Annotated in this window: 28 protein-coding genes and 2 pseudogenes (1 of these 30 running past the window's edge); 18 read left to right on the top strand and 12 right to left on the bottom strand. The window is 70.8% G+C overall.

What is annotated here, in order from left to right; genetic code table 11:
- Positions 1–1,000, top strand: a 1,000-nt coding sequence (gene lnt, locus AC1DU4_RS06520) for an apolipoprotein N-acyltransferase (protein ID WP_477838231.1), incomplete at its 5' end; no start/stop codon positions are given.
- Between the two features lie 133 nt (positions 1,001–1,133).
- On the opposite strand, the gene AC1DU4_RS06525 is transcribed toward lnt, so the two are convergent.
- A complete protein-coding gene (locus tag AC1DU4_RS06525) occupies positions 1,134–1,472 on the bottom strand; it encodes an RNA polymerase-binding protein RbpA (RefSeq protein ID WP_072844647.1) in 339 nt (112 codons plus the stop codon).
- A gap of 187 nt (positions 1,473–1,659) precedes the next feature.
- Here AC1DU4_RS06525 and AC1DU4_RS06530 point away from each other — a divergent pair, with 187 nt between their 5' ends.
- The 3 genes from AC1DU4_RS06530 to AC1DU4_RS06540 all read left to right on the top strand — a co-directional run bounded on the left by AC1DU4_RS06530 (position 1,660) and on the right by AC1DU4_RS06540 (position 32,846).
- On the top strand, positions 1,660–1,992 hold the full coding sequence (locus AC1DU4_RS06530; RefSeq protein ID WP_477838232.1) for a hypothetical protein: 333 nt from the start codon (positions 1,660–1,662) through the stop codon (positions 1,990–1,992).
- A 478-nt stretch (positions 1,993–2,470) separates the two neighbouring features.
- Positions 2,471–29,380: a non-ribosomal peptide synthase/polyketide synthase gene (locus AC1DU4_RS06535; RefSeq protein WP_477838233.1), complete on the top strand. Its 26,910-nt coding sequence runs from the start codon at positions 2,471–2,473 to the stop codon at positions 29,378–29,380.
- Positions 29,381–29,939: 559 nt separating this feature from the next.
- Positions 29,940–32,846, top strand: coding sequence for an Ig-like domain-containing protein (locus AC1DU4_RS06540; protein ID WP_477838234.1), 2,907 nt, complete (start codon positions 29,940–29,942; stop codon positions 32,844–32,846).
- A 197-nt stretch (positions 32,847–33,043) separates the two neighbouring features.
- On the opposite strand, the gene AC1DU4_RS06545 is transcribed toward AC1DU4_RS06540, so the two are convergent.
- A complete protein-coding gene (locus AC1DU4_RS06545; RefSeq protein ID WP_477838235.1) occupies positions 33,044–34,303 on the bottom strand; it encodes a winged helix DNA-binding domain-containing protein in 1,260 nt (419 codons plus the stop codon).
- 316 nt (positions 34,304–34,619) lie between these two features.
- Between AC1DU4_RS06545 and AC1DU4_RS06550 the strand changes: the two are divergent.
- The 3 genes and pseudogenes from AC1DU4_RS06550 to AC1DU4_RS06560 form a co-directional block, all read left to right on the top strand.
- Positions 34,620–36,452: pseudogene (locus AC1DU4_RS06550) on the top strand (thioesterase domain-containing protein); the annotation flags it as partial.
- Positions 36,453–36,486: 34 nt separating this feature from the next.
- Positions 36,487–37,446 (top strand): prolyl aminopeptidase, encoded by a 960-nt coding sequence (gene pip / locus AC1DU4_RS06555; RefSeq protein WP_477838236.1) that lies wholly within the window; start codon positions 36,487–36,489, stop codon positions 37,444–37,446.
- Between the two features lie 322 nt (positions 37,447–37,768).
- Positions 37,769–37,978: a tyrosine-type recombinase/integrase gene (locus tag AC1DU4_RS06560; protein WP_477838341.1), complete on the top strand. Its 210-nt coding sequence runs from the start codon at positions 37,769–37,771 to the stop codon at positions 37,976–37,978.
- Positions 37,979–38,141: 163 nt separating this feature from the next.
- Here the strand turns inward: AC1DU4_RS06560 and AC1DU4_RS06565 are convergent, their stop codons facing one another.
- Positions 38,142–38,873 carry an alpha/beta fold hydrolase gene (locus AC1DU4_RS06565; RefSeq protein ID WP_477838237.1) on the bottom strand — a complete coding sequence of 244 codons (732 nt, stop codon included), beginning with the start codon at positions 38,871–38,873 and terminating at the stop codon, positions 38,142–38,144.
- Between the two features lie 73 nt (positions 38,874–38,946).
- On the opposite strand from AC1DU4_RS06565, the gene AC1DU4_RS06570 reads away from it, so the two are divergent.
- Positions 38,947–39,645 carry a helix-turn-helix transcriptional regulator gene (locus AC1DU4_RS06570; protein WP_477838238.1) on the top strand — a complete coding sequence of 233 codons (699 nt, stop codon included), beginning with the start codon at positions 38,947–38,949 and terminating at the stop codon, positions 39,643–39,645.
- A 22-nt stretch (positions 39,646–39,667) separates the two neighbouring features.
- Here the strand turns inward: AC1DU4_RS06570 and AC1DU4_RS06575 are convergent.
- Positions 39,668–40,095, bottom strand: a pseudogene (locus tag AC1DU4_RS06575) (Tn3 family transposase); the annotation flags it as partial.
- A gap of 15 nt (positions 40,096–40,110) precedes the next feature.
- Positions 40,111–41,031 (bottom strand): alpha/beta fold hydrolase, encoded by a 921-nt coding sequence (locus AC1DU4_RS06580; protein ID WP_477838239.1) that lies wholly within the window; start codon positions 41,029–41,031, stop codon positions 40,111–40,113.
- 106 nt (positions 41,032–41,137) lie between these two features.
- Here AC1DU4_RS06580 and AC1DU4_RS06585 point away from each other — a divergent pair, with 106 nt between their 5' ends.
- Entirely contained in the window at positions 41,138–41,761 is a 624-nt protein-coding gene (locus tag AC1DU4_RS06585) for a TetR/AcrR family transcriptional regulator (RefSeq protein WP_477838240.1), read from the top strand.
- Positions 41,762–41,785: 24 nt separating this feature from the next.
- Here AC1DU4_RS06585 and AC1DU4_RS06590 read toward each other — a convergent pair whose 3' ends face one another.
- The 5 genes from AC1DU4_RS06590 to AC1DU4_RS06610 form a co-directional block, all read right to left on the bottom strand.
- The gene (locus AC1DU4_RS06590) at positions 41,786–42,736 is read right to left on the bottom strand and encodes a diiron oxygenase (protein ID WP_477838343.1); all 951 of its coding nucleotides are present in this window, start codon (positions 42,734–42,736) and stop codon (positions 41,786–41,788) included.
- Between the two features lie 65 nt (positions 42,737–42,801).
- Entirely contained in the window at positions 42,802–43,635 is an 834-nt protein-coding gene (locus tag AC1DU4_RS06595) for a prephenate dehydrogenase/arogenate dehydrogenase family protein (RefSeq protein WP_477838345.1), read from the bottom strand.
- 50 nt (positions 43,636–43,685) lie between these two features.
- On the bottom strand, positions 43,686–45,791 hold the full coding sequence (pabB, locus tag AC1DU4_RS06600) for an aminodeoxychorismate synthase component I (protein WP_477838241.1): 2,106 nt from the start codon (positions 45,789–45,791) through the stop codon (positions 43,686–43,688).
- A gap of 9 nt (positions 45,792–45,800) precedes the next feature.
- Positions 45,801–46,175, bottom strand: a complete 375-nt coding sequence (locus AC1DU4_RS06605; protein WP_477838242.1) for a chorismate mutase family protein — start codon at positions 46,173–46,175, stop codon at positions 45,801–45,803.
- A 266-nt stretch (positions 46,176–46,441) separates the two neighbouring features.
- On the bottom strand, positions 46,442–46,891 hold the full coding sequence (locus tag AC1DU4_RS06610; RefSeq protein ID WP_477838243.1) for a hypothetical protein: 450 nt from the start codon (positions 46,889–46,891) through the stop codon (positions 46,442–46,444).
- 336 nt (positions 46,892–47,227) lie between these two features.
- On the opposite strand from AC1DU4_RS06610, the gene nicT reads away from it, so the two are divergent.
- The 5 genes from nicT (at position 47,228) to AC1DU4_RS06635 (ending at position 52,366) form a co-directional block, all read left to right on the top strand.
- Positions 47,228–48,352, top strand: a complete 1,125-nt coding sequence (nicT, locus tag AC1DU4_RS06615; protein WP_477838244.1) for a Nickel transporter NicT — start codon at positions 47,228–47,230, stop codon at positions 48,350–48,352.
- A gap of 72 nt (positions 48,353–48,424) precedes the next feature.
- Complete coding sequence (locus tag AC1DU4_RS06620) at positions 48,425–48,865, top strand: helix-turn-helix transcriptional regulator (protein ID WP_477838245.1); 441 nt, start codon at positions 48,425–48,427, stop codon at positions 48,863–48,865.
- Positions 48,866–48,875: 10 nt separating this feature from the next.
- Positions 48,876–49,286 (top strand): VOC family protein, encoded by a 411-nt coding sequence (locus AC1DU4_RS06625; RefSeq protein ID WP_477838246.1) that lies wholly within the window; start codon positions 48,876–48,878, stop codon positions 49,284–49,286.
- A 1-nt stretch (position 49,287) separates the two neighbouring features.
- Positions 49,288–49,911: a VOC family protein gene (locus tag AC1DU4_RS06630; RefSeq protein ID WP_477838247.1), complete on the top strand. Its 624-nt coding sequence runs from the start codon at positions 49,288–49,290 to the stop codon at positions 49,909–49,911.
- A 64-nt stretch (positions 49,912–49,975) separates the two neighbouring features.
- Complete coding sequence (locus AC1DU4_RS06635) at positions 49,976–52,366, top strand: ATP-binding cassette domain-containing protein (protein WP_477838248.1); 2,391 nt, start codon at positions 49,976–49,978, stop codon at positions 52,364–52,366.
- 228 nt (positions 52,367–52,594) lie between these two features.
- On the opposite strand, the gene AC1DU4_RS06640 is transcribed toward AC1DU4_RS06635, so the two are convergent.
- Both AC1DU4_RS06640 and AC1DU4_RS06645 read right to left on the bottom strand, forming a co-directional pair.
- The gene (locus AC1DU4_RS06640) at positions 52,595–53,233 is read right to left on the bottom strand and encodes an RES family NAD+ phosphorylase (protein WP_477838249.1); all 639 of its coding nucleotides are present in this window, start codon (positions 53,231–53,233) and stop codon (positions 52,595–52,597) included.
- Positions 53,234–53,240: 7 nt separating this feature from the next.
- Positions 53,241–53,837, bottom strand: a complete 597-nt coding sequence (locus AC1DU4_RS06645) for a hypothetical protein (RefSeq protein ID WP_477838250.1) — start codon at positions 53,835–53,837, stop codon at positions 53,241–53,243.
- A gap of 213 nt (positions 53,838–54,050) precedes the next feature.
- Here AC1DU4_RS06645 and AC1DU4_RS06650 point away from each other — a divergent pair, with 213 nt between their 5' ends.
- From AC1DU4_RS06650 to AC1DU4_RS06665, 4 genes are all read left to right on the top strand, one after another.
- Positions 54,051–54,563 carry an SMI1/KNR4 family protein gene (locus AC1DU4_RS06650; RefSeq protein ID WP_477838347.1) on the top strand — a complete coding sequence of 171 codons (513 nt, stop codon included), beginning with the start codon at positions 54,051–54,053 and terminating at the stop codon, positions 54,561–54,563.
- Between the two features lie 1,174 nt (positions 54,564–55,737).
- Positions 55,738–56,565, top strand: a complete 828-nt coding sequence (locus AC1DU4_RS06655; protein ID WP_477838251.1) for an alpha/beta fold hydrolase — start codon at positions 55,738–55,740, stop codon at positions 56,563–56,565.
- A 209-nt stretch (positions 56,566–56,774) separates the two neighbouring features.
- A complete protein-coding gene (locus AC1DU4_RS06660) occupies positions 56,775–57,182 on the top strand; it encodes a YciI family protein (protein ID WP_477838252.1) in 408 nt (135 codons plus the stop codon).
- 9 nt (positions 57,183–57,191) lie between these two features.
- Positions 57,192–57,671, top strand: partial view of an RNA polymerase sigma factor gene (locus AC1DU4_RS06665; RefSeq protein WP_477838253.1) — the 5' end (the start) only. 666 nt of this gene lie beyond the right edge of the window; only the first 480 of its 1,146 coding nucleotides appear in the window; it begins with the start codon at positions 57,192–57,194; its stop codon lies off the right edge, out of view.

Genomic DNA, 57,671 nt, shown 5'->3' on the forward strand with positions numbered 1-57,671 from the left:
CGCCTGGGCCGCGGCGATGCCGTTGCTCGCCGCCGCCCTTTGGCCCACCCTGCCCGACATGGCCGCCACCGACGCCGGCGCCGACGACCGCACCGTCACCGTCGCCGCGATCCAGGGCAGCGTGCCCCGGCTCGGGCTCGAGTTCAACGCACAGCGCCGCGCGGTCCTCGACAACCACGTCCGCGAGACCGTCCGGCTGGCCGACGACATCGACGCCGGCCGCCAACCCCGGCCGGACATCGTGGTCTGGCCGGAGAACGCCTCCGACATCGACCCGCTGCGCAACGCCGACGCGGCGACCGCGATCAGCGCCGCATCGCGGGCCGTGGGCGCGCCGATCCTGGTCGGCGCCGTGCTCGTCAACGGCGACGGCACCACCACCAACTCGGTGATCGTGTGGGACGCGGACACCGGTCCGCAGGAACGCCACGACAAGAAGATCATCCAGCCGTTCGGCGAGTACCTGCCGTACCGCGACTTCTTCCGGCACCTGTCCTCGTACGCGGACAAGGCCGGGAACTTCGTGCCGGGCGACGGGAACGGGGTGGTGCACGCGGCCGGGATTCCCGTCGGGGTCGCCACCTGTTACGAGGTCGCCTTCGACCGGGCCCTCACCGAGGCGGTGCGCGACGGCGCGCAACTGATCGCGGTGCCGACCAACAACGCGACCTTCGGCGACACCGAGATGACCTACCAGCAGCTGGCCATGTCGCGGGTGCGGGCCGTCGAGCACGGCCGGGCCGTGGTGGTGGCCGCCACCTCCGGGGTCAGCGCGATCGTCGCCCCGGACGGGTCGGTCCAGCAGTCGTCGCCGTTGTTCGCCCCGACCACGCTCGTCGCGGAGGTCCCGCTGCGGGCCACGACCACCCTCGCGACCCGGCTCGGCTCGATCCCCGAGTACCTACTGTGCATCGCGGCGGCCCTCGCCACGGCCGTCGCCGTGGTGCGCCGCCGGCGCTTGGCGCCGGAAGCCCCGGAGGCGGCCGACACCGCGGCATGAACGCGGTGGCCTTGCCCAGAGACGACTGAACGCCCCGGAGGAAGTCCTCCGGGGCGTTCAGTGTTCGATCAGGCGCCAACAGATGCCGGCTCCGCTACGCTCCGCGGCGCTGCGTCCGTAGACGCCGGCTCCGCTACGCTCCGCGGCGCTTGGTCTTCAGCAGGTCCATCCGCTCCTTGAGCAGCTCCTCGAGCTCTGCCTCCGAGCGACGCTCGAGCAGCATGTCCCAGTGGGTGCGCGGGGGCTTGACCTTCTTGGCCTCCGGCGCGGTGCCCTCGAGGAGCTGACCCTCGAGGCCGTTCTTGCACATCCAGGTACCGGGGATCTCCGCCTCGTCGGCGAACGGGACGTCGAATTCCTCGCCGTTGTCGCAGCGGTACCGGGCCATACGTCGAGGCGCCAGATCGTGGTCACGGTCCGTCTCGTAGCTCACTGCGCCGAGTCGGCTGCCTCGAAGTACGCGATCTGCCATGGTGGTGTCCTCTCCTCCGCTTGCCCTACAAAGCTCTGGTCACGCGAGCGCGCCTGAAATCGGCGGACCAAGCGTTCACACTCATCTACAACGTCACGGAAATCCGATTGGTTCCCGTACGGCGCGCAGAATCGACCACCACCTTACCGGGTGAGGACGACGGCCCCGCACAGTACAGTGGCCGACTGTGGCTGGCCCTTCGAGAAGACCCGAATCGTGCGTCTGGTGCGGTCGACAGGTGCCCGACGCGGGCATGGGCCGGCGACGCCGGTACTGCCGCCAGTCCTGTCGACAGCGCGCCTACGAGCAGCGCGTCGCGGTGAAGGGCACCGCGATCGCGCCCGACGCCGTGGTGCTCACCGCGGACGAGGCGACGGCGGTGATGGACCGGATGTTCGAGGTCCGGTGCGCCGCGGAGGACGTCGCCACGGCCGCGGCCGAGAGCGCCTCGCCGGCGGAACTCGCCGCGCTGTGCGCCACGCTGCTCGACCTCGCGCGAGAGGCCGAACGACTCCGCTGAGACACGTGACTCTGAAACACGTGACAGGAGCAAACACGGCATGAACTGCGCTTATGCGAGTTCATGTGCCGGCGGGTAGCGTCAAGGACGGTGACCCGACACACCCGCGAGGCGCCATGCCGCACGCGTCACTGTTGCGGCGGAGAGAGCTTCGCGGGGTCGGTCACTGCCACTCGGGGGGTGGCGAGGTAACCACCTTGGGTGTCTGTCGGCAGGCCCCGTCCAGGGCGAGGCTGGTGTGACAGAGAGCCATGCACCTACGCACCCACCCGACTGGGGGGAACACAATGCCGACCACCGTCGCGCACACACCTTCTGCAGCACCCGACTTCTGTCGTCGTCCTTCGAACCAACGCGGTCCCGAACCCGTGGTATCGACAAACCAGCACGGCAACATTCGCATCTCGATACCCTTTAGAAAAGGAAGAAGCGACACGCCGCAAGAGCAATCGCACGCCTCATTGCCCTAGGGATTACGATGACGGATTTCTTCTCGACTGATCCGGATGCGGATCGCACCAAGACCGGCGAACAGCCTGCTCAGCACCCGGCCGGCCCCTCCACTGCCTTCCCTCTGACCGCGGTCCAGCGCAGTATGTGGTTCTCCCAACAACTCGCGCCGGCGGTGCCCACCTTCATCGCGCAGTACGTGGACCTGCACGGAGACCTGGACCTCGAAGTACTGCGGGCCGCGGCGGTCACCGCGGCGCACGAGTTCCAGTCTCCGTTCCTGCGTCTCGTGGACGTCGACGGCGAACCTCGGCAGATGGTCGACCACACCATCGACGCGACCGTCGAGTTCGTCGACTTCCGCGGGCAGGCCGACCCGGTCGCCGCGGCACACGACTGGATGGACAACGACTACGTCACGCCCATCCGCCTCACTCACGACCGCCTGGTCACGATGAGCGTTCTGCAGGTCGGTGAGCGGGACTACCTGTGGTACACGCGAATTCACCATGTCGCGCTGGACGGGTACAGCGGCATGGTGATGGTGAACCGCATCGCCGCGCTGTACACCGCGCAGGTCAAGGGGACGGAGCCGGAACCGAACCGGGCCCTGGAGTTGCGGACGCTCTACGAGTTGGACCAGAAGTACCGGGACTCCAGCAGGTTCGCGGCCGACCGTGAGTACTGGGCACGGCACATCGTGGGGATCGAGGAGGGTTCCACCCTCGCCGAACGCGAGGGCCCCGCGGCGGCCCGAAGCCGGCTCGAGAGTGCCGAACTCTCCGACGCGGCGCTGGACCGACTGAACGCGTCCGACGAGGTGGTCGGGGCGACGTCGGCGGCGCTGCTGATCGCCGGATTCGCCTGCTACCTCTCACGAATGACCGGAAAGCACGACGTACTGGTCAACCTGCCGGTGTCGGCTCGCACCACCGCGCCGCTGCAGCGTTCGGGCGGCATGCTGGTGAACGTCGCGCCGCTGCGGATCACCGTCGACGCCGACGACACCRTCACCGACCTGGTGCAGCGGGTGCAACTGGAACTGATGGGGGCCCTGCGTCATCAGCGCTGCAGCCTCGAGGACATCCGCCGCGACGCGGGCATGACCGGCGGCCGGGAGGGGCTGAGCGGCCCGATGGTCAACGTGATGCTCTTCCACCAGGAGATCACCCTCGGGTCGATCGTCGGGGAGTACCACATCGTGACGTCCGGTCCGGTGCAGGACCTCCTCGTCAACATCTACCAAAGTGGCTCGCCCGCCCGGACTCTCGTCGACTTCCGGGGCAACCCGAACCGCTACGGGGACGAGGAACTACGCACCCACCACCGCCGGTTCGTGGAACTGATCCACGAACTGCTCGCGGCCGACCCGTCCACCCTGATCGCAGACCTGCACCCCGAGTCCGCGGCGCTCGGCGCCCGCAGGCTGCGCGAGGCCGGCGACATCGCGTTCTGGACCACGGAACTGGCGGGGTTCCCCGAGGTCGCGGCGCTGCCGCGGCCGGATCGCCACCGTCCCGCACACCGCACCTCCCGACGCGGCACGGTGAACCTGGCACTCGACGCGGGCCGGCACGCGGCGCTGGCCGAATTCGGCCGGCGACACGACGTCACCGCCTTCACCGTCCTGCACACCGCACTCGGTGTGCTGCTCGGCCGGGTCACCGAGTCCGACGACATCGTTATCGGCGCCCCGCTCGGTGCGACGAACGACCGGGCAATCGACGGGCCGGACGCCGGACGCCCGGAAGCGTCGGTGGCCGGCCCGCCCGACCTGGTCCCGCTGCGAACCACCGTCGACCCCGCCGCCACCTTCGAGATCCACCTGCGCCGGGCCCGGGACACCGAGCAACGCGCCTTCCGGCACGTGGAGCTGTCGTTCGAGCGGATCGCCGAGGCGCTCGCCGCCGACGGTCGACGGCCGCGGCCGGCCGCGCCGCAGGTGCTGCTCACCGCCGGCGCCGGGCAGGTCGACCACCCCGAATCCGCGCTGAACCTGGACCTGACCGAAAGCCTGTCCCGTTCAGGCGAACCCGGTGGACTCACCGTCCGGATCGACTTCTCGGCCGACCTGTACGACGCCGCCACCGTCGAACAGTTCGCGGTCAGACTGGGCCGGGTCCTCGACGCAGCGGTCGCCGACGCGGATCGACCGGTCGGGGACATCGCGATCCTCGACGCCGCCGCGTACGCGGCCCTGGCCCCGGTACGAGGCCCCGACCCGGCGGCCCCGCGGACCCTCGCACAGATCCTCGCCGACGCCGCCGCCGTCGACTCCGACCACCACGCGCTGGTCCTGGGCGACGAGCGACTGACCTACCGCGAACTCGACGCGCGTTCGAGCGCCCTGGCCCGGACGCTGATCGGGCGCGGCGCCGGTCCCGGATCGGTTGTGGCGCTGGCCATCGCCCGCTCGCTCGAGTCGGTGACTGCCACCTGGGCAGTGGCCAAGACCGGGGCCGCCTTCCTGCCCGTGGACCCGAACTACCCGTCGGACCGCATCGAGCACATGCTCACCGACTCCGGCGCCGCCCTCGGCCTGACGGYCCGTGCCCACCGCGACCGACTTCCAGACGGCACCGCATGGCTCGTCCTCGACGAACCGGACGGAACCCCCGGCGGTGACACGTCCGCCGTCGGCGACTCCGACCGCACCCGGCCGCTGCACATCGACGACCCGGCGTACCTGATCTACACGTCGGGGTCCACCGGTGTCCCGAAGGGCGTGGTGGTCGGTCACCGTGGGCTGGCCAACTTCGCGGCCGAGATGGCCGCGCGCTTTGCGATCACCGACTCCGCTCGGACCCTGCACTTCTCCTCGCCCAGCTTCGACGCCTCGATCCTCGAACTGCTGATGGCCACCGCGGCCGGCGCCACCATGGTGATCGCGCCGCCGACCGTGTACGGCGGCGCGGAACTCGCGGAACTGCTGCGTCGCGAACGCGTCACCCACGCCTTCGTGACGCCCGCCGCGCTCGGCTCCGTCGACCCGACCGGCCTCGACCACCTCCAGCGCGTGATCACCGGTGGTGACGTGTGCCCGCCCGCGCTCGTCGCGCAGTGGGCACCGGGCCGCGCCCTTTTCAACGCGTACGGTCCGACCGAGACCACCGTGGTCGCGGGCATCAGCTCGCCGCTGGCCCCCGGGCGGCCGGTGACCATCGGCGGCCCCAGCCGCGGCGCCGGCGAGATGGTGCTGGACCGCCGCCTGCACCCGGTGCCGGTGGGCGTGCCGGGCGAGCTGTACGTCACCGGCGACGGACTCGCCCTCGGCTACCGCGACCGGCCGGGGACCACCGCCGAGCGCTTCCTGGCGAACCCGCACGGCGGGCCCGGCGAACGGATGTACCGGACCGGCGACCTGGCCCGGTGGACATCCGACCGGGAACTGGAGTACCTGGGCCGCAGCGACTTCCAGATCAAGATCCGCGGCTACCGCATCGAACTCGGCGAGATCGACGCGGTGCTGCGCGCCCACCCGACGGTCGGGTACGCCCTGACCACCGGGTACGCCCGTCCCTCGGGCGATCTCTCGCTGGTAGGCTACGTGATGGCGCTGCCCGGGATGGCGATCGACCGCGCCGAACTGCTCGAGCACGCCGCCGAGGCACTGCCCGCACACATGGTGCCCGCCACCATCGTGGTGCTCGACGAGGTGCCGTTGACGCCGGCGGGCAAGCTCGACCGCCACGCGCTGCCCGAGCCCCAGTTCGACACCGGCGCAGCCGAGTACCGGGCACCGAGCACACCGAGCGAGGAGCGGATCGCCACCATCTTCGCGGCCCTGCTCGGCGTCCCCCGGGTGGGCATCGACGACAGCTTCTTCGACCTCGGCGGAGACTCCTTGGTCGCGACGCGGGTGGTGGCCCGGACCAACGCGGCGCTCGGCAGCACACTCGGCGTCCTCGACCTCTTCGAATCGCCGACGGTGGCAGGCCTCGCCACCCGGGTGGACGCCTTCCTCGCCGCCGGCGGGGCTGATGCGTCCGGCGAGCCGGCCCTGGAGCGCCGGCCGCGCACCGGTCCCGCTCCGGTCTCCCCGGCCCAGCAGCGGATGTGGGTGGTCAACCAACTGGACCACACCTCGGCGGTCTACAACATCCCGATCGCGGTCCGGCTCACCGGTGAACTGGACGAGGCGGCGCTCGGCGCGGCCGTCGCCGACGTCGTCACCCGGCACGAGACCCTGCGCACCGTCTTCCCGAACACCCCCGACGGACCGGTACAGATGGTCCTCACCACCGACGAGGCACTGCCCGACCTGACGCCGGAGTACGTGCCGGCGCCGGTGTTGCGGCGCCGCGTCGCCGCGCTCGGCGCGGAGGGTTTCGACGTGACCACGGAGCCGCCGCTGCGGGCCCGGCTGCTGCGGACCGCGCCCACCTCGCACACCCTGGTGCTGGTGGTCCACCACATCGCGGCCGACGGACTGTCGATGGGGCCGCTGGCCCGGGACGTGATCACCGCGTACCGGGCCCGGGTCGAGGGCGCGGCGCCGTCCTGGACCCCGCTGGCAGTGCAGTACTCGGACTACGCGGCCTGGCAGCGTGAACTGCTCGGCGAGGTCGACGACGAGGCGAGTCTGCTGTCCCGGCAGCTCGAGTACTGGACCGCGGCGCTCGACGGCGCGCCGGAGGTCCTGGACCTGCCGGCGGACCGCCCACGCCCGACCCGGCCGTCGATGCGCGGCGGCGCCGTCGACTTCACGCTGGACGCGGACCTGCACCGCCGACTGCTGGCACTGGCCGGCGAGCACCAAGCCAGCCTGTTCATGGTGCTGCACGCCGCGCTGGCGGTGGTGCTGGCCCGTGCGAGCAGCGCCGAGGACATCTCGATCGGCACCCCGGTCGCCGGCCGCGGCCACCCGGACCTCGACGACATGATCGGGATGTTCGTCAACACCCTGGTCCTGCGCACGCAGGTCGACCCCGGCACCAGGTTCACCGAACTGCTGGAGCGGACCCGGACCGGGGACCTCGAGGCGCTGCGGCACGCGGATCTGCCGTTCGAGCGACTGGTCGAGGCCGTGGCGGCGAACCGGACGGCGGCGCACGCGCCGCTGTTCCAGGTGATGCTGGTGCTGCAGGGCGCCGTGGACGGACACCTGACCCTGCCCGGCCTCACCGTCGACGTCGACGACGTCGACACCGGGACCGCCAAGTTCGACCTGCAGGTGATCGCCACCGAGCACACCGACGAACAGGGTCGGCCGGGCCACGTGTCCGGTCAGATGTCCTACGCCCGCGACCTTTTCGACGCGACCACGATGTCCGCGCTGGCGGACCGCTTCGTCCGGATGCTGGAGGCGGTCGCCGACGACGCCACGGTCGTGGTCGGGGACGTGCCGCTGCTCAGCCCCGACGAACACCGCCGGGTGGTCGAGGACTTCAACGCGACCGCGGCGGAGGTGCCCGACGGCACCCTCGTCGACCTCTTCGAGGCGCAGGTGGCCCGCACCCCCGACGCCGTGGCGTTGGTCTGCGGCGACGAGAACCTGACCTACGCCGAGTTCGCGGCCCGGACCCACCGGCTGGCCCGGGCGCTGATCGCACGCGGCGTGGGGCCGGAGTCCCGGGTCGCGGTGGCGATGCGCAGGTCCCTGGACCTGATGGTGGGCATCTACGCGGTGGTCGAGGCCGGCGGCGCGTACGTGCCGCTGGACCCGGACCACCCCGAGGCGCGCACCCGTTACGTCCTCGACAGTGCCGCTCCGGTGTGCGTACTCACCACCGCCGCCGAGCAGGACGCACTGCCCGCGGACACCGGCATCGACACGGTCGCGGTGGACATCCTCGACCTGTCCGATCGCGACGCCGGCCCGCTGACCGCGGACGACCTCCCGGCGGCGGGGCTGCGGCCGGACAACACCGCGTACGTCATCTACACCTCCGGGTCCACCGGCCGGCCCAAGGGCGTGGCCGTCACCCACCGCGCCGTCGTCAACCGGTTGCGATGGATGCAGGCCACCTACCCGCTGGACCGGTCCGACGTCGTCCTCCAGAAGACACCGACGACGTTCGACGTGTCGGTGTGGGAGCTGTTCTGGCCGTTGCAGACCGGATCCCGGCTGGTCCTGGCCGCCCCGGACGGGCACCGCGATCCGGGCTACCTGTCCCGTCTGATCGCCGAGCGCGCCGTGACGACGCTGCACTTCGTGCCGTCGATGCTCTCGGCCTTCCTCGCCGGGGCCCGCGTCGACGACTGCGCCGGGCTGCGCCGGGTGTTCTGCAGCGGCGAGGCGCTGCCCCCGACCACCGCCGAGGCCTTCCGCCGCTTCACCGGAGCCGAGCTGCACAACCTGTACGGCCCCACCGAGGCGGCCGTCGACGTCACCGCCTGGCCCACCTCGTCCGCCGACCGCGACAGCGTGCCGATCGGCGTGCCGGTCTGGAACACCCAGGTGTACGTACTCGACTCGCGTCTGCACCCGGTCCCGGTGGGCGTGCGCGGCGAGCTGTACCTCGCCGGCGTGCAGCTGGCCCGCGGCTACGTCGGCCGCGCCGACCTGACCGCGGACCGCTTCGTGGCGAACCCGTTCGCCACCGGTGCCGCGGACGGACCCGCCCCGCGGATGTACCGGACCGGCGACGTGGTCCGCCGGCTGGGGCTGCCCGGACCGGCCCCGGGGAAGGACCGCGGCGGGGCGCTCGAGTACCTGGGCCGCAGCGACTTCCAGGTCAAGCTGCGCGGTCAGCGCATCGAGCTCGGCGAGGTGGAGGCGGCGCTGCTGACCGACCCGGCCGTCGGGCAGGCGGTGGTGGTGGTCCACCACGACGACCTCACCGGTGAGGCCCTGGTGGGCTACGTGGTGGCCGCTCCCGGCGCCGCCCCCGATCCGGCCGCGGTACGCGTCAGCGCCGCAACGGAACTCGCGCCGTACATGGTGCCGGCGCAGATCGTGGTGCTCGACGAGCTGCCGCTGGGCCCGTCCGGGAAGCTGGACCGTCGGGCCCTGCCCGAGCCGCAGTACCTGGCCTCCGCGGCCGAGTTCGTGGCCCCCCGCAACCCGGTCGAGGAGATCCTGGCCTCGATCGCCGCCGACCTGCTGGCCTCGGACCGGGTCGGGGTGCACGACAACTTCTTCGACCTCGGCGGCAACTCGCTGGTCGCCGCCCGCCTGGTGGCCCGCGCGAATGCCGCGCTGGGCACGGAGGTCGGGGTCCGCGAGGTGTTCGACGCACCGACGGTGGCGACGCTGGCCCTGCGGATCGAGACCGCGGGCGCCCGGGGCATCGAACGGCCGGCACTGGAACCGGCGACGCGGCCGGATCCGCTGCCGGTGTCCTTGGCGCAGAAGCGGATGTGGTTCGTCAACCAGTTCGACGTCACCTCCGCGGCGTACAACATCGCGATGGCCGTGCGGCTGACCGGGGACCTCGACACCGACGCGCTGGGCGCGGCCGTGATGGACGTCCTGGACCGGCACGAGTCGTTGCGCACCAGGTTCCCGCTGCGCGGCGGCCAGCCCACCCAGGAGGTGCTCGCCGCCGCGGACGCGCTGCCGGGGCTCGAGACGGTCCCGGTCACCGCGGACGAACTGCCGACGCGCATCGCCGCCCTGGCCCGTGCCGGGTTCGACGTGACCACGGCGCCGCCGCTGCGGGCCGTCCTGCTGCGGGTCGGCCCCGGCGAGCATGTGCTGACCATCGTGGTGCACCACATCTGCGCGGACGGCTTCTCGATGGCGCCGATGGCCCGGGACGTGATGGCCGCCTACGGAGCCCGCATCCAGGGGGAGGCCCCGCAGTGGGCGCCGCTGCCGGTCCAGTACGCCGACTACACGCTGTGGCAGCGCGCCGCGCTCGGCGACCCCGCCGACCCGGACAGCGTGCTGGCCGCCCAGACCGAGTACTGGTCGCAGACCCTGGCCGGGCTGCCGGACCTGCTCGACCTGCCCACCGACCGCCCCCGTCCGATGACCCAGTCGCTGGCCGGTGCCGAGTTCACCTTCACCGTCGATGCGGCGCTGCACCGTCGCATCGTGGCCACCGCGCGGGAACGCAACTCGACGGTGTTCATGGCGGTGCACGCCGCCCTCGCGGTGCTGTTGGCGCGGCTGAGCGCCGGTGAGGACATCGCCGTCGGAACCCCGATCGCCGGCCGCGGCGAGGCCGCGCTGGACGGCCTGGTCGGCATGTTCGTCAACACCCTGGTGCTGCGGACCCCGGTCGATCCCGGCGCGTCGTTCACCGAACTGCTGGCCGACGTCCGCGAACGCGACCTGGAGGCGTTCCACCACGCGGACGTCCCGTTCGAACGACTCGTTGAGACACTCGCGCCGGAACGCAGCACCGCGCACTCGCCGCTGTTCCAGGTGATGTTCGAGTTCCGCAACAACGAGCGGGCCCGGCTCGAACTGCCGGGGCTGACCGTCGAGGGCATCGACCTCGGCACCGACACCTCCAATTTCGACCTGCAGCTGACCTGCGCCGAAGAGTTCGACGGGGACGGGGCGCCGGCCGGCATCACGGCCGGGTTCACCTACGCCACGGACCTTTTCGACCGGTCGTCGGTGGCGGTGCTGGCCGACCGGCTGCAGCGGATCCTCGCCGGCGTCACGGCCGAGCCGGACCGTCCGATCGGGGACGCCGAGATCCTCGGACCCGCCGAACGGACGGAGCTGACGCCGGTGGCCGGTGGCCCCGCGGTGGCGCCGCGCACGCTGCCCGAACTGCTGGCCGCGGCGGTCGCGGTCGATCCGGACACACTCGCCCTGGTCGTGGCCGGGCGCGAGGTGTCCTACCGCGATCTCGACGAACACTCGAACCGGGTGGCGCGCCTGCTGATCCAGCGGGGAGTGGGCCCGGAATCGGTGGTGGCGGTGTCGATGCCGCGCTCGTTCGAGTCGATCCTCGCGGTGTGGTCGGTCGCCAAGACCGGCGCCGCCTACGTGCCGGTCGACCCGAACTACCCGGCGAACCGGATCCTGCACATGCTCGAGGACTCCGGGGCGGTCCTGGGCTTGGCCCTGTCCACCCACCGCGAGTCGCTCCCGGACGCGGTGCCCCACCTCGTGCTCGACGACGCGGACACCGCAGCGGAGCTCGCCGGCCTGTCCGCGGCCCCGGTCACCGACGCCGACCGGACGGTCCCGCTGACGCTCGACCATCCTGCCTACCTGATCTACACGTCCGGTTCGACCGGTGTCCCGAAGGGCGTCGTGGTGACGCACCGTGGCCTGGCGAACTTCGCCGAGGACCAGCGCACCCGGTTCGGGGTCACGCGGCACTCGCGGACCCTGCACTTCTCCTCGCCCAGCTTCGACGCCTCGGTGCTCGAGTTGCTGCTGGCCCTGGGCGCCGGCGCCACCATGGTCGTCGTCGACCCGACCGTCTACGGCGGCGAGGAACTGCGCGAGCTGCTGCGCGACGCACGCGTCACCCACGCGTTCGTCACCCCCGCGGCGCTGTCGTCGGTGGACGCCACCGGCCTCGACGACCTCGGCGTCGTGATCACCGGTGGTGACACCTGCCCGCCGGAACTGGTGGCGCAGTGGGTCCGCGGCGGGCGCCGGATGTTCAACGCGTACGGCCCGACCGAGGCCACCGTCGCGACCAGCGTCACCGGTCCGATGGACCCGGCCGTCCCGGTCACCATCGGCAGGCCGCCGCTCGGCTGCGGCGAACTGGTGCTCGACGCCCGGCTGCGGCCGGTGCCCCGCGGTGTCACCGGGGAGCTGTACGTGACCGGGCCCGGACTGGCCCGGGGGTACCGCAACCGCCCCGGCACCACCGCCGAACGGTTCGTGCCCAACCCGTTCGGCACCGACGGCGCCCGGATGTACCGGACCGGCGACCTGGCCCGGTGGAACGCCGGGACCGGGACGCAGACCGTCGGCGACCTGGAGTACCTGGGCCGCAGCGACTTCCAGGTCAAGATCCGCGGGTACCGCATCGAGCTCGGCGAGGTCGAGTCGGCGCTCTCGCGCTACCCGGGAGTGGCGCACGCCGTGGTGACCACCCGGCCCGACCCCGCCGGGCGGGGCCGACTGGTCGGCTACCTCGTGCCCGAGGCCGGGTCGGCCCCCGACCCCGCCGAGGTGCTCGCCTTCGTCGGGTCGGAGCTGGCGCCGTACATGGTGCCCGCCGCGCTGGTGGTGCTCGACGAGCTGCCGGTCACCCCGGTCGGCAAGCTGGACCGGCGCGCGCTGCCGGCCCCGGACTTCACCTCCCGCCCGGAGTCCGGTCGGGCGCCGAGCACCGAGATGGAGACGCTGCTCGCGGGGCTGTACGCCGAGGTGCTCGGCCTGGACTCGGTGGGCGCCGACGAGTCGTTCTTCGCTCTCGGCGGGGACAGCATCATGTCCATCCAGCTGGTGGCCCGGGCCAAGGCTGCCGGAATCCAGCTCTCGCCCCGCGACATCTTCGAACGCAAGACCGTCGCCGGTCTGGCACCGGTCGCGACCGTCAGCGACGCCGTCGCGCCGGTGCTCGACGAACTGCCCGGCGGCGGGGTCGGGGAGCTGCCGCTGACCCCGATCGTGCGCTGGCTGCTCGACCGCGGCGGTTCGTTCGACCGGATGTCGCAGAACATCCTGCTGCAGGCCCCCTCCGACCTGGACTCCGTCGAACAACTGGTCGCGACGGTGCAGGCCGTCGTGGACCGGCACGACATGCTGCGGGCCCGGCTGCACCGCGACGCGGTGGAGGTGCGGCCGGTCGGCTCGGCGCCGGCGGGGGAGTACGTCCGGCGGGTGCCGGTGGACGCCGCGCCCGGGACCGACGCCTTCGCCGCGGCAGCCCTGGCCGAGCTCGACGCCGCGCAGGACCGGTTGGCCCCGGCGACGGGCGCCGTCCTGCAGGTGGTGTGGCTGGACTCGGCGGCCGGCCGGGGCCGGATCCTGCTGGTCGTGCACCACCTCGTGGTGGACGGCGTCTCCTGGCGGATCCTTGTCCCCGACCTCGCGACGGCCTGGGCGCAGGTGACGGCCGGCGCCGAGCCGGCGCTGGCCCCGGTCGGTACCTCGATGCGACGGTGGGCGCACGCGCTGACGGACCTCGCCGCCGACCGTCGCGACGAACTGGACCAGTGGCGACGCACGCTGGCCACACCCGATCCGCTGCTCGGTTCGCGGGCGATCGACCCGGGCCGGGACGTCGGCGCCACGGTCGAGCGGGTCACCGTGGAGCTGTCCGCCGAGGTCAGCGAACCGGTACTGGCCACGCTCCCGCAGAAGTACCACGGCAGCGTCAACGACGGCCTGCTCACCGCGCTGGCGATGGCGCTGACCCGGTGGCGGCGCGACCGCGGCGACGCGGACACGCGGCCGGGCGCGCTGATCAACCTCGAGGGACACGGACGCGAGGAGCACGTGGTCCCCGGAGCCGACCTGTCCCGCACCGTCGGCTGGTTCACCTCGCTGTTCCCGGTGCGACTCGACCTCGGCGACGTGGACCTCGACGACGCGTACGCGGGCGGGGCGGCCGCCGGGACCGCGCTCAAGGCGGTCAAGGAACAACTGCTCGCCTTCGCCGACCACGGGATCGGGTTCGGCCTGCTCCGGCACCTGGACACCGACGGCGCCGCTGAGCTGGCGCCGCTGCCGGTACCGGAGGTCAGCTTCAACTACCTCGGCAGGTTCGTCACCGACGGAAACGAGTCCGTTACGCCGACGGGGTGGATGCCGACCTCCGACGTCGACCTGAACCTGGTCCAGGACCCCGACCTGCCGGTCGCCGCGGTCCTCGACGTCAACGCCGTCACGCTCGCCGACGCCGACGGCTCCCGGTTGCGCGCCACCTGGGCGTTCCCCACCGGGATCCTCACCGAACCGGAGGTTCGTGAGATCGCCGAGCTGTGGTCGCAGGCCCTGCAGGCGCTGACCCGGCACGCCTCCGCCCCGGAGGCTGGTGGGCTCACCCCGTCCGACCTGGACCTGGTGACCCTCGACCAGGCGGAGATCGACCGGCTCGAGCGGACCCACCGCGCGCTCAGCGACGTGTGGCCGCTCGCACCGCTGCAGTCCGGCCTGCTCTTCCACGCCGAGCTGGCCGACCGGACCGTCGACTCGTACACGGTGCAGCTCACGCTCGAACTGCGCGGCGCGCAGCCCGAGCGGATGCGGCGGGCGGGCCAGGCGCTGCTGGAGCGGCACGCCAACCTCCGCACGTCGTTCGTCGCGGACAGCACGGGCCGGCCGGTGCAGGTGGTGCAGGACCGGGTGGAGCTGCCGTGGTCCGAGCTCGACCTCGCCGACCTGTCCCCGGACGAACTGGACACCGAGGTGGACCGGGTGATGGCCGCGGACCGGGCCCGCGGGTTCGACATGGCCGTCGCGCCGCTGCTGCGGTTCCTGCTGATCCGGACCGGGCCGGAGACCCAGAAGCTGATCCTGACCAACCACCACATCCTGCTCGACGGCTGGTCGATGCCGCTGCTGCTGCGGGACCTGTTGACCCTGTACGCAACCGACGGCTCCGCCGCCGAGCTGCCCGCGGTGCACCCGTACCGCAACTACCTCACCTGGCTCACCCGCCGCGAGGACACCGACTCCGCCGCCGCGTGGCGCCGCGCGCTGGCCGGCATCGAGGAACCCGCCCTGCTGAGCCCGCTGGGGCTCGGCCGCACCCGCGACAGCGAGTCCCGGGAGGTCCGGCTCGAGGTCCCGGCCAGGCGCACCGAGGAACTGCGGGCGCTGGCCCGCGCGCGCGGGCTGACCGTCAGTACCCTGATCCGCGCGGCCTGGGGCATAGTGCTCAGCGAGCTGACCGACCGCCGGGACGTGGTCTTCGGCGGCACGGTGTCGGGGCGGCCGCCGCAGATCCCCGGCATCGAGTCGATGATCGGGCTGTTCATCAACACCCTGCCGGTCCGGGTCACCCTGGACCCCACCGAGTCGCTCGGCACCCTGCTCGAACGGATCCAGTCGGAACAGGCGGCCCTGCTCGAGCACCACCACCTCGGCCTCACCGAGATCCAGCAGCTGGTCGGTCCCGCCGCCACCTTCGACACGCTCACCGTGTTCGAGTCCTACCCGGTGGACCGGGCCGGGCTGACCGAGGACACCGACATCGCCGGCATGCACGTGGTCGGCGTGCACGACACCGCCAACGCGGCGCACTACCCGCTGGCGTTGATCGCCTCCGACACCGGCCGCCTCACCCTGAAGCTGGAGTACTTCCCGGAACTTTTCGACGCCGACACCATCGACCGGATCGGTGCCCAGCTCGGGCGCACGCTCGACGCACTCGCCGCGACGCCGGACCTCCCGCTGGCGCAGTTGTGGCTGCTCTCGCCGGCCGAACACGACGCCCTGGTCCCGGTCCGCGGCCGCCCCGGCCGGTCCCTGCGGACGCTGCCGGACCTGCTCGCGGACACCGCCGCCCGCCGCGGCGACGCGGTCGCGCTGTCCTTCGAGGGTCGCGAGGTCGGCTACCGCGAGCTCGACGAGCGGTCGAACCGGCTGGCGCGGCTGCTCACCGAGCGCGGCGCCGGACCGGAGGAGTTCGTGGCGCTGGCCGTCTCGCGGTCGGTGGAGTCCGTCGAGACGATGTGGGCGATCACCAAGACCGGTGCGGCCTTCGTGCCGGTGGATCCGAACTACCCGCCGGAGCGGGTGGCGTACATGCTCACCGACTCGGGCGCCCGGGTCGGGGTCACCGTCGCCCGTGACCGCGACCGCCTGCCCGACGACGTCGACTGGGTGGTCCTTGACGCCCCGGAGACCCAGGCGCTGCTGGCGTCCCGCTCCCCGGCGCCGGTCACCGACCCGGACCGGAGCACACCGCTGCGGCTGCACCATCCCGCCTACATGATCTATACCTCCGGCTCGACCGGCGTCCCGAAGGGCGTGGTGCTCACCCACGACGGCCTCGACAACTTCGCCAGGGAGCAGGCCGACCGCTACGGGGCGGGGCCGGCGTCGCGGATCCTGCACTTCGCGACGCCCAGTTTCGACGCGTCGGTGCTCGACTACCTGCTCGCGTTCGAGGCGGGCGGGACCATGGTGATCTCGCCCCCCGGCGTGTACGGCGGCGCCGACCTCGCCCGGGTGATCGCGGACGGGCGGGTCACCCACGCCTTCGTCACCACGGCGGCGCTCGACACCGTCGATCCCACGGGACTCGACGAGTTCGGCTGCGTGTGCGTCGGCGGCGAGGCCTGCCCGCCGGACCTGGTGGCCCGCTGGGCACCGGGCCGGCGCCTGCACAACGGCTACGGGCCGACCGAGGCGACGATCATGTCGAACATCAGCGACCCGCTGGTCGCGGGGGAGCCGGTCACCATCGGCGGCCCGGTCCGCGGCGTCTCCGAACTGGTGCTCGGCACCTACCTGCAGCCGGTCCCGGAGGGGACACCGGGCGAGCTGTACATCGCCGGGCCCGGACTGGCCCGCGGCTACCACCACAACTTCGCGCTGACCGCGGAACGCTTCGTGGCGAACCCGCACGGCGCACCCGGCGAGCGGATGTACCGGACCGGTGACATCGTCCGCTGGCGCGGCGCGCCGGACGGCGGAGGTGCGGTCGAGTACATCGGCCGCAGCGACTTCCAGGTCAAGATCCGTGGCTTCCGGATCGAGCTCGGCGACATCGACGCGGTGGTCGCCACGCACCCGGACGTGGACTTCACCGTCACCACCGGGCATCGGGACGCCGCCGGCGTCACCCGCCTGGCCACCTACGTCCGGGTGGTCGACGGCCGCCCGCTCACCGGCGCCGAGGTCCGGGACTTCGCCGCCGCCCGGCTGCCCGCCCACATGGTGCCCGACGCGGTCACGCTGCTCGACAGGATTCCGCTGACCCCGGTCGGCAAGCTGGACCGGGCGGCGCTGCCGGCCCCGGTGTACGCCAACCCCGGCGCCGAGTACCGGGCCCCCCGCACCGAGCTCGAGCGGACGGTCGCGGCGGTGTTCACCGAGGTCCTCGGCGCCGAGCGGGTCGGCGTCGACGACCACTTCTTCGACCTGGGCGGCAACTCGCTGATCGCCACCCGGGTGACCGCCCGGCTCGGCGCCGCCCTCGACACCGAGGTGGGGGTGCGCGCCCTGTTCGAGGCGCCGACCGTGGCCGCGCTCGCCCGGTGGCTGGAATCGGAGCGGCCGGCGACCGGCCCGCGGCCGCAGCTGACGGAGCGGCCGCGACCGGAGCGGCTGCCGCTCTCGCTGGCCCAGCAGCGGATGTGGTTCCTCAACCAGTTCGACACCGACTCCGCCGCCTACAACGTGCCGCTCGCGGTCCGGCTCACCGGCGCACTGGACACCGACGCGCTGCGGGCCGCGGTCCTCGACGTCCTGGACCGGCACGAGGCCCTGCGCACCATGTTCCCGCGAGTCGGCGGCGAGCCCGTCCAGGTCGTCGTGCCCGCGGTCGCGGCACTGCCCGAGCTGGTCACCGAGTGGGTCACCGAGGACGAACTGGCCCCGCGGATCGCGGAATTCGTCTCCGCCGGCTTCGACGTCACCCACGCCGCACCGGTCCGCGCCACGCTGTTGCGGTGCGGCCACGACGAGCACGTGCTCGCCATCGTGGTGCACCACATCTGCGCGGACGGCTTCTCGATGGCGCCGCTGGCCCGGGACGTGATGGCCGCCTACACCACCCGGACGGCCGGGCACGGCCCCGACTGGGCCCCGCTGCCCGTGCAGTACGCCGACTACGCGCTCTGGCAACGCGACCTGCTGGGCGCCGCCGACGACCCGCAGTCCCTGCTGTCGCGGCAGCTCGAGTTCTGGACCCGGACCCTGTCCGGTCTGCCGGAGGTGCTGGCGCTGCCGACCGACCGCCCGCGTCCGGTGCAGCGCTCGTTCCGCGGCGCCACGGTGCCGCTGCACGTCGACCCCGCCGTGCACCGCCGGCTCGCCGAACTGGCCCGCGGCGCGAACTCGACGATGTTCATGACCGTGCACGCCGCGCTGGCGCTGCTGCTGTCCGCGCTGTCCGGCGCCGACGACCTCGCGGTCGGCACCCCGGTGGCCGGTCGCGGCGACGCCGGACTGGACGAGCTGGTCGGCATGTTCGTCAACACCCTGGTGCTGCGCAGCACGATCGACCCGGACGCCTCGTTCCGCGGGCTGCTCGCCGGCGTCCGGGAGTCGGACCTGGCCGCGTTCGGCCACGCCGACCTCCCGTTCGAGAGTCTCGTCGACGCCGTCGCACCGGAACGGTCGACGTCGCACTCGCCGCTGTTCCAGGTGATGCTCGAGTTCCAGAACAACGAGCTGCCCCGGCTCGAGCTGCCCGGGCTCACCGCCAGCGGCCTGGACCTCGACCTGGCGGTCGCGAAGTTCGACCTGCAGCTCACCCTCGCCGAGCGGTACGACCGCGACGGCGCCCCCGACGGCATGACCGGCGCCTTCACCTTCGCCACCGACGTGTTCGACGCCGACACGGTGCGGGGGTTCGCCGACCGGTTCACGGCGCTGCTCGGCGCCGTCACCGCCGACCCGGACCGCGCGGTCGGCGATGTGGAGGTGACCACCGCCGCCGAACGCCACGCCATGCTCACCGAGTGGAACGAGCCGGGCGTCGGCGCGGGCACCGACACCCTCGCCGACGCGTTCGGCCGGGCGGTGGCCGGCTTCCCCGACGCGATCGCCGTCACCGTGGGCGAGACCACACTGACCTACGCCGCCCTCGACGACCGGGCCAACCGGTTGGCCCGGGTGYTGGTCGCCCGCGGGGCCGGCCCGGAGACCCTCGTCGCGGTCGCGCTGCCGCGGGGGGCGGACCTGGTGGTGGCGCTGCTCGCCGTCGTGAAGTCCGGCGCCGGGTACCTGCCGCTGGACTCGAGCTACCCCACCGAACGGCTCGCCTTCACCGTCGCGGACGCCGCTCCGCTGTGCATCCTGTGCACCGCCGAGGAATCGGCGCAGCTGTCCACGCTCGGCGCGCCGACACTGGCCGTCGACTCCCCGGAGCTCACCACCGCACTCGCCGCCGCCTCCGGGGCGCCGGTCACCGACGCGGACCGCCGCGCGCCGCTGGACCCGGACGACGTGGCCTACGTGATCTACACGTCCGGCTCCACCGGCCGCCCCAAGGGTGTCCAGGTCGCACACCGCAACGTGCTGACGCTGTTCGCGAACACCGCCGACGAGTTCGGTTTCGACGAGCGCGACGTGTGGACGATGTTCCACTCCTACGCCTTCGACTTCTCGGTGTGGGAGCTGTGGGGTCCGCTGCTGCGCGGCGGCCGGCTGGTGGTGGTCGACTACCACACCGCCCGGTCCCCGGAGGCCATGCTCGACCTGCTCCGCCGCGAACGGGTGACGGTGCTCAACCAGACCCCGACCGCGTTCTACCAGCTGGCGGAGGCGGACCGGGTGGCCGCCGGGTCCGAGCCCGACGCGCCGGACCTGGCGTTGCGGCTGGTGATCTTCGGCGGCGAGGCCCTGGACTTCGCCCAGCTCGGCCGCTGGTACGCCCGGCACTCGGACGACGCGCCGCGCCTGGTCAACATGTACGGCATCACCGAGACCACGGTGCACGTGACGCGGCTGCCGCTCGACGCCGCCCGCGCCGCGTCCTCCGCGGCCAGCGTCATCGGCCGCGCGGTCCCGGGCCTGCGGGTGGCGGTGCTCGACCGGCGGCTGCACCCGGTGGCGCCCGGCGTCACCGGCGAGGTCTACGTCGCCGGCGACCAGGTCAGTCGCGGCTACCTGGGCCGGTCCGCGCTGACCGCCGGCCGGTTCGTCGCCGACCCCGACGGCAGGCCCGGGCAGCGGATGTACCGCACCGGCGACCTGGCCCGTTGGAGCGCCGCCGGGGAGCTGGAGTACCTGGGCCGCAGCGACTTCCAGGTCAAGATCCGCGGCTTCCGGATCGAGCTCGGCGAGATCGAGGCCGCCGCGCTGCGGTACCCCGGCGTCGCGCAGGCCGTGGTGCTGGTGCACGACGACGGACAGGGCCGCACCCGGCTCGTCGGGTACGTGGTGCCCGAGCCCGGCGCCGCCCCTGACCGCGACGGCCTGCTCGAGTTCCTCGCCGCCGACCTGGCCGCCCACATGGTGCCGGCCACCATCGTGGTGCTGGACAAGCTGCCGCTGACCGAGAACGGCAAGCTGGACCGCAAGTCCCTGCCCGATCCCGACTTCGGGGCGTCGGCGGGCTCCGGCAGGGTCCCGCGGACCGGCCCGGAGACGCTGCTGGCCGGGTTGTTCGCCGAGGTGCTGGGCCTCGACGAGGTGGGTGTCGACGATTCCTTCTTCGGCCTCGGCGGCGACAGCATCATGTCCATCCAGCTGGTCGCCCGGGCCAAGGACGCCGGCCTGGTGCTCACGCCCCGGGAGGTGTTCGAGCACAAGACGGTCGCGGCCCTCGCGGCGGTGGCCCGCGGTGACGGCGCCGAGGCGGCCGAGGTGCTCGACGAACTGCCCGGCGGCGGAGTCGGCACCGCGCCCCTCACCCCGGTGATGCACTGGTTGCTCGACCGCGGCGGCGACGTTCGCCGGTACACCCAGACCGCGCTGCTGACCCTGCCCGCCGAAGCGAACCGGGACGGGCTCGAACGAACCCTGCAGGCAGTCCTGGACCGCCACGACATGCTCCGCGCCGCCCTGCACCGGCCGGCGTCGGGGGCACCGACGCTCGAGGTGCCGGAGCCGGGGACCGTGCGGGCCGCGGACCTGCTCACCCGGGTCGAGGTCGACTCGGTCACCGGCCCGGAGTTCGTCGCGACCGCCGGCGCCGCACTCGACGCGGCCGCCGGCCGGCTCGACCCCGAGACGGGGGTGCTGCTGCAGGCGGTGTGGTTCGCACCGGCCGCCGGCGCCGGCCGACTGCTGGTGGTCGCGCACCACCTGGCCGTCGACGGCGTCTCCTGGCGGATCCTGGTGCCGGACCTGGCCACCGCCTGGTCGCAGGTGACCGCGGGCGACGAGCCCGCCCTGGCACCGGTGGGCACCTCGATGCGGCGCTGGGCGCACGCGCTGACCGAGGTCGCCGCCGACCGCGGGGACGAGGCGGACCGGTGGCGCGCCCAACTCGCGGCCCCGGACCCGTTGCTCGGCGCGCGGGCACTCGACCCCGCGGTCGACGTCCACGCCACCGTCGACACCGTCGAGGTGGAGCTGCCCGCCGACGTCACCGAGGCGCTGCTCACCGCCGTGCCCGAGTCCTTCCACGGCAGCGTGAACGACGGACTGCTGGCCGCGCTGGCGATGGCGGTGGCGCGCTGGCGCCGCGAGCGGGGCGGCGAGGCCGCCGACACGCTGGTCAGCCTCGAGGGCCACGGCCGCGAGGAGCATGTGGTGCCGGGGGCCGACCTGTCCCGGACCGTCGGCTGGTTCACCACGATCTTCCCGGTCCGGCTGGACCTCGCGGGCGTCGACCTGGACGAGGCCTTCGCCGGCGGCCCGGCGGCCGGCGCCGCGGTGAAGGCGGTCAAGGAGAAGCTGCTCGCCGTCCCGGACCACGGCATCGGCTACGGCCTGCTGCGCTACCTGGCCCGGCCGACGCTCGACGAGCCCCGCCGGCCGCAGATCAGCTTCAACTACCTGGGCCGGCTGACCGGCACGCAGCAGCTCGAGCACCTGGACTCGGGGTGGCTGCCCGTCACCGACACCCGGCTCGACGACGGGCCGAGCCCGAGCCTGCCGGTCGCCACGGTCCTCGACGTCAACGCCGTCACCCTCGCCGCCGCCGACGGCTCCCGGCTGCGCGCCACCTGGGCGTTCCCGACCGGGGTGCTCGGCGCCGACGAGGTGCGACGCCTCGCCGACCTGTGGGTCGAGGCCCTGACCGCCCTCGGCCGGCACGCCGCCGCGCCGGACACCGGCGGACTCACCCCGTCCGACCTGGCCCTGGTCGAGCTCGACCAGGGTGCGATCGAGCGGCTCGAGGCCCGGTTCCCGGACCTCACCGACGTGTGGCCGCTCTCGCCGCTGCAGTCCGGCCTGCTGTTCCACACCCAGTTCTCCGACGCCACGGTGGACCCGTACGTGGTGCAGCTGACCCTGGACCTGCGCGGCACCGTGGACGCCGACCGGGTCCGCCGTGCCGGTCAGGCGCTGCTCGACCGGCACCCGAACCTGCGGGCGGCCTTCGTGCACGACCAGTCCGGAGCGGCCGTGCAGGTGGTCGCCGACCGGGTGACGCTGCCGTGGACCGAGGTGGACCTCTCCGGCCGCGGCCCGCAGGACCGGGACCGCGAGTTCGCCGCCACCGTCGACGCCGACCGGGTCGCCGGGTTCGACCTGTCCGCGCCGCCGCTGCTGCGGATGCTGCTGGTCCGGCTCGGCGAGTCCGAGTACCGGCTGGTGATCACCAACCACCACATCCTGCTCGACGGCTGGTCCACGCCGCTGGTGATCAGGGACCTGCTCACCCTGTACGCGACCGACGCCGACCCGGCCGTGCTGCCGCCCGTCCGCCCGTACCGCGACTACCTGACCTGGCTGTCCCGGCAGGACGCCGCGGACGCCGCGGACGCCTGGCGTCGGCTCCTCGCCGACCGGGGCGAGCCGACCCTGCTGGCGCCGGCCGCCGCGCACCGCGCCGTCGGCTCCAGCGAGGCCGCGGTCGCGCTGACCGAGGAGCAGACCGAGCGGCTGCGGGCCCTCGGACGCGAGCGCGGCGTCACCCTCAACACGATGGTCCAGGTGGGGTGGGGCATCGTGCTCGCCGCGTTGACCGGCCGCAGCGACGTCGTGTTCGGCGGCACCGTGTCCGGACGGCCGCCGCAGATCCCCGGCATCGAGTCGATGGTCGGGCTGTTCATCACCACCATCCCGGTCCGGGTCACCCTCGACCCGGACGAGACGGTCGCCCAGCTGCTCGACCGCGTCCAGACCGAGCAGGCGGCCCTGCTCGAGCACCACCACCTGGGCCTGGCCGACATCCAGCGGGCCGCGGGCCCCGGCGCCGCCTTCGACACCCTCACCGTGTTCGAGTCCTACCCGGTCGACCGCGCCGGCCTGACCGCGCAGACGGAGATCGCCGGGCTGCGGGTCGCCGGGATCCACGGGCGGGACTCGGCGCACTACCCGCTGGCGCTGGTGGCGTCCGGCGACGAGCGGCTGAACCTGAAGTTCGAGTACGACGCCGACGTGTTCGACGACGCCGCGGTCGCGGCCATCGCGGACCGGGTCCGCCGGGTGCTCGCGGCCGTCGCCGCCGACCCGCACGCACCGGTGCCGCGCGCCCACTCGCACGCACTCGACGAGGCGGAACGCCAGCGGCTGCTCCCGGTCCGCGGCGGCGCCGGGGGATCGTCGCGCACCCTGCCACAGATCCTGTCGGAGGCGGCCGCGCGTGATCCCGAGGCGGTCGCACTGCACGCCCCGGACGGCGCGGGTGGCGGCCGCAGCGTGATGTACCGCGAACTCGACGAGGACTCCAGCCGGCTGGCCCGCGCCCTCGTCGAACTCGGCGCCGGTCCGGAGACCTTTGTCGCACTCGGCATCCCTCGATCGGTGGAATCCGTGTCGGCGATGTGGGCGGTGGCCAAGACCGGCGCGGCATTCGTGCCGGTGGACCCGACGTACCCGGCGGAGCGGATCGAGCACATGCTCGCCGACTCGGGCGCCACCCTCGGTGTGGCCATGACCGCGCACCGCGACCGACTGCCTGCGACGGTGCGGTGGCTGCACCTGGACGACCCCGCGTTCGCCGCCGACTGCGCGGCCCGGTCGCCGCGGCCCCTGACCGACGCCGACCGCACCGGCCCGATCGACCTTCGCAGCGCCGCCTACCTGGTGTACACCTCCGGCTCCACCGGCGTCCCCAAGGGCGTCCTCGTCTCCCACAGCGGACTCGACAACTTCGCCCGGGACCAGCTGCAGCGCTTCGGGGCGACCGCGCGCTCGCGCACCCTGCACTTCTCGACGCCCAGCTTCGACGGCGCCGTGTTCGAGTACCTGCAGGCCTTCGGGGCCGGCGCCACCATGGTCATCGCGCCGCCCACCGTGTACGGCGGAGCCGAACTGGCCCGGCTCGTCGCGGACGAGGGGGTCACCCACGCCTTCGTCACCACGGCCGCGCTGGCCACCGTCGACCCCACCGGCCTCGACGACTTCGCCGACGTGGTGTTCGGCGGCGAGGCCTGCCCGCCCGACCTGGTGGCCCGCTGGGCGCCCGGCCGGCGCCTGTCGAATGCGTACGGGCCCACCGAGACCACCGTCATGTCCAACATCAGCGTGCCGATGACGGTGGGCGAGCCCATCACCCTCGGCGGCCCGATCCGCGGGGTCAGTGAGGTGGTCCTCGGCGCGCACCTGCAGCCGGTCCCCGAGGGCGTGCCGGGCGAGCTGTACATCGCCGGGCCCGGCCTGGCCCGCGGCTACCACCGCCGGCCGGGACTGACCGCGTCGAGGTTCGTGGCGAACCCGCACGGCGCACCCGGCGAGCGGATGTACCGCACCGGCGACATCGTCCGCTGGCGCAGCGACTCCGACGGCACCGGACCGGCGCTGGAGTACCAGGGTCGCAGCGACTTCCAGGTGAAGATCCGCGGCTACCGGATCGAGCTCGGCGAGATCGACGCGGCGCTGCTCGAACAGCCCGGGGTCGGCTTCGCGGCCACCCTCGCCGTGCCCGGCCCGTCCGGCGACACCGTGCTCGCCGCCTACGTGCTGCCCGCCACCGGGTACCGGATCGACGTGCACGAGCTCACCGCCGCCCTCGCCGCCCGGCTGCCCTCGCACATGGTGCCCGCCGCGATGGCGGTCCTCGACGAGATCCCGCTGACCCCCGTCGGCAAGCTGGACCGATCGGCCCTGCCCACCCCGGAGTTCGTGACCGCCGCCGCCACCGAGTTCCGGGCCCCGGGAACCGAACTCGAGCACACCGTCGCGGACGTCTTCGCCACGGTGCTCGGCGTGGACCGGATCGGCCTCGACGACCACTTCTTCGACCTCGGCGGCAACTCGCTGGTCGCGACCCGGGTGACCGCCAGGCTCGGCGCCGAACTCGGCATCGACATCGGGGTCCGGACACTGTTCGAGGCGCCCACTGTCGCCGCGCTCGCGGAACGGGTCGGCGCGCTGGTCGGGGAGTCCGCCGCGGCGCGGCCGGCGCTGACCGCGGCGTCTCGGCCGGACCGGGTCCCGCTCTCCCTCGCGCAGCAGCGGATGTGGTTCCTCAACCAGTTCGACACCACGTCGGCCGCCTACAACATCCCACTGGCCGTCCGGCTCACCGGCGAACTCGACAGCGAGGCGCTCGAACTCGCCGTCCTCGACGTCGTGGACCGGCACGAGTCGCTGCGCACCCGGTACCCGCTGCGCGGCGGCGACCCGGTCCAGGAGACGGTGCCCACCGCGTACGCGCTCGAGGGCCTGCTCACCGTCGACACCACCGAGGACGAGCTGCCCACCCGGATAGCGGACCTCGCCTCCGCCGGATTCGACGTGACCCTGGCCGTCCCGGTCCGGGCCCGGCTGCTGCGACTCGGCGACCGCGACCACGTGCTGGTCATCGTCGTGCACCACATCTGCGCCGACGGCTTCTCGCTGGCCGTCCTGGCCCGGGACGTGATGGCCGCCTACACCTCCCGCACACGCGGGGACACCCCGGACTGGACGCCGCTGCCCGCCCAGTACGCCGACTACACGCTCTGGCAGCAGGAAGTGCTCGGCAGCGACCAGGACCCGGACTCGCTGCTCTCGGCGCAGCTCGCGTACTGGCGCACCACGCTCGCCGGACTGTCCGACGTGCTGGTGCTGCCCACCGACCGGCCCCGGCCCGCGCAGCAGACCCTGCGCGGCAGCCGGGTGGAGTTCACCGTCCCCGCGGACCTGCACCGGCGACTGCTCGCGGTGGCCCGCGACCAGGAGTCCACGGTGTTCATGGCGGTGCACGCCGTGTACGCGATGTTGCTGGCCCGGCTGGGGGACACCGACGACGTCGCGATCGGCACCCCCCTCGCCGGCCGCGGCGACGCCGGGCTGGACGACATGATCGGCATGTTCGTCAACACCCTGGTGCTGCGCACCCAGGTCGACCCCGCCGCCTCGTTCGTCGAGCTGCTGGCCCGGGTCAAGGACGCCGACCTGACCGCGTTCGGCAACGCCGACGTCCCGTTCGAGCGGCTCGTCGAGGAGCTGAACCCGGCCCGGTCCACGTCCTACTCCCCGCTGTTCCAGGTGGCCCTCGAGTTCCAGAACACCGAACGCCCGCGGCTGAACCTGCCGGGTCTCACGGTCGAGGGGGTCGAGCTGGACACCCGGGTGGCCAAGGAGGACCTCGAACTGCTGCTGGCCGAGGAGTTCGACGAGGACCGGCAGCCGGCCGGCATGTCCGCCGCGTTCGACTACGCGGTCGACCTGTTCGATCCCGAGACCGTCCAGGGGTTCGCCGACCGCTTCGTCCGGATCCTCGACGCGGTGACCGCGGACCCACACCGCCCGGTCGGCGGGATCCCCATCCTCGACCAGGACGAGCTCTCCGAGTTCGCTCCCGCGCAGGGGCGTCCCGGCGGCCGGCCGCAGCTGTGGCCCGAACTGCTCTCGGCGGCGGCTTCGGAGGACCCCGATTCGATCGCGCTGACCTTCGAGGACCAACGGGTCAGCTACCGCGAACTGGACGAGCGCTCGAACCGGCTGGCCCGCTTGCTGCGCTCGCGAGGGGTGGGCCCGGAGACGTTCGTCGCGCTGGGACTGTCCCGGTCGCTCGAGGAGGTCATCTCGATCTGGGCCGTGGCGAAGGCCGGCGCCGGGTTCGTGCCGGTGGACCCGACGTACCCGTCCGAGCGGATCGAGTACATGCTGACGGACTGCGAGGCGGTGCTCGGCATGACCGTGTCCGCCAGGGTGGACGCGCTGCCGGACACGGTGCCGTGGCTGGTGCTCGACGACGACGCGACGCTCGACGAGTTGTCTTCTGCCGCACCCACGCCGGTGACCGACGCGGACCGCACCATGCCGCTGCGACTGACCAACCCGGCCTACCTGATCTACACCTCCGGCTCGACCGGACGGCCGAAGGGCGTCGTGATCACCCACCACGGCATCGCGAACCTCACCACCGAGGAGCACGACCGGTTCCGCGTCACCGTCGACTCCCGGGTCTCACACCTGGCCTCGCCCAGCTTCGACGCCTCGGTCTTCGAGCTGATGATGGCCTTCAGTGCCGGTGCCAGCGTGGTGATCGTCCCGCCCGCGGTGTACGGCGGCGCCGAACTCGAGGACCTGCTGCGCCGTGAGCACGTCACGCACGCGTTCATCACCCCGACCGCGCTGTCCTCCATGGACGACGTCGGGCTCGAGAACCTGCGGGTGCTGGCCGTGGCGGGCGAGGCCTGCCCGCCGGAGCTGATGCAGAAATGGTCCGTCGGCCGGAAGATGTTCAACGGTTACGGCCCCACCGAGACCACCATCCAGGCCAGTGTCAGCGACCGGATGACCGCGTCTCAGGCCGTGAACATCGGCCGGCCCGCGGTCGGTTTCGACGAGATGGTCCTCGACACCCGTCTGCAGCCGGTGCCGCTCGGCGTGCCGGGCGAGTTGTACATCGCCGGCCCCGGCCTGGCCCGCGGCTACCACCGCCGTCCCGGCCTGACCGCCGACCGGTTCGTCGCCGACCCGTTCGGGAAGCCGGGGCAGCGCATGTACCGCACCGGTGACGTCGTGCGGTGGCGGGCGACGCCGTCCCCGGTCGAGGGGGAACCGGACGTCCACACCATCGAGTACATCGGCCGCAGCGACTTCCAGGTGAAGGTCCGTGGCTTCCGGATCGAGCTCGGCGAGATCGACGCGGTGCTCGCCCGTCACCCCTCGATCACCTTCGCGGCCACCTTCGGGCTTCCCGGGCCGTCGGGGGACATCCTGCTCGCGTCCTACGTGTACTGCGCCGACGGCGGCGTGGTGGCACCGGCCGAGATCCGCGAGTACGCCTCGCGGCGACTGCCCGCGCACATGGTGCCCTCGGCCGTCGTGGTCCTCGACGAGGTGCCGATGACCCCGGTGGGCAAGCTCGACCGCCGGGCCCTGCCCACGCCGGAGTTCGGTTCGCGCGCCGACGACTACCTGGCGCCGCGCACGACCGCCGAACGCGCCGTCGCCGAGGCCTTCGAGTCGGTGCTCGGGGTGGACCGGGTGGGCGTGACCGACAGCTTCTTCGACCTCGGCGGCACCTCCATCATCGCCACCCGGGTCGTCGCCGACGTGCAGACCCGACTCGGCAAGCTGCTGCCGTTGCAGTCGCTGTTCCTCGACCCGACCCCGGCGGGGCTGGCCCGGCTGCTCGACGAGTCCGGCATGCAGCCGGCCCCCGTCGACGACGCCCTGCGCGTGGTCATCCCCCTGCGCCCGCAGGGCACCCGGCCGCCGTTGTTCTGCGTGCACCCCGGGATCGGGCTCTCGTGGGGCTACACGGGGCTGGTGCGGCACCTGTCCGCCGACCGCCCGGCCTACGGGCTCCAGCTCCCGGTGATCAGCGGGGGTCCGACCTTCTCCTCGATCGAGGAGCTGGCGCACCGGTACGTCCAGGAGATGCGGACCGTCCAGGACCACGGCCCGTACCACCTGCTCGGCTGGTCCCTGGGCGGGGTGATCGCGCACGCGATGGCCGTCGAACTGCGCCGGTCCGGCGAGGCGGTCTCGACGCTCGCGATCATGGACAGCTATGTCACCGACGAAGACGACGGGACCCCGGACAGCCTCAGCGTGGAGGAGTTGCTGCACGGACTCGGCCTGGACCTGGAACCGGACGCCATGACCGGCAACGGCGCGCTGACCTACACCCGGGCCGTCGAACTGCTCGACGAGTCGTTCGGCCAGGAGACCGGCCTGACTGCCGTGCACCTCGAACGGATCAGCGCCGGGTTCACCAACTCGGCACACATCATGAACGAGTTCAGCCCGTCGGTGTTCGACGGCGACATCCTCTTCTTCTCCGCCGGCCGCTCCGGCGGGGACGGACACTCGCCCGATGAATGGCGGCCCGCCGTCACCGGCGACATCCGGGAGGTGCGGGTGGACTGCGAGCACAACCAGATGATCGAGCCGGAGGTGCTCGCGGTGGTCGGGCCGGTGCTCGAGGAGTACCTGACCGACCACTGATCCGCTCGACCGCCCCCGTCACGCCGACAGCTCGCCGGTCCGTACAGACGAGCGACGCCGGAACGGGAGAAGGAGCGGCGACATGAAGCTGACGACCACCACGTTCGTCACGGTCGACGGGCTCCAGCAGCTTCCAGCAAAGAACAACGATTGAGCCGAGTTGGGGCCTTGTTCAGCTGGTAATCGGGGGAACATGCCGTTGCTTGTGGGCATCATGTGAAGGCGGGAAGGGCGTCGAGCACCGCCGGTCGTGGACACCACGAATACGCAAGCAGACGATGGTCAGTTCCGATCCGCGGCTCGAATAGCAGGCATATGCGAGTAGTCCGCTACTCAGTCACCTGGGCGACCAGTGGTGCGACAATGAGCAAGCGCGTGGTTCAACCCGAACGACGGGGACAGCGGCACACGAACCCTGGGACCGTACGGAACGCGTATTCACAGTGCAATCGCGGGGCCCAGGCGACGGTAGATGGGTCTCTTGCACCCGAATCGAAGTCGTGGCTCTTGACGGAAAGGGCAGCACTCGGGGTCTACCAGCCAAACGGGAGGCTATGTCATGTTCTTCTACAACAGCGAGACCCGAGCTGCCGCATCGGGGGAGATCAACGCGGCCGGTGACTACGTCAACCTGAAGGACTTTCCGACCGGACAATTCGGGGAGTGGTCCGCCATCGTCTCCGTCACCGGCGGCCGGCTCTTCTTCTACAAGCCTTCGGGGGCTGCTGCATCGGGCGAGCTCAATGCGGCCGGTGACTACGTCAACCTGGTGGACTTTCCGGCCGGACAGTTCGGGGACTGGTCCCACATCGCGTCCGCCGACGGGCGGCTCTTCTTCTACAACAGCGAGACTCGGGCCGCTGCATCGGGCGAGCTCGATGCCGGCGGCGGCTACGTCAACCTGATGGACTTTCCGGCCGGACAACTCGGGGACTGGTCCCACATCGCATCCGCCGACGGGCGGCTCTTCTTCTACAACAGCGAGACTCGGGCCGCTGCATCGGGCGAACTCGATGCGGCCGGTGACTACGTCAACCTGGTGGACTTTCCGGCCGGACAGTTCGGGGACTGGTCCCACATTGCATCCACCGGTGGCCGGCTGTTCTTCTACAACTGGGACACGCGCGCTGCTGCGTCGGGCGAACTCAGTGCCGGTGGTGACTACGTCAACCTGGTGGACTTTCCGACCGGACAATTCGGGGAGTGGTCCCACATCGTATCCGTCACCGGTGGCCGGCTCTTCTTCTACAAGCCTTCGGGGGCCGCCGCATCGGGCGAACTCAATGCCGGCGGTGACTACGTCAACTTGAAGGACTTTCCGACCGGACAGTTCGGGCGTTGGCACTTGATCGCGGGGACGCCCGCTGTACAGGTGGTGACGCCCGCGGTGCAAGTGGTATTCGATCTTGAAGTGCGTGACAAGACTTCAGGTCCATTCCCGTCGAACATATTCACCGTCCACGACGCCGGCCAAAACACCGGGCTCAGGGTCAATCTGCCCCTGCCCGATCCCGCTGTCCGGCCCTCTGATCATGCGGACATCAGCGTGATCGACACGCTTGACGGATTCAACATCACGCCACGAATCTCGATTCCGTTCAATGGCGAGATCGACCTTTCGACGGTGAACGACAAGACGGTGTTCCTGCAGAGACTCGGCAGCAGCCTGCCCAGCGAAGCGCCTGAGGCCAAACGCGTCGGGATCAACCAGATCGTGTGGGACGCCGCCACAACCACACTGCACGTAACGGCCAACGACGTGCTGGACCAACACGCGCGGTATGTACTGGTGGTGACGACGGGCGTCCGAGACAAGAAAGGCAACCCAATCGGCTGCGAGGCATTCGAGCTCTTCCGGCGCGACCTGAGCTTCGGGCAGACCGGTGACCAACGACTCAAGGACTACCGCAAGGAACTCCTCGACGCTCTGCAGGACCTCAAGAAGGCGGGTTCGAAGGCGAAGGAAGTCGTAGTCGCCAGCGTCTTCACCACCCGGTCGGTCACGACGGAGCTCGAGAAGATCCGCGAGCAGGTCAACGCGGCACCCGTGCCCGCCGCTGCCGACGTGACGACCTTCCCCCTCGACTCCGTAACGAATGTCACATTCAAACTCCAAACAGGCACGGCACCGAATTTCGCTCAGCCCGTCTCGTTGATGAACCTACTCACGAGCACGCCCGGGGCGATCGGGACCATAGCATTCGGCAAATACGTTTCACCCGACTACCGCGACAGCGTGAACGTGATCCCGGCAACGAAAACGAAGTCGGGCGCGCCAAAAGCCCTCGGGCAAAACGAGATTACATTCGATCTCTACCTGCCTTCGGGAACCAAGCCGCCGAGCGGATGGCCCGTCGCCATCGCCGCCCATGGCGCGGGAACCCACAAACAGAACGGAACACCAATCACGATCGCAGCCACTCTCGCCTCGAAGGGCCTCGCGACCATTGCCATCAACGGTCCCGGGAACGGTGGCGGCCCACTCGGCGAGCTGACCGTGACGCGCAACGACGGCAGCACGGCCACCATCCCGTCCGGCGGGCGAGGTAAAGATACGAACGGCGACGGTACCTATACTCCGGGCGAGGGCGCCAGCGCCGCCTTTTTCCCGATACGTGACCGTGACCGGGTCCGCCAGACCGCCGTTGACCTCCTGCAACTCGTCCGCGTGATCGACAGCCTCGACGACGTGGACCCGTCGCGCATCTACTACGCCGGGCAGTCCCTTGGCGGCCTGTGCGGCACCCTCTTTGCTGCGGTGGAGCCGAAGGTTCGTGCGGCCGTACTCAACGTCACGTTTCCCTTCCTTGGCACATTGCTGTCGCCGGTGCGAGGACGACCCGCCGCCGGTGCTGCACTCGCCGCACGCAAACCGTCACTGATCAACTCGCCGGGGATAGCGAGCATCGACGGCGTCGCCGTAACCGGTTCGGCAGCGAACTACTTCAACGAGAACCTGCCGCTGCGCGACAAGCCGCCCGTCATCAACACGATCGCCGGGGCCATGGCGATCCAGGAGGTCTTCGACAACACCGAATGGGTGCAGCAATCCGGCGGAGCGCTGGCCTATTGTTCGCTGCTGCGGAGCAGTGGCAAGCCGATCCTGATTCAGTTTGCCAAAGGCGATCAGCAGGCGCCCAACCCCCTGTCCACGGCGGTGGTCAGGGCGGGAAACTTCGCGTACACCACGACCTTCTATCGCAACGACCTCGCCGTCGCGCGCAATCCAGCGAGCAATCCACCGCTGCCAAAGGACGCCCACGACTTCCTGAACCAGACCCTCGGCTCGACCACCGGCGGGCTGCCCGGCGGAGCCCAGGGCTCCATCGCCCGCGCGGCCCAACAGCAGATCGCGGACTTCCTCGCCTCGGACGGTCAGACGATCAACGATCCCGACGGCCCGGACACGCTCTTCGAGGTACCGATCCCGCTGCCGCTTCCGGAGACCACGGACTTCATTCTCTAGGACCCAGTCTTCAGTCTGACTGGTCACCAACATYGGGATCCGGCGCATCGCGACCTCCGGCGACCCTGCTGTGCCCGAGGCGCAGCTGCGCCGGTCGCCCCCGCAACTACGTCACCCGCGACAACCTGCGCCACGCGAGTACGGAACAGCCACCGCCGACATGGGCACGTGACCGGCAACTCTCCGCCCCGCGACGATCAAGGTGCCGCGTTCTCGAACTTGACCTGTACCACCGACGCCCCGCGTATCTCGCCGACGTGGTCGGCTTCCACGCGCAGCTGTTCGTGGAGCTCGCTGCGCAGCGACCGGAAAGTCCTCACCGTCAGCGACAGCGTCCGACCGCTCTTGCGGGGCCGCCAGGTTCCGACGATCGTGCCGTCGGCCAGCACCGCGCCGGGCGCGCCGACCGGCTTCCACACCTCGCGATGGTGTTTCGCGTCGACGATGGTGTCCCGATCACGCATCTGGGTGTAGGGGTCGCCCGGCGGTAGCAGCCGCACCCCGCCCGCCGGGGCCGGCGACCGCAGGGCGTCCAGATCGTCGGCCAGGATCCACGCCCGGCCGCCGTCGCGGTCGACGGGGGTGAGCTCGCCCTCCAGCGTCTTCCACCACGGGTCGGTGTCACCGGCATAGACACCGACCCACCCGGCGAAATCCTTGGGCGTGGACGGGCCGTAACACTGCAGGTAGCGACGCAGCAGGCCGGCGCGGGCGCTGTTGGGCTCGACCTTCGGCAGGGGGCGGCCCAGCCACTCCTCGAGCAGGACGAACGGCGCCTTGTTCCGGCTCCGCGGCGCGATGCAGACGATGCCGCGCAGCGCCAGCATCCGGATGCAGAAGTGCACGACGCCCTCACCGAGCGAGCTGTTCGCCTTGTAGGGGCCTACCGCCTGCCAGGTCCTGCGTTGGGCGGGCGAGAGTCTGCCCGCAACGCGCTCGGCCAGTTCTTCGCCGAGTTGGTCGATTGCCAGCTGCCGTCCCGACAGCACCGCCCCGATCTCCTCGGCGGTGATGTCGACCGCCTCGTCCAAACCCATCCGGAGCTTGGTCAGCGCCCCCTCGACGCCGATGATCAGGTGCACTCGCGCCGTTTCGGTGGCCGGCAGGACACCGGTGGTGAAGACAGGCGCGTCGTCGGTCGGGAAGTAGAACGGTGCGCCGCGCATGCACCAGGTCTGCAGCAGACTCTTCTCCTCGCCGACGAGGCGGTCGAGGCGGTCCGGTGTCATGGCCGCGACGCGGGCATGCAGTGCGAGCAACGCCGAACCAGGCGGACTGTTCTGAATTCCGCACGTACCCGCCACGTGGTGCAGCTTGTCGGCCGGTTGCCGACCGGTGAGATGGTGCGCACGGAGGCGGAACGCGATGACGTCGCTGGTTCGCACAGTGGGGGCGGCACCGGCGTTCTTCCGAGCTGTCACTGATCGCCTCCCGGGACGGATTCGACGGTGACCCATTCTGCACCCGATGGTCAGCGCGCCCGAATCACTGACGATTTCCCGTGATCGGCGTTCGGGTGCCGTCGTCGTGTCATGATCGTCGCGTTCTGAATCCGGGGTGGGGACGAATGCCGGGTTCTGTCGGTTTCGCATCTGCGCTGGCGCCGGGTCGCACGAAGGGCCGGACGTCACCGCCAGGGGAGGGAATGACTGAATGACGAACGGACAGTTGACCAGCGAGGACGGGGCTCAGGCCGGTACCGCACGAGCGGATCGCGGCACCGCCCACGCCCCGGAATCTCCCGGCTGCACGGTTTCTCCAGACTGCACATCGGCCTCGGGCGCGCGGGTGGCACTGCCAGACGGCCGCCACGCGTGGGAGCTGCCGGCGTCGGCCGTCTCCGACTTCGAAGACCTGGTCACCATCCTTGCGGCACAGGTGCTTCCGCAGGCCACTGTCGTCGCGTCCGTGTGCCATGGCGACGTGCCGTCCGCGGGGACCCTCAGCGTGACCATGCTGCGGCACCCGGGTGGGGCATCGGTTCAGGTTCACTGCAGGTCCACCGGCACCACCTCAGTTGTCGTGAATGCGGCGGGATTCGCGCTGCTGTGTGAGGCCGTCGTCTCGTCGGGCGAGGAGGTTCCGGAGCCGGTCGTTGCGGTCACGGCAACGTCGACGGGTGTGGAGGAGCTTCCCGAGGTGGTCGACAGCCTCGGCGACCGGTGGGACCCGACGGGGTCGCAGACCATCGACGACCGGCTGACGCTCATCGTCGCCGAGTCCATGGGCTACGCGGCCGAGGACCTGCCCGCCGAGATCCCGCTCATCGAGCTGGGTCTCGACTCGCTGATGGCGGTGCGGATCAAGAACCGCGTCGAGTACGAGTTCGACATCCCGCAGTTGCAGCTCGCCGCGGTCAAGGACGCGAGCCTGCACGACGTCGCACAGTACCTGCGCTACGCCGTGGAGAACCGCGACGAGGTGGCGGCGCTCGCGGCGAAGCAGCAGCTCGAACGGGAGGACGTGCAGGTCGCGGCCCCCGAACCGGTGGCCGAGGACGTGCCCGCCGGCTCCGGCGACATCGACGTCCCGCCGCGCGACGCGGCGGAACGGCTCGCCTTCGCGACGTGGGCGGTCGTCACCGGCAGGTCCGCGAAGAGCATCTTCGCGACGCTGCCGATCCTCGACGACGTGACCGCGGAGAAGTTGGCCGCGCGCCTCACCGAGCGGGCCGGCGGCGACATCACCGTCGACGACGTCCTCGACGCCGAGACCATCGAGCAGCTCGCCGAATCCGTGCGCCGGCACCTCGAGGACGGACTCAGGATCGACGGCCTCGTCCGGACCCTCCGTCCCTGCGCCGAGGGCTCGAACGCCGTGCCGGTGTTCGTGTTCCACCCGGCCGGCGGTTCGACGGTCGCGTACGAGCCGTTGCTCAAGCGCCTGCCGGCCCACACCCCGATGTTCGGTCTCGAACGCGTGGAGGGCCCGCTCGAGGTACGCGCCGAGGAATACGTCCCCCTGCTGCGCAAGATCCAGGGTGACGGCCCGTTCGTGTTGTACGGCTGGTCCTTCGGCGGCGCACTCGCGTACGCGGTCGCGAAACGACTCCGCCAGGAGGGCGCCGACGTCCGGATCGTCGGCCTGATCGACACCGTCCTGCCCGGGGAGAAGGTCGAGGACACCCCGGAGGAGGTCAAGGCCCGCTGGCAGCGGTACGCCGCGTTCGCGAAGAAGACCTACAACGTCGACGCCCCGCTGCCCTACGACCAGCTCGCCGCCGCCGGCAGCGACGAGGAGCAGATCAAGATCCTGATGGACCTGCTCCGGATGAGCGGCGCCAAGATCCCCGCCGGCATCATCGAGCACCAGCGCACGTCGTGGCTCGACAACCGGGCCATCCCGGCCACCGACCTCGACGAGCCCTACGACGGAAATGTCGTGCTGTACATGGCCGAGACGTACCTGGACGACCAGATCGCGCTCGAGCCGGCGTTCGGGACAAGGCAGCCCGACGGAGGCTGGGGTGGAGCCGTGAAGAACCTGGAGATCGTCCACGTCGRCTGCGACCACATCCAGATCGTCGACGAGCCGTACATCGCCACGGTGGGGGCCGACCTGACGAACAAGCTGACTGCCATCGAGGGAACCTCGTCGAGCCGCTGAGCCGTCGCCTGTGCGCCGCTGCCAGACTCGACCCATGGTTGAGCGATACCCGGCCGTGGATCCGTACGCTTCCGGTCTCCTGCCGGTTCCCGAGGGCCACCTCCTGTACTGGGAGACCGTCGGCAACCCGGCCGGAATCCCCGCGGTCTACCTGCACGGCGGCCCGGGGTCGGGCTGCACACCGGGGATGCGCAGGTTCTTCGACCCGAACGCATTTCGCGCCGTGCTGTTCGACCAGCGAGGCTGCGGACGCAGCCGGCCGCGGGCCGACGCTCCGGACTACGACCTCGCGACCAACACGACGGCGCGCCTGGTCGCGGACATCGAACGACTGCGTGAGCATCTCGGGATCGAGCGGTGGTTGGTGGTCGGGGTGTCCTGGGGCGTCACCCTCGGGTTGGCCTATGCCCAGGCACATCCCGACCGGGTGCTCGCGATGGCATTGGGCGCGATCACCTCGGGCAGTCGCACGGAGGTCGAGTGGATCACCCGCGACATGCGCCGGGTCTTCCCGAGGGAGTGGGAGCGGTTCATCGAGCCCGTGCCGGCCGCCGAACGGGAGGGGAACCTCGCGACCGCGTACGCGCGACTCCTCGCCCACCCGGACCCGGCGGTTCGCGAGGAGGCGGCACTGCGCTGGTGCGAGTGGGAAGACACTCACGTCTCCCTTGTCCCGGGGTGGGTGCCGAGCCCGAGATACCAGGACCCGACGTTCCGAATGATCTTCGCGCGCATGGTCACCCACTACTGGGGCAACGACTGCTTTCTCTCCGACGGCCAGATAAGCGACGGCATGAACCTGCTGGCCGGGATACCCGCCGTGCTCGTCCACGGCCGATACGACGTGTCCGGGCCGCTCGACACGGCCTGGGAACTCGCCCGCAGATGGGCGACCAGTCGGCTGGTCGTCGTCGACGATGCCGGCCACGGCGGCGGCAGCTTCTTCGACCAGTTCATTGCTGCCATCGACTCGTTCGCCGTCCCGCCCGCGTGACGCCGGGGATCCGGGGGTTGAGGAACATTGGAACGGAGGCCGGCGCTAAGGGGCTCCGGCGCTGATGAGCGGCGGATCTGTTGCACGGTTGGCGCGCAGCCGGTGAGTCTCCGCAGATAATCAGTGACTATCTGCGATAGAGCCGGGAGGTGTCCATGGGCTCGGTGCATCGGCCCCGCACTCCGGATCGAACCCGGGCGCTGGACCGCGCCGAGGTTGAGCGTTTGCTGTCCGCCAGCGGTGCGAGCCTGCGTGACTGCCGCCGGGCGACGTCGATGCCGGTTCGGGCCGAGCCCGGCTATCGTACCGGCGGGCCGCGGAACTGTTCAGCGAGCACGCGGGCGGGGCCACTCTGCACCAGCTGCGGCACTCGGCACTGACCCACGCCGCCGAGGACGGTGCGAGCACTTCCACACTGCTGGCCTACTCCGGTCACACCTCGGTGGCCTCGCTCGCGCGCTACGCCCGAGTGTCGCCTGAAGGTCTCATCCGATGGCAAGCAGGCCGCGACCCCGCTGCACGACGACGTTGAGTTGTAGGTCGACCCCTTAGGTAGGGCAACGGCCTCGACGACGAGACGGGCGACCTTTGGGCGATGCCGTGGGGTGTGGGCGGCGTTGGCGTCGGACACGAGGTCGTTCAGGAACGGAAGGGGGCCAGCCGATGTGACTGGCCCCCTCATGCCAATTCGCGGTTCAGCTGACCCGGAAAGTCACTTCGGCGGCGATGAGCTGTGCGAGGTCGTCGGAGCGACTCCACATGGGCCAGTGGCCGGTCGGGAGATCGACAAGGTCAAGGTGCTGAAGGTTCGCGACCTCGGCGAACATTGGATGACCGGCATTGGCCAGCTCCATCAGCTGTGCGCTCGGGATCGAGCAGCACACCACCGTGGTCGGGACCTGCAGACGTGCATCGTTGGTGAGTTTCACTGGCTGGCGAAGCACGGGACCGGGCTCCGGGACGGCCCGTGCCCGGAAGCGCTCGAGAACGTGACTGCTCAAGCCTTCGAGGCTGGCCTGCTCTTCGAGCGCGTCGAAGGGTGGCAGGGGCAGCTCGTCTAGATCGTCCGGCATGTCTGGAGCGAAGACGCTTCCGGGCGCTGCCGGCCCGCTGTCAACCCAGACCACACGGCGGATGAGCTCGGGGCGCTGATCGAGCACAAGGCTTACCGGGGCGTTGGCTCCGCTGTGCGCCACGATGACCACCGGCTGCTCTTCGGAAGCGGCGGCCTGTTCGATCGCCGCTGCCTGGTCGTCGAGTGTCCTGAACGCTCGTTCGCGGTCGCCCTCATCTAGGCCGGGAAGGGTCATCGGGATGGCTCGCCGGCCGGCAGCGGTCAGGTGTTCGACCACCTCGTCCCACGCCCACGCCCCCAGCCAGTGGCCGGCGATCAGGATGATGGTTGGTTCGCTCGTGTTGGTCGTCATGCTGCAATGCTCACATGCCCCTAGGACAAGGGTGTGTCACCATTTCTGACATGATTTTCGCTGGGGTGCAGAAGTGAAGCGGGCGGAGCGGCTCCACGCACTGTCCGAGATGCTGCGCCGCGCCGGTTCCCGTGGATGCACTGCTGAGCGACTGGCGGCGGAGTTCGGCGTGTCGGTGCGGACAGTCAAGAGAGATCTCACCGCCCTCGAGAACAGCGGTGTGCCGATCTGGTCGCGCCCGGGGCCTGGCGGCGGCTACGGTCTAGCCGCTCGGGCGAGCCTCCCGCCGGTCAGCCTGACCCCCGCGCAGGCGGTGGCGCTACTCGCGGCCGTCTCAGCTGCCTCCGATGCCCCTTATGCAGACCTGGCCTCAGCTGGCGTTCAGAAGATCCTGGACGTCCTCGACCCCAGGACCCGAACGAAAGCCGACGAGCTCGCGAGTCGCGTTTGGGTGGACACACCATCGTCTTCCGTTCGCGCGGTCAGATCGGCACTCGAAGAAGCGATGGCCGAGCAACGCGTCGTGCGTATCCGCTACATCTCGCGTGACGACAGCAAGACGACCCGCGACGTCGAGCCGGTCATGTTCGCATCCAGAAACGGCCGTTGGTACCTGATCGGCTGGTGCCGGTTACGCAGCGATATCCGGTGGTTCCTCGTGACGCGAATCGAGCACGCCAGCGTGACCAAGATTCCCTGTAGTAGCCACAGTATTCAGGAGGTTGGCATTCCCCCAGCGACGGCAAGGTCCGTGCAGAGCCGAGGTGAGTGAGGCTGTCAATCAACGTCTCCGGTCAGTACATCTGGTCGCGTAGGGGGCGTAGTCCTCCGGAGAGGTCGTCGGGGAGTTGGAAGGTGTACTTGCCGAGCATGTTGATGTGGCCGCGCACGAAGAGTGAGAGACGGGCGACGTCTTCGTCGCGGACGTCGAACCCCCTCGTGCGTAGTTGGGTGAGGGCGGCGTCGGTGTAGCGGGTATTCCACAGCACGACGGCGTTCAGGACCAGGCCGAGCGCGCCGAGCTGGTCTTCCATGCCGTCTTGGTAGCGCTGGTAGAGCTGTCCGGCGCGGCCGTGGAAGACCTTGCGGGCCAGCGCGTGCCGGCCTTCTTGGAGGTTGTCCTGCGCCGTGATCTGGCGCCGGTAGCCGGGATCGTCGGCCAGACGCAAGATGTGCAGGGTCCGGAGATCCGGCCGTAGTGCGCGATCGCGTCGCCCCGCGGGATCCCGGTCAACGATCACGGCGCCGGACTGTCGCGATCCTGAGCGCGGACGACGTCCGCTTCGACGGAACTGTCGTGCTGCCCGAGGAAGGTCAGGATTCGGGGGATCACGCGATCCGGGATGTGTCCCAGGATGCCGTGGCCGGTGCCGGCATAGATCTCCACCTCCGCTTCAGGTAGAAGATCAGCCAGCCGCGCGGCCACCCGCTCGGGGTTGGAGACCACGGTCTCGGCGCCGGAGATCACGAGCATCGGAACCGCGATCGACCGCACTTCTGCATCCCCGAGCATCCGCGCCCACCCGATACCGGGCCGGTAGTTCAACGCCTCCTTGGCGAGGGCGAACTCGAGGTCGCCGAGGACGTACCCGGGGGACATCCAATCGTTGAGCTTGCGGATATTTTCGTCGGTGCGGCGCATCCCGGCGCGGATCATCTTCAGCAGTACACGCCACGAGGGCTTGTCGAAGACTCCTCCCGGCTCGATGAGCGTCACACTCGCCACTCGTTCAGGAGAATGGAGTGCTACGAGAACGGCGTGCCACGCGCCCTGCGAGTAGCCGACCAGGTGGACACGGTCGACCCCGAGTTCGTTCAATACCTCGCTGACCCAGGTGGCGAAGTCGGATTCCCCGGTCAATGGCGCGGTCTGGACGCTGCGGCCCGCGGTGCCGATCGTGTCCAGCGCATATACGACCCGGTCTCGGCACAGATCCTCGATGACGATGTGCCATTGCAGACAGTTGGCCCCGAGAGCGTGCACCAGGACGATCGGCGTCTGGGTGCCGGTCCCCGACTTACGGACATGGGTGGTTCCGAACGATGTCGGCACCTCGAGTTGGGTCGACGGAACCGGCCAGCGTCCTTCCAGTTCCCGGTAGATGCGGTCGTACGCCTGCTGCGACGCGTCGTTCTTGAACCGTCCGATCTTCGGCATGCGCTCACCTTTCGTTGCACCATTTTGATGGTATGAACGTATCACCATTGCGATATGTGCGTACCATCAACGGGTCAAAGCCACTCGATGCAACCGGGAGAGCCTCATGCCGCGACTGGTCGACCACGAAGTGCGGCGCCGGGAGATCACCAGCGCCGTGCGGCGGGTCGTCGTCGGCGGCGGCCTCGAGTCGGTGACGTTCCAGTCGGTTGCCGCCGAGGCCGGGATCTCGGTCCGGCTCGTGCAGTACTACTTCGGCACGAAGCGGGAGTTCCTCCTCGCGACCCACCAGTCCGTGCGTACGGACGCGGGCGCTCGCCTGATGCGGGCGTTGTCCCTGCTGGGACCGGAAGCGTCACCCCGCGAGGTCGTCACCGCGTTCCTGGTCGGGATGCTCCCACTCGACGACGAACGCCGCGAGGAGGCCATCGTGCTCGGTGCCTTCCATGCCGCGGCGCTCACCGGTGGGGGAATCGCCGCCGACGAGACCCTGGCCGCCCCGCGAGAGTTGGTGGCGCTCATCGCCGGCCAGCTTCGGCGGGTGACCGACCGCGACGCGGTGACGCCGCCGATGGATCCCGACCTCGACGCCGAACTCATCCTGGCGGCCGCCGGCGGGATCGCGCAGGGGATGCTCCCCGGCTACGGCACGGCGGAGCAGGCGGTCCAGCTCGTCGAGCGCCTCCTCGATCGTGTGCTCGGACCGGAGAGTCCCGGTACCACTGCGTAGCGGGACTCGGGTCGCTCAACGGCGTCACCAGCTGCCGGGAACCTCCGCACCCGCGCCGATCGATTCCATCAGGCGGCGGATCGCGCTGCAGTCCTGGACCAGCCGGCTGTCACCGGGGCCGAAGGCCGTGTCCGCGACCAGCGCTGCCGCGCCCGGCACCCGCTCCGCGGCGAGGATCGCCGACCAGGTCGAGAAGTCGGTGCCGGTGAAGGCGTCCACGCCCTCGACGAGACCGGCCACCAGGATTCGCCGGTCGTCGGCGTTCAGGTGCTCGTAGACCAACGACGTCAGCTCCGCGGCGACGGACGCGTGCGCGCGCTCGTCGCGCCGGTGCAGCACCACGGTGGCCTTGTTCACCGGCTGCAGGCCCGGGTCGTCACCGATCAGGCTCAGGTACGCCCCGATGGACGTCTCGGCGACGGTGGTGAACGCCAGCGCCGTCAGCGCCGCGGCGCGGGGGTCCGCGTGCCGGGCGACCGCGTCCCGGTGCCTGCGCACCGTCAGCCCGTGGGGCAGGGCCGCGTCGGACAACCACCTGCCGCGGTGCGCGCGGGTCAGCGCGCTCGCGTTGAGGTGCATCAGGCTGTGGTACTGCTCGTCGACCATCGCCTGCACGGTCGCCGCCCGCAGGGTGTCGCCGAGCCCGGTGCCGAGCCCGTCCTGGAACAGCAGCTGGAAACCGGGATTGACCACGTGCTGCTCGATGTCGATGACGTTCTTGTTGTAGGCGATCCAGCCCCAGGCCCGGATCCGGTCGCGGGTGCCCTCGTCCAGCTGCCGGTAGCGCGGGTCGTCCCGGAACGGGATCAGCGCCTCGGGGAAGTCCGCCTTGGCCGGCTCGAACAACGCGTCCAGGTCCGGTTCGGTGCGCCGTACGGTGGCCCGCCTCGGCCAGCTGCGGGCCAGCCCGCGAATCACCGCGCTCTCCACCTCGTCCGACGGGTCGAACTCCGGCAGTGCCGGGACCCTGAGCAGGATCTCGGCGGTTTCCTCCCAGTCCCCGGACTCCTCCCAGTCACCGGCACCGTCCCAGCCCCCGGTCACCGGCCGACCTCCGATGCGGCCTCGGGGAGCAGGTCACGGAACAACCGGGCACACAGGTCCGCGTACCGCTCCGCGTCGGCGCCCAACGGCACTCGCGCCGTGGCCAACAGGTCCTCGAACTCGGCCTGCGTGCCGTGCTCGCAGACCCGGGAGAGCCGGGCGAGGCCGTCCGCGAGTGCCGCCCGGGCCCGCGGCGCCGACGGGTTCGCGGCCTGCACGTCCCAGTACACCTCGGGGCTGCCGAGCCCGATCCGGGCCAGCAGAGCCAGCGCCACCGTGTGCGGCGGCGGAGCCGCGGCCGCCAGCCGCTCCGCCGGCACCCCGAGGTCCGCCAACGCCAGCCCGAAGGCGAGCACCGCCGCGTGCGTCGCCGCCTGGGTGGCCGCGCACAACGCGTCGTGTTCCTCGGCGCTCAGTCGCACCAGCGCGGCGCCGGCGCCGTCGAGCAACCCGAGAAAGGCGTCGACGCCGGGGCCGTCGTGGTGGACCACCACGGAGACGGGGCGGCCGGCCATGCCCAACGAGGGCGCGAACATCGGGTTGATGCCCATCGCCTGTACCTCCGGTGCCGAGCGCCGCAACGCCGCGGCGAACCGGGTCTTCACCGACAAGGTCTCCACCAGCAGCGTCCCGGGCCGCAGGAACGGCGGCAGCGTCTCCGCGGCGGCGAGAGCCACCGGTTCCGGCACCGCGAGCACCACCGTCGAGGCGGCGCCCACCGCGTCGGACAGTTCCGGTGCATCACCGGTGATCTCGCCCGGCCGTCGCGGGGCCCGCGGGTCGAGGACGAGCACGTCCGCGCCCGCATCGCGCAGCAGGCCGACCAGCATCGTGCCCACCGCGCCGGCGCCGCCGACGACGGCCACGACCGGCGGCCCGCTCACGGCCGCTCGGACCGTCCGGGCTCGGTGGTCGGCGAACGGTCCGCGGTCACGGACAGGCACCGTCGCATGGTGAGGGCCTTGACCATCGTCTCCTCGAACTCGTCCTCGGGGTCCGAGAGCGCGACGATGGCGCCACCGACCCCGAACGTGACCTGCTCGGACGTCGCGACCATGGTCCGGATCACGATGGAGAAGTCCGCCGTGCCGGAGAGCGAGAAGTACCCGATCGCCCCGGAGTAGACGCCCCGCGGACCGTCCTCGAGCTTGTCGATGATCTCCAGGGTGCGGACCTTCGGGGCGCCCGTCATCGACCCGCCGGGGAACGCCGCGCGCACACAGTCGACCGCCGAGACGTCCTCACGCAGGGTGCCCCGCACCGTCGAGACCAGTTGGTGCACCGGCGCATAGGTCTCCACGTCGAACAGCTTCGGCACGTGCACGGAGCCCGGGACGCAGACGCGGGAGAGGTCGTTGCGGACCAGGTCCACGATCATCAGGTTCTCGGCGCGGTCCTTCTCGCTGTCGACCAGGTCCCGGCGCAGCCCGTCGTCGGCTCCCACGTCGCGTGCCCGCGGCCGGGTGCCCTTGATCGGCTTCGACTCCACCTCGCGACCCGGGCCGATCCGCAGGAACCGCTCGGGAGAGGCGCTCAGCACCGACAGCCCGGGGAACCGCAGCAGCGCGTTGTACGGCGTAGGACTGATCTCGCGCAGGCACGCATAGCCGGCGACCGGGTCGATGGCACCGTCGACGGTGGCGACGTTGGTCAGGCACACCTCGTAGGACTCACCGGAGCGAATCTCACTCAGGCAGTTCTCGATCAGCTGGAGGTACCGGGTCCGGTCGTGCCGGAACCGGATGTCCACGTCGGCCGCGGCGGGGACCAGCGGCGCGGGGGCCGGCTGCTCGCCGGTCACCTCCTCGAAGGCGGTCAGCGCGGCCGTCGTCGTCTCCAGCCACCGCAGGTCCTCCTCGGGCAGGCCGGTTCCGTCGTCGAGGGTGAGCAGGTAACAGCAGCCCTCGTTGTGGTCGAACACCAGGGCCCGGTCCGCGAAGACCATCGCGGCGTCCGCCTGCGACGACGCATGCGCGAGCTGCCCGCAGGTGTCGGCCTTGAGCTCGTAGCCGAGATACCCGACGTACCCGAGGCAGAACGCGAACGGCAGGTCCGCGCGCGGCGCCACGCTGCGGTCGCGGAGTTGCCCGTCGAGGTACTCGAAGAAGGTCGAACGCAGTTCCTCCGTCGGCCGACCGCTGCGGTGCACCCGGACGGTGGTCTCGGCGACCTGGTAGGTCACGTACTCCGCCCGTGGGCCCGAGCAGTCGCCTATCACCGTGTATCGGGAGTCCTCGTCGGCGGCGGCACTGCCGTCGAGCCAGAAGCTGTTGGGCCCGTTCGCAAACAGCTTCTCGTAGACCGTCTGGGGGTCGAGGTCGCGGTCCACCCGGACGCTGTCGACGCGGTAGCGCCGGGCCGCGGGCTCGGCGACGGGCGTCGGCGGGGGCGTCGTCCGTCGGCGGGCCCGCACCGGTGTCAGGTCCCGGAAGTTGCTGAGCAGCTCGCGACCGTGCTCGGTGCAGATGGACTCCGGGTGGAACTGCACGCCCCACAGCGGCAACTCGCGGTGCCTCGCCGCCATCACCACCCCGTCCGGCGACCACGCCTGCACCTCGATCACCTCGGGCAGCGACTCGACGGCCAGCGAGTGGTAGCGGACCACCCGCAGCGGCGACGGGATGCCCTCGAACAGGCCGTTGCCGTCGTGCCGGATCTCGCTGATCCGGCCGTGCATCGGCGCCGGCGCGGGGGCCACCAGGCCACCGGCCAGGTAGCACAGCCCCTGGTGCCCCAGGCAGACACCGAGCACCGGCAGCCCACTGTCGGTGAGTGCGTTCGCGCTGATTCCGAAGTCGCGCTCGCGGTCCGGGCGGCCGGGCCCGGGGGAGACCACGATGTTGTCGAAGTCGCTGAGCCGCAGAGACTTCCAGTCCCTGTCGTTCGTCACCACCACGGGGACTCGACCGTTCACCTCCGACAGCAGGCTGTACAGGTTGTAGGTGAACGAGTCGTAGTTGTCGACCAGGAGCGTCCGGACGGCCATGACACGGCCTCAGGCGTCGTGCCGCAGCGGTGCGACAGCGGCAACGTCGATCTCCCCGTCGGCGTCGATGATCAGGTCCTCCACCCGGCAGGTCTCCGATATCAACACGTCGTAGAGGTCGTCGAGGAACTCCGGGGAGAGGTCGTGGCTGAGCGCATAGGTCCGGGCGTGCTCGTGCACCGCGCCCACCCGCCGCGGCTGCATCATCGGGATCGAATGTCGCCGCTTGAGCACCGCGATCCGGCAGCACAGCTCGATCCGGTCACGGACGACCTCGAGAAGGGCGCTGTCGATTTCGTCGAGCTCGGTGCGCAGCGCCTCGAGCTGCTGCTGCGGTGTCAGGACGGAGTTGCCGGCCGTGGCCGAGCGGGTCGAGTTCTCCATGCGCGGCACCCCTTGCATAGTCTGCACCAGCACGTCGACCGAAACTTCACGGTGTCCGAGATCGTCGGCCGTGTGCATTCTCCAGTTCCCCGAGCCATTCCATGTTCTCACGGGGTTCACGTCGCGGCCACGAGATAGCAGAATTGGCGGCGGTCACGATCTCGCGTCGGAGAGGGCGCGTCGCGGCGACGGGGCGAATGCACACTGCCCGGCCCGAATCGATTCGGGCCGGGCAGTGGACCGCCTCGCGGCGGCAGGGGCGTGCGTCAGCCCAGGTCGACGATCTTCCAGCTGTCGCCGTCGCGCTGGAGCACGATCTGCGCGGTCGAGTCGGTGCTCTTGCCGTTCAGCTCGGCAACATCCTTGGTGGCCAGCTTCGCGGTGTCCCCCTCGACGACCACCTGCGTGGCGTCGTACTTCAGGTCCGCCAGCTTGGAAAGCGCCTCGGCGCCGGCGCGTTCGTGGCCGCCCTGCACGGCGGCCGGGCAGGTGCCGTCCGGGCCAGTCGTCGCCAGCTTGGCCGCGAGCTCGGGGTCGAGGTAGCCGCAGGCCTTGGCGCCGTCACCGGTGCCGAAGGCCGCGTAGTAGGAGCTGAGCGTGTCCACCGCGGCCTGCTGGTCGACGGACGCCTCTGTCGCGGCATCGGTGGACTCGTCGGACGAGCATCCGGTCGCAGCGACGGCCACGGCGAGCGCACCGAGGGCGAGCGCGGCCATGCGGCGACCACGACGGGAGGAGGAAGAGGGGGCGCTGGGCGTGACCGACGACAACATCGTTCTCTGGTGCTCCGTGACTGTGAGGGATGGGAGTGGGACCGGCCGGCAGGCCGTCCGCGGGAACGCTACAACAGTCCCGGACGCGCCGAAGCGACTTGGTCAGAGCAGGCGTGCCCGCCGGGACCGGGTCAGTCCGGCGACCCGGCAGCACCGCGGGCGTTTCCGGATGGAAACGCCGGGGCGGCGACGATCGCTGGTCGGCGTCACCCGATCCGGCTTAGGCTTGTTCGGCTTAGGCTGATTCGGGACCGTGGCCGACTCTCCGTGAGGAATCGAATGCCCACGACTGCCAAGACCGGCACCCGCGCCGCGGCCAAGTGGCGCGCGGCGGCGGACGGCCAGTGGCGCAGCGTCGCCGGGATGGCGGCCACGGTGCTCGCACTCAACATCGTCGGCTGGGGCACCCTGTTGCTGTTGGTGGTGCCCGCGCACTACGAGTTCAACGGCGGCGTGTTCGGTGTCGGGCTCGGCGTCACCGCGTACACCCTCGGCATGCGGCACGCGTTCGACGCCGACCACATCGCCGCCATCGACAACACCACCCGAAAGCTATTGGCGGAGAAGAAGAAACCGATGACCGTCGGTTTCTGGTTCTCACTCGGCCACTCCACCGTGGTGTTCGTGCTGGTGCTGCTGCTGGCGTTCGGCATCAAACAGTTGGCGGCGGGCCTGAGGAACGAGGACTCGGACCTGCAGCGGTGGACCGGGCTGTTCGGCACCGCGGTCTCGGGCACCTTCCTCATCATCATCGGGTTGCTGAACCTGGTGTCGCTGATCGGGATCTACGCGGTGCTCCGCAAGGCCCGCCGCGGCCACTTCGACGAGGACGACCTCGAGCGGGAACTCGACTCCCGCGGAGCCCTGAACAAGCTGCTCGGGCCGTTGGTCCGGTCCGTGCGTGCGCCGTGGCACATGTACCCGGTCGGGGTCCTGTTCGGGCTGGGATTCGACACCGTGACCGAGGTGGGGCTGCTGGTGATCGCGGGTGGGGCGGCCACCACCGGCCTGCCCTGGTATTCGATCCTGGTGCTCCCGGTGCTCTTCAGCGCCGGCATGACCCTGTTCGACTCGCTCGACGGCTCGTTCATGAACTACGCGTACGGCTGGGCGTTCGCCCGTCCGGTCCGCAAGATCTACTACAACCTCGTCGTGACCGGGTTGTCGGTGGCGGTCGCGTTGCTGATCGGCGGCCAGGAGATCATCTCGATCGTCACCACCCGACACGACATCACCACCGGGGTGCTCGGGCGGATCGGCGGCCTCGACCTGGGGGCGATGGGGTTCATCATCGTCGGCCTGTTCGTGGTCACCTGGTTGGTGGCGGTGCTGGTGTGGCGGTACGGCGGGGTGCAGGAACGCTGGGAGTCCCGGCTGACCGGGAGCCCGGTCAGCACGGACTGACCACCCGACGGCCCTTCCACGACACCGACGGCAACTGGGCAACTCCCCGCGGGAGGTGGCACCATCGCTCAGGTGACCAGCAGCACAGCCGACGCGCAGCGCCTGCGCGACCTCGCGCGGCTGCGCCGCGTCCGCGACCGGATGGACCGGGAGTACGCGCAGCCACTGGACGTCGAGGCACTCGCCCGCGACGCGCACATGTCGGCCGGTCACCTCAGCCGCCAGTTCAAGCTCGCCTACGGGGAGTCGCCGTACGCCTACCTGATGACGCGGCGCATCGAACGCGCGATGGCGCTGCTGCGCCGGGGCGACCTCAGCGTCACCGAGGTCTGCTTCGAGGTCGGCTGCTCGTCGCTGGGCACCTTCAGCACCCGTTTCGCGGAGCTGGTCGGCGTGCCGCCCAGCGTCTACCGGGACCAGGTGCGGCCCGAGGCGGAGATGCCGTCGTGCGTCACCAAGCAGGTCACCAGACCGATCAGGAATCGAGAAGCGCCGGCCGCGAACCGCAATTAGGTTGAAGGACATGGACATCAGCATTCACTCGGCCTTCCTTCCGCACACCGACCACGAAGCCTCCCTGGCCTTCTACCGCGACCTCCTCGGTTTCGAGGTCCGCAAGGAGGTCGGCTACAACGGGATGTACTGGATCACCGTCGGCCACCCGGACCAGCCCGGCACGTCACTGGTCCTGCACCCGCCGGCCGCGGACCCCGGCATCACCGACGACGAACGTCGCACCATCACCGAGATGATGGCCAAGGGGACGTACGCAATCCTCACCCTGGCCACCCCCGACCTCGACGAAACCTTCGCGAAGCTCGAGGCGGGCGGCGCGGACATCGTCCAGGAACCGATCGAGCAGCCGTACGGCATCCGCGACTGCGCCGTCCGCGACCCCGCAGGCAACCTGCTCCGAATCAACGAGGTGAACTGATATGACCACCACCCAGTCCCGGACCACCGTCAAGACCCTCACCCTCGAAGTTCCCGACCCCGCGGCCGCCGCGGCCTTCTATGCGGCGTTCGGCGTCGGCGACCAGGTGGCCGTCCGCGCCGGCGAGGAGCCGACGACCGGCTTCCGCGGCTACACCCTCTCGCTCGTCGTCTCCCAGCCGAACATCGTCGACGCGTTCGTCGGGGCCGCCCTCGACGCCGGCGCCACGTCGCTGAAGCCGGCAAAGAAGGGGTTCTGGGGGTACGGCGGCGTCGTGCAGGCCCCGGACGGCGCGATCTGGAAGATCGCGACCTCGTCGAAGAAGGACAGCGGCCCGGCCACCCGGCAGATCGACGACATCGTGCTGCTGCTCGGGGTCGACGACGTCAAGGCGAGCAGGCAGTTCTACGTCGACCACGGCCTGGAGGTGGCGAAGAGCTTCGGCCGCAAGTACGTCGAGTTCGCCACCGACCCGACGAACGTCAAGCTGGCGCTCTACGGGCGCCGCGCGCTCGCCAAGGACGCCGGCGTCTCCCCGGAGGGAACCGGATCGCACCGTATCGTCGTCGGCAGCGACGCCGGACCCTTCACCGACCCGGACGGGTTCGCGTGGGAGACCGCTTGACGCCGCGACCGGTCAGACGCAGGCACGGTAGCCGCGATCGCGGCCCGACACAGAGGGAGAGACGATGAGCACGGCCACGAGGACGGACCAGCGGTCGCCTGAGTTCCACGCCGCCGACAGCCACGATCTGATCCGCGTGCACGGCGCGCGGGAGAACAACCTCAAGAACATCAGTCTCGAGCTGCCGAAACGGCGGCTCACGGTGTTCACCGGCGTCTCGGGCTCCGGGAAGAGCTCGCTGGTGTTCTCCACGATCGCCGCCGAGTCGCAGCGGATGATCAACGAGACCTACAGCTCCTTCGTGCAGGGCTTCATGCCGACCCTGGCACGACCGGACGTCGACGTGCTCGAGGGCCTGACGACCGCGATCATCGTCGACCAGGAACGGATGGGGTCGAACCCCCGTTCCACGGTCGGCACCGCCACCGACGCCAACGCGATGCTGCGCATCCTCTTCAGCCGGCTGGGGCAGCCGCACATCGGCTCGCCCCAGGCGTTCTCCTTCAACGTCGCCTCCGTCAGCGGCGCCGGCGCGATCACCACGGAGAAGGGCGGACGGGAGGTGAAGGAGCGTCGCAGCTTCAGCGTCACCGGCGGCATGTGTCTGCGCTGCGAGGGCCGGGGCAACGTCTCCGACTTCGACCTGACCGCGCTGTACGACGACAGCAAGTCGCTCAACGACGGCGCGCTGACGATCCCCGGCTACAGCATGGACGGCTGGTACGGCCGCATCTACCGTGGCTGCGGCTTCTTCGACCCCGACAGGCCGATCTCGAAGTTCACGAAGAAGCAGTTGAACGACCTGCTGTACAAGGAGCCGACGAAGGTCAAGGTCGACGGCGTCAACGTGACCTTCGAGGGCCTGATCCCGAAGATCCAGAAGTCGTTCCTGTCCAAGGACCGCGAGGCGATGCAGCCGCACATCCGGGCATTCGTCGACCGCGCGATCACCTTCCAGACCTGCCCCGACTGCGACGGCACCCGGCTCAGCGAGGGGGCTCGATCCTCGAAGATCGAGGGCAAGAACATCGCCGACGCCTGCGCGATGCAGATCAGCGATCTGGCCGACTGGGTCCGGGGTCTCGACGAACCGTCGGTAGCGCCGCTGCTGGCCGCGCTGCGGCACCTGCTCGACTCGTTCGCCGATATCGGGTTGGGGTATCTCTCACTCGACCGACCGGCCGGCACGCTTTCGGGCGGCGAGGCGCAGCGCACCAAGATGATCCGCCATCTCGGCTCGTCCCTCACCGACGTCACCTATGTCTTCGACGAGCCGACCATCGGCCTGCACCCGCACGACATCCAGAGGATGAACGCCCTGCTGCTGCAGCTGCGGGACAAGGGCAACACGGTGCTCGTCGTGGAGCACAAGCCGGAGGCCATCGCGATCGCCGACCACGTCGTCGACCTCGGGCCCGGCGCCGGTACGGCGGGCGGCAGCGTCTGCTTCGAGGGCTCAGTGGAGGGGCTGCGGGGGAGTGACACCACAACCGGCCGCCACCTCGACGACCGGGCGTCGGTAAAGGAGTCGGTGCGTTCCTCCTCCGGTGCGCTGGAGATCCGCGGCGCGACGTCGCACAACCTCCAGGGCGTGGACGTCGACATACCGCTCGGGGTGCTCTGCGTGGTCACGGGTGTCGCGGGCTCCGGCAAGAGCTCACTGATCGACGGCTCGGTGTCCGGACGGGACGGCGTGGTCTCGATCGACCAGGGCGCGATCAAGGGCTCCCGGCGTAGCAACCCGGCCACCTACACCGGGCTGCTCGATCCGATCCGCAAGGCCTTCGCGAAGGCCAATGGCGTGAAGCCGGCGCTCTTCAGCTCCAACTCCGAGGGCGCCTGCCCCACCTGCAACGGCGCGGGCGTCATCTACACCGACCTGGGCGTCATGGCCACCGTCGAATCCCCGTGCGAGGAGTGCGAGGGGAAGCGGTTCCAGGCGTCGGTGCTCGAGTACACGCTGGGCGGCCGGAACATCGCCGAGGTGCTCGCGATGCCGGTGGCCGAGGCGGAGGAGTTCTTCGGTGCAGGCGAGGCCAAGATTGCCGCCGCGCACAAGATCCTGCAACGGCTCGCCGACGTCGGGCTCGGCTACCTCAGCCTCGGCCAGCCGCTCACCACGCTGTCCGGCGGCGAGCGGCAGCGACTCAAGCTCGCCACCGCCATGGCCGAGAAGGGCGAGGTCTACATCCTCGACGAGCCGACCACCGGTCTGCACCTCGCCGACGTCGAGAACCTGCTCGGCCTGCTGGACCGCCTCGTCGATTCCGGCAAGTCGGTGATCGTCATCGAGCACCACCAGGCGGTGATGGCGCACGCCGACTGGCTCATCGATCTCGGCCCGGGCGCCGGCCACGACGGCGGACGGATCGTCTTCGAGGGCACGCCCGCCGATCTGGTCGCCGCCCGCTCCACCCTCACGGGCGAGCACCTCGCGGCCTACGTCGACGCCTGACCTTCCGCACACAACCAGGCGGTCCGCGGTAGGTCGTTGGGCCTGGGGTCATCACTCACTGTGACGACCCCAGGCCCAACTTCGTCTGATGCCCTCAACCGAGGTTAATTTCATAAGTAAAGTTATCGGCATTTCAGCCGAACTCGGTGCAACCACCGAAACGACCGCACAGACGGATCCGTTCCATTCCGGCCGAAGCCACGGCAGCGACCGTCCACGCCGGTGAGATCAGGGGGCGAGCGCCGCATTGTGGGCGGTCAACAGCGCGCCGAGCAGGTAGTGCCCGTCCGCGGAGTCGAGCGGGATCAGCCCGCCGACGGCCTCGACCGCAGGATGGGCCGTCGTGGCGGGGGAGTCGGCGAGCATCCACGACAGCGTGTTCTCGTCGTGACGCGGCCGGTACTGCACGCCGTCGACCCGGGGATTGGCGGCCAGGATCGCCGCCGCCCACCGCCGGGTGTGCAGGTAGCCGGACGGGTCGCACTTCGTCAGCCACACCCCTGCGTTGATGCGGGCCGCGCCGGTTCCGGTCAGGTCCACCACCCGCAGCGGGCGGGTGGTGCGCAGCTCGCTCAGGACGCGGCCGCTGACCTGGGCGCGCGGGATCAGGCGGGGGGACTGGTCCACCGGCAGGTTGCGGCACAGCGTCTCGGCCACCGCCGCGGCCGGGCTGTCGCCGATGTACAGGTACGCGTAGGAGCCGTCCATGCTGTCGAAACGGCCGCCGGCCCGCACCCGGGGACGGGGCGTCGGGTTCAGGTCCGCGGCGCCCCGGGTGGCGCTGTGGATGCGCCACACCGAGGTACCGGCCGGGACGGTGGTGAGCAGGGCAGCGGGCAGCGCCGCGGGTGGATCCGGGTAGTCCACCGGCCGCTCAGTCCTGCGTCAGGTCGTCGGCCATGTCCTGCAGGTCCTGCTCGTGCCCGCCGGCGACGGCGAGTTCGGCAGGGGAGCGCGGGTCGTCCGCGAACGCGGTCCGGTTCAGCCACCACGACGCCACGCCCCACGGATCGTTCCTGACGCCCAGCCTCTGGTTGATGTCGGCGACGATCGGCCGCACCTCGCGCCTGTCCGCGTCGAACTGGAAGGCGGGGTAGAGCTTCTGGCCGGACGCAGGCAGGGCGATGACAGTGCCCGCCGCGGCCAGACGGCTCGCCGTGTTGCGGCTGCTCGGCGCCTTGCCGAGGACCCGGCTGACCGCGGTGGAGTCGAGCATCTCGTGCTCGTCGACGATCGAGTTGAGGGCCGAGGTGACGATCCGGGTGCGGGCCACCGCGGCGGCGGCGGGGTTGGTGACGGCCCGCTCGTGCTGCAACGCCAGGGCCGGGCTCATGGCGAGCAGCGCCGTCACGTCGTCGCGGACCGGACGCAGGTTCGGCCGGCGGGAGATCTCCGCGGCGAGCAGGTCCACGAGGTCCTCGTCGGACAGGGCGTGGATCGAGTCGCGTGCGCGGTCACGGTCGACGAGCATGGACACCACCTCCAGTAGTGCCACAAGTGTACCGCGTACCAGCTGTGTCAGTTCCTCTCATGTCTGAGCATCCACATAGAGTGCGCCCAATCAAGATCAACAACGGAGGTAGGCGAAGTGAGCTCCACCATGTACTCGACGCCGTCGGGATCGGTCACTGAACAGTGGGAACGCATTGCGAGGTGACTACTGACGAACCTCGACTCGCTGTCGATCGCCGGCGCCGACGCGGCGGCGATCGACAGCGCACAGCAGGCCACCGGGGTGAACTGGCCCGCCGAACTCACCACACTCTTCGAGCACCTCAACGGATTCCCGCCCGCCGCTCACGTCGCGCTGCTGCCCATGCACGAGATGTTCAGCCTGGATCGTGCCGTCGAGGAGCGGGCGATGGAACTCGACATCTGGGGCGAGTTCGACGAGGAGATGGGCGCCCCGGACCCCGACGCCGCCGCGGGCGACACGGCCGGAACGTACATCCCCGCGTTCGTCCCGTTTGCCGGAGCCGACGGCTACCTGCTGGTCGTGGACGCCCGTCCCGGGCCGCTGCACGGATGCGTCACCGAGTTCGAGAAGGTCGACACAGACAGTGCGGGTCCCCGCTGGGTCTCCATCAGCGCGATGCTCACGGACCTGGCCGACAGCATCGAGACCGGCGCCGAGTTCGACATGGGGTGGACGCCGGTGGTGGCGGACGGACGACTCGAATGGCGCAGCCGGACCTGACCTGCCCGCCTGTGCGGCCGTCAGGGGAGAGGCGCCGGTCGGCCACCCGACGGCCGCGGAGCCGGAGCGAAGGGGAGGACGGTCTGGCCGGTCGGCTGAACGACGAGGGGTATCGCCGAGGCGAGCAGGCCCCGGAGCCGGCGTGGGCGGGACTGGGGACAAGGCCCGAGGGTTTGCGTGGCGCCGGTCGGCGAGCGAGCCGACGCGTGATCACGTAAACTATTGGAGTGCACCATGTTTCATGGATAACAGTGATTATCCATGAAACATGGTTGGGGCGGGGTCGCACCCTCGGTCGAGGAGGGTCGCCGGCACTGCCGCCGCTCCGTGGGTCCGGCGACGACGAAAACCACTCCGGCGGCAAGGCGTTCGCGTCGGGTCCGACGCCTCGGGTTCCTCGACGACCGAGCTGCGGTGACCCGAACCTTGATCGACGACGCCTCGCGCGGACGCCTGCCGGCCCCGATCCGACTCCGGCCGATTGAGCCGCCAGGGGGGCCGGTCCGACCGGTGGCCGTCGCGCAGGAGTCCGTCCTGTATCCGTGATGCATTGCGCCCGAGGACCTCTCCGCGTACGCCGATCTGTTCCGATGCCCGGCACCGCCGCCCGGGGGCGTCCCGAAGAAGGAAAAATGACATAATGTACATTATCGGATCCGGATTACCGGGCGAGGTCAGCGGCCCGGTTCGGACTCTGCGGCTCCTCGGCATTCCTGACTCGAACTCCCGTGCGCGGCCGGTTCGCCGCGGCGTTCCGATTCTCCGCAGCGACATGTTCGGTGCGGAGAATCGGCCGCGACGTCATCGCGCGGCATCCGCGGCCGGTTCCCGATATGCAGCGGTTCGCCGATCCGAGGACCCTCGGATCGTTGGCCCCGATTCCGCGAAAACCTCGAATCCCTTGGAGTCGCAGGTTTTCGGGTTTCCGGATCGCTCCCCGGCCTTCCCGGCCCCCACCCCAATACGTCACTGTGACGAAAGAATCCCGGACGGCGGGCTGCATTCCGTCGCCCGGCCGATCCGAATCACGAGCCGAACGGCTCGGAAGGCAAAACTATGCATCGCTCAGTATCTGCCGCTAGCCTCGACGGCGACGGCACCCCGCGTGCTGTGGGCCGATGACTCCCTCCATCCCGGCTGAAGAGCCTGTGAACCCCAACAAGGAGAACGCGACATGACCGTCAACCTGTCCCGCATCAAGATCTCGCGCGGCGAGCTGTCCTTCTTCGAGGCGATGCCCGAAGCCGGCACGGACGTCAAGGGCACCGTCGTGATGGTCCCCGGCTTCACCGGCTCCCGGGAGGACTTCCTCCCGATGGCGCCGTTCGTCACCGCCGCCGGCTACCGGCTGATCTCGTACTCGCAGCTCGGCCAGTACGACTCCGACGGCCCGGACGGCCGCGACGCGGTCGGCGAGTACACGATCGCCAAGTTCGCCGCGGACCTCGCCGAGGTGATCGACAAGGTTGCGCCCGGCGAGAAGGTCCACCTTGTCGGCCACAGCTTCGGCGGCCTCGTCACCCGGGCCGCCGTACTGAACGACCCGGCGCGCTTCCTGGACTACGTGATCCTCGACTCGCCGCCGAGTGGTCAGAACCTGGGCGGCGCCATGGACATGGGCCCGATCCCGGAGCTGCTGTGGGCTGGCGGCAACGAGGCCTTGTGGCAGGCCATGTTCGGCGCCTTCGAGGACATCTTCCCGGCGCCGGTCAAGGAGTTCCTGCACAACCGGATCATGGTGACCAAGACCGCGAACATCGCCGGGATCGCCCTCACCATGGGCACCGAGCCGGACCGCGTCGAGGGGCTGGCCGCGACCGGCGTGCCGATCCTGGTCGTCGCCGGCGAGCACGACGTCATTCCGGTGGACATCCAGGCCGACGCCGCGGCACGACTCGGCGTGAAGTTCGAGATCATCGCGGGCGCCGCCCACACCCCGAACGAGGAGAAGCCCGAGGAGCTGACGAAGGTGCTCGTCGACTTCTGGGCCGGGACTGCCTGACGCTGGGCTCACGCCATCACCGGGCGCCCCGGGGTCACCGCCGGGGCGCCCCGGCCGCGGTGACCCCAGGGCGCGCCTCCCCCGGTCCCCTGGTCCGGCGCAACGGTGACGAAACTTTCTCGGCCGCGGGATGTCGAGAACCGGCGTGTGGCTCCGTCCCAGTAGCGAATACGACCACAATGGGTCGTACCGCACCTAGGAGAATCACGATGGCCAAGTACTTGTTGCTCAAGCACTACCGCGGCGCCCCGGCGGCGGTCAACGACGTACCCATGGACCAGTGGACGCCGGAGGAGATCTCCGACCACGTGCAGTACATGCAGGACTTCGCGGGCCGGCTCGAGGCGACCGGCGAGTTCGTCGACGGTCAGGCGCTCGCCCCCGAAGGGACGTTCGTCCGGTACGACGGCGAGGGTCGCCCGCCGGTCACCGACGGCCCGTTCGCCGAGACCAAGGACCTCATCGCCGGCTGGATGGTGATCGACGTCGACAGCTACGATCGCGCCCTCGAGCTGGCCGGAGAGCTGTCGGCCGCCCCGGGGGCAGGCGGGAAGCCGATCCACGAGTGGCTCGAGCTGCGCCCGTTCCTGACCGCGCCGCCCACCATCACGGAGTGACCTCCTCAGGTGAATGAGGTCCTGCTCCGGAGCCTCACGCCGAGCGTGCTCGGCATCCTCGTCCGCCGCGGAGCCGACTTCGCGGCGGCCGAGGACGCCGTCCAGGACGCGCTGGTCGAGGCGGTCCGCGCCTGGCCGGCCGACCCGCCGCGGGATCCGAAGGGCTGGCTGGTCACCGTCGCCTGGCGCAAGTTCCTCGACGCGACCCGGGCGAACGCGGCCCGCCGTCGGCGTGAGGACCTCGTCGGCGAGGAGCCGGCGTCCGGTCCCGCGCCCGCGGTGGACGACACGCTGCAGCTCTACTTCCTGTGCGCCCACCCGTCGCTGACGCCGGCCTCCGCGGTCGCGCTCACGCTGCGCGCCGTCGGCGGGCTGACCACCCGGCAGATCGCCCAGGCCTACCTGGTCCCGGAGGCGACCATGGCGCAGCGCATCAGCCGGGCCAAGCGCACCGTGTCCGGTGTGCGGTTCGACCAACCCGGCGACGTC

This window comes from Rhodococcus sp. P4_F5, assembly GCF_056401315.1.

Bases quoted from the DNA above. Each gene is read 5' to 3' on its own strand.
- AC1DU4_RS06525 (WP_072844647.1), bottom strand. From the start codon at position 1,472: ATGGCAGATCGCGTACTTCGAGGCAGCCGACTCGGCGCAGTGAGCTAC.
- AC1DU4_RS06540 (WP_477838234.1), top strand. From the start codon at position 29,940: ATGTTCTTCTACAACAGCGAGACCCGAGCTGCCGCATCGGGGGAGATC.
- AC1DU4_RS06545 (WP_477838235.1), bottom strand. From the start codon at position 34,303: ATGGGTCACCGTCGAATCCGTCCCGGGAGGCGATCAGTGACAGCTCGG.
- pip (WP_477838236.1), top strand. From the start codon at position 36,487: ATGGTTGAGCGATACCCGGCCGTGGATCCGTACGCTTCCGGTCTCCTG.
- AC1DU4_RS06565 (WP_477838237.1), bottom strand. From the start codon at position 38,873: ATGACGACCAACACGAGCGAACCAACCATCATCCTGATCGCCGGCCAC.
- AC1DU4_RS06580 (WP_477838239.1), bottom strand. From the start codon at position 41,031: ATGCCGAAGATCGGACGGTTCAAGAACGACGCGTCGCAGCAGGCGTAC.
- AC1DU4_RS06585 (WP_477838240.1), top strand. From the start codon at position 41,138: ATGCCGCGACTGGTCGACCACGAAGTGCGGCGCCGGGAGATCACCAGC.
- AC1DU4_RS06595 (WP_477838345.1), bottom strand. From the start codon at position 43,635: ATGCTGGTCGGCCTGCTGCGCGATGCGGGCGCGGACGTGCTCGTCCTC.
- pabB (WP_477838241.1), bottom strand. From the start codon at position 45,791: ATGGCCGTCCGGACGCTCCTGGTCGACAACTACGACTCGTTCACCTAC.
- AC1DU4_RS06605 (WP_477838242.1), bottom strand. From the start codon at position 46,175: ATGGAGAACTCGACCCGCTCGGCCACGGCCGGCAACTCCGTCCTGACA.
- AC1DU4_RS06610 (WP_477838243.1), bottom strand. From the start codon at position 46,891: ATGGCCGCGCTCGCCCTCGGTGCGCTCGCCGTGGCCGTCGCTGCGACC.
- nicT (WP_477838244.1), top strand. From the start codon at position 47,228: ATGCCCACGACTGCCAAGACCGGCACCCGCGCCGCGGCCAAGTGGCGC.
- AC1DU4_RS06625 (WP_477838246.1), top strand. From the start codon at position 48,876: ATGGACATCAGCATTCACTCGGCCTTCCTTCCGCACACCGACCACGAA.
- AC1DU4_RS06630 (WP_477838247.1), top strand. From the start codon at position 49,288: ATGACCACCACCCAGTCCCGGACCACCGTCAAGACCCTCACCCTCGAA.
- AC1DU4_RS06635 (WP_477838248.1), top strand. From the start codon at position 49,976: ATGAGCACGGCCACGAGGACGGACCAGCGGTCGCCTGAGTTCCACGCC.
- AC1DU4_RS06645 (WP_477838250.1), bottom strand. From the start codon at position 53,837: ATGCTCGTCGACCGTGACCGCGCACGCGACTCGATCCACGCCCTGTCC.
- AC1DU4_RS06655 (WP_477838251.1), top strand. From the start codon at position 55,738: ATGACCGTCAACCTGTCCCGCATCAAGATCTCGCGCGGCGAGCTGTCC.
- AC1DU4_RS06660 (WP_477838252.1), top strand. From the start codon at position 56,775: ATGGCCAAGTACTTGTTGCTCAAGCACTACCGCGGCGCCCCGGCGGCG.